This window comes from Brevibacterium senegalense (assembly GCF_000285835.1).
In the GTDB taxonomy this organism is placed as follows: Bacteria; Actinomycetota; Actinomycetes; order Actinomycetales; family Brevibacteriaceae; genus Brevibacterium; species Brevibacterium senegalense.
The window spans coordinates 1-57,299 of the sequence record NZ_HE978612.1; the positions used below are offsets into that span (position 1 = coordinate 1).

Consider the following 57,299-nt stretch of genomic DNA (forward strand, 5'->3'; position numbering starts at 1 on the left):
CCAAGGACCTCGACGACGCACAACTCTACGTGTGCCTGCTCCGACACTCTCAACCGCTGCTGCCGATGCGATCTCCTCCTCGACTTCCCCAGCCTCCATCTGACCGCGGTACTGAAGGGCCACGCAGGCCTGGTGCTCGAGGTTGAGTCTGCGATCCAGTCACCGGCTGCCCCGGCTGCGGGGTCATCGCCACAGGTCACGGCCGGATCGTGACCTCGATGATCGACACGCCCTGGGCAGGGCGGCCGGTACGGATCCGGTGGCGCAAACGCCGCTGGATCTGTCGCGAGCCCCTCTGCGACGTCGCCACCGTCGTTGAGCAGAACCCGGAAGTCTGCGCTGCGCGAGGGCTGCTGAGCACGCGCGCGATCCGCTGGGCATCCGGACAGCTCCGCCGTGAGGGAGCAACGATCCAGGGCCTGGCCCGCCAGCTCGGGACAACCTGGAACACGCTGTGGTCCCAGGTCCGACCAGTCCTGATCGAGGCCGCGAACGACCCGTCCCACTTCGAGGGCGTGCAGGTCCTGGGCGTGGACGACTCCCCCGCGCGCTGTGCGGGGCAGGGGATGGCGTTCGTCCGGGTCCCGGAGGAGAAGTCGGTGAAGAATCGCCTGCACATCGACCTCGCTCCGCACACCTCTCAGGACCGCGATGAGGAGATCGCACGGCTCCTGCAGCTGGGGGCCGCGCATACGGATGTCGGGCAGACGGAGGCGGACGGGTGGACCGTCCTGCGAGACCCGGAGGGGAACGAATTCTGCGTGCTCTCCAGCCGTGATTCTTGACCGCTGCGGGGACAGCAGCTCATGAACACGCCAGACGTCCTCGAACGCGACTGCGTCATCGCAGGCGGAGGGCCTGCGGGGATGGTGCTGGGCTGCCTCCTGGCCCGCCGCGGCCTGAACGTCACCGTGCTGGAGAAGCACGCGGACTTCCTGCGCGACTTCCGGGGCGACACGATCCACCCCTCGACCATCACCGTGCTGCGCGACCTGGGTCTGGCCGAGAGGCTCCTCGACCTACCGCTGTCACGCGTTCCGACGATGGACGCGGTCGTCGACGGTTCGCGGTTCACGGCGGTCGACTTCTCCACTCTCCCCGGCCCGGACGACTTCCTTGTGTTCGCGCCGCAGTGGGACTTCCTCGACTTCCTGGCATCCGAGGGCGCGCGGCTGCCGGGATTCGACCTGCGGATGCGCACGGGGGCGCACGACCTGCTCCTGAAGGACCACAGCATCGTGGGTGTCCGTGCCTCGGACGACCAGGGGGAGGTCGAGATCCGTGCGACGCTCACCGTCGCCTCGGATGGGCGCACCTCCCTGCTGCGGCAGAAGGCGGAACTGGTCCCGGTCGAGACCGGCGTCCCGACCGATGTCCTGTGGTTCCGCCTGCCCAAGCCGCAGGACCCGCCGCCCACGACGCTGGGCTACGTGTCCGCGAAGGGGCTGGTGCTCACCCTCGAGCGAGGGGACTACTACCAGGCCGGCACTGTCATCCCGAAGGGGCGGTTCGCTCAGCTGCGGGCGCAGGGCCTCGACGCATTCCGCGCGCGGCTCGCCTCCGCCGCGCCGCCGCTGACCGGTGTCGTCGGTGCGCTGGAGGACTGGGATCAGATCAAGCTGCTGTCCGTCCAGCTGAACCACCTACCGCAGTGGCATCGGCCCGGCTTCATCGCGATCGGCGACGCCGTCCATGCGATGTCGCCCGTCTTCGGTGTGGGCGTCAACTACGCGATCCAGGACGCCGTCGCACTGTCCAACGCGATCGCTGACGACCTGGCCGGGGGCACCGTTCCAGAAGCCGTGCTCGCCCGGGTCCAGGCCCGCCGCGAGCGGCCGGTCCGCGCGATGCAGCGCATCCAGCGGTTCGCGCACCGAGGGCTGGGACGGGTGACGAGAGCTCGCGGCGACCGCTTCATGCCCCGGCCGATCGCGGCCGGCGCGGGCGTCCTGCAGCCTCTGATCCAGCGCACCCTGGCGCACCTGATCGGATACGGCTTCCTCCCCGAGCGTCCTGACCTCTGCGACGCAGTGGGGGAGCGGCCTGCGTGACCGGGCCGCCTACGGTCCCACCAGCGCAGAGAGGTTCGCCAAGGAGGACGTGAGTCCCGCGGCGTGGTCGCGGGCGCGGATGCCGGATGGGACGTTGCGGGCCACGACCTCGACGATCGTGCCCTCCTCGACAGGGTGAAGGCTCCACTCCATCTGCATCGTTCCGTGGAATGCCGCGTCATCGGATTCGAAGTCGATCTCGTGCACGACGCGTTCGCCCGGCACGATCTCCACGATCCGCGTCGTGGAGACATCGGAGTCTGCCGATGTCTTGCCCGGTGCATCGGATGCATCCTCGTAGGTGAGCACGAGGCGGTACGACCCGCCCTCGCGCATGTCGAACTCCTCGAACCTGCCGTGCATCCCGGCCGGCGGCAGCCACCGCTGCAGCGCCTCGCGCTGCGTCAGCGCCTCGAACACGCGGGCACTGTCGACGTGGACGAGGAGGCTGGCGCGGTCCGTTCTGCCCATGCGATCGACCCTATGTGGTGGAGCTCACCCCGGTCGAGACCCGCAGTATCCTCCTGACACGCAGCTGGCGCTTGCGGCCACGATCAGGTTCATCCGGCCCGGCGCCTGTCCTGCCCGGACGGCAATGAAGGACTGACCTAGGGTTCAGAACAGAAGAACTCATACATCTGCCGAACCACATCGAATCGAGGTTTCCGCGTGGCACTGGAAATGGGGCTCTGGCGCGCCGAGGGAGACAGACTGAGTCGGATCGTCCCGACTGCGATCGGGCTGGAGTCCCAACTCGAGAACTTCATCGAGTCAGACCCAGCGATCCTGGGCGAGCCCCTGCTCATCATCGGTCGTCAGGTCGCGACGGCGCATGGTGGGTACATCGATCTGCTGGCTCTCGACGAGACGGCGGCCGTGCATGTTATCGAGTTGAAGCGCGACAAGACACCCCGCGACGTGACGGCACAGACGCTGGACTACGGATCGTGGGTCTCCGAACTGGGTCGCGCCGACATCCAGGCGATCTTCGAGGCGCGCAATCCGGGCGCAGTACTGGAGGAGGCGTTCGCTGAGCGTTTCAACGACACTCTGCCGGAGGAGGTCAACGGCACGCAGACGTTCACGATCGTCGCCGCCACGGTCGACGCGGCGACCGAGCGCATCGTCCGGTTCCTGCATGAGGACTTCGGAGTGCCTATCAACGTCGTCTTCTTCCGCCACTTCGAGGACAACGGCGCCACGTACCTTGCTCGGTCCTGGCTGGTCGAACACGAGACGGCTCCCGCGTCGACCAAGGTGGCGGGGCAGTCCCGCACCCGTGAGATCTGGAACGGGCATGACTGGTACGTCGCCTTCGGAGAGGAGGCAGGCGAGCGCTCCTGGAACGATGCCCGGCGATACGGCTTCGTCTCCGGCGGCGGAGGCATGTGGTTCTCGCGGACGCTCAAGAATCTGCCGATCGGTGCTCGGGTCTTCGTCCACATCCCGAAGACTGGCTACGTGGGAGTCGGGACGGTCAGCGGCGAGGCCCGCCGTTTCGATGAGACGGAGGTCGAGCACGACGGCCGCGCAATGCGGTTGACCGATCTGCCCCTCGAAGGGCGCTACCGTCACGAGGGCGACGACGAGGACGACCGCGCCGAGTGGGCCGTGCCGGTCGACTGGATCCACACGGTGCAGCGCGAGCAGGCCTTCTGGAGAACCGGGATGTTCGCGAACCAGAACACGGCGACGCGCCTGCGGCAGAAGTTCACCATCGAGCAGGTGACCGAGGCCTTCCGCCTCAACGACTGAACCCGGCCCCGTTCGCCGTCACCCGCAGCCAGGACACTCACCCCGCCCGCACTCTGAGATCCCGGTCCGCCCATGTGACGCGCCTCACCCGGTATCGGTAGTGTCGGGTGCATGACACGAGCAGCGCAGATCCGCACCGCGACGAAGCGGCTGGACACCTTCCACTCCGCTTCCTACTTCGCGCCCGCCATGACGCAGGCACTCACCGACTCGGGTCTCCCGCTGGAGTCCCACTACCTGGCGCAGCGGTCCGCGCCGTTGGGCGTCGCCTCCCCAGAGCTGGTCGTCGCGACCTTTTTCAATTACGCGCCGGACTACGTCGAGCAGCAGATCCCGGCCTGCTGGGAGTCCGTGCGACCGGAGGACGCGACTGCGGCCCGACTGACCGGCGTGGAGAACCTGGCCCAGCAGCTCCTGGACTCCGACGGCCCCGCCGCGGTGGGCCTGGACTCCCAGGAGATCAGTGCGCTCGCCACCCGCATCGCCGAGGCCGTCCAACCGGTCCTCGACACGCAGCCCCTGAGCGGTCGCCCCCTCTACGCCGCACACGTCGCCGCACTGCGGGCCCACACGACCCCCGCCGCGAACCCGGCACTCCAGCCTCTGGTCGACCTGTGGCGATCGGTCACCCTGCTGCGCGAATGCCGCGGCGACGCGCACATCGGCGCGCTCGTGACGGTGGGACTGACCGGACTCGAGGCCGTCGTCCTCGACAGCGCGACCGGCAAGTCGTTCTACCCGTGGTCCATGCGGAAGACCCGCGGCTGGACGGAGGAGCAGTGGCGCGAAGCCGCACAGGCTCTGGCCGACCGCGGTCTGCTGACCGGCCCCGGTGACGACGCGCATCTGACGGACGCGGGCACTGCGCTCAAGGCGGAGGCCGAGGACCGCACCGACGCCGCCGTCGCGGCCTCGTGGGCGACGCTCGACGACGACCAGCTGGCCGCCCTGGCCGATGACGCGAAGATCATCGCGAAACTGGTCCTGAGCTCCGGTGCAATGCCCACCCGCATCTTCGGACACGGCAGCGACGCGAAGAAGAGCTGACGCAGCTTGGCCTCGCACGACAGCGGCCGGACGCCCCGTCACGGGACCGTCCGGCCGCCGCCCTGTGCCGAGTGGAGAAGGGCTTCTCAGCCCTCTGCCGTCGCGTACGCCTCGACGACCTGGGCCGCCAAGGTCTTCGCCTCGTCCGAGGACGGCTCCTCCCCGCGGAACACGGACTTCCGGTAGTACGCGAGTTCCCGGATCGAGTCCTGGATGTCGCCCAGTGCGCGGTGACCGCCGGTCTTCTCCGGTGACTGGAAGTAGGCGCGCGGGAACCAGCGGCGCGCCAGTTCCTTGATGGTCGACACGTCGAGGATTCGGTAGTGCAGATGGTCGACGATCTGCGGCATCTGCTTGACGAGGAACGTCTTGTCCGTGCCCACGGAGTTGCCGGCCAGTGGCGCCTTCCCGGATTCCGGCACGTGCTGCCGGATGTAGGCGAGCACCTGCTCCTGTGCCTCCTCGACGCTCATCCCGGCGTCCAGTTGCGTGATGAGGCCCGAGGCCGTGTGCATCTTCGTCACGAACTCGCCCATATTGTCCCGCGCCCGCTGCGAGGGTCGGATGACGACGTCGATGCCCTCATCCAGCGGGTTGAGGTCGAAGTCGGTCACGATCGCCGCGACCTCGACCAGTTCGTCGACCTCCAGTTCGAGGCCGGTCATCTCGCAGTCGATCCATACGATTCTGTCGTGAGCCATGGTGCGATCCTATGCGCACCTGCGGACACGGCACCTGCGCGGGGCGCGCCCGCCGGGCCGTCCGCACCACGACCGCGCCTGTCCCGATGGCACGCCCGGGCGTAGGGTGGCGCTCATGTCCCCACTCCGCGCCGACCGCGTGCCCGGCTGGCTGCGCGTCCTCCTGCCGGTCGTCCTCGTCCTCATCTGGCTGGCCGGCGCCGGTGTGGGCGGGCCCTACTTCGGCAAGGTCGACGAGGTCTCCTCGAACGACAGCACCGCCTACCTCCCCGAATCCGCGGAGGCCACCGTCGTCCAGGACCGCCAGGGCGATTTCTCCGAGGACGACGCGCTGCCCGCCGTCGTCGTCTTCGTCGCCCCGGACACCTTCACGGACACGCAGCTGGATGCCGTCGCCCAGGCCGTCGAGACCGCCGCGGACGCCGTCCCCGCCGTGCTGGACGGCGCGTCGCCGGCGATCCCCTCCGACGATGGCGTCGCCGCGCAGGCCTTCATCCCGCTGGACGCGGACGCGGACACCGCCGAGGCCGTCGTCGCCCTGGACGAGGCCCTCACCGCCGAGGTCCCGGCCGGCATCGACGCGCTCGTCACCGGGCCGGCCGGATTCTCCGCGGACCTGGCAGCCGCGTTCGCCGGCATCGACGGACTGCTGCTGATCGTCGCCCTGTCTGCGGTCTTCGTGATCCTCGTCCTCGTCTACCGCTCCGCCCTGCTGCCGTTCGCGGTGCTGGGCACCTCGATGTTCGCCCTGTGCGTGGCCCTGCTGACGGTGTGGTGGCTGGCGAAGGCCGGCGTCCTCCTGCTGTCAGGGCAGACGCAGGGCATCCTCTTCATCCTCGTGATCGGCGCGGCGACGGACTACGCACTCCTCGTGACCGCACGGTGCCGCGAGGCGCTCACCCGCACCCGTTCCGCCTGGGACGCGGTGGGCGAGGCCGTGCGCGGGTCGATCGAGCCGATCCTGGCCTCCGGCGGCACCGTCATCGCGGGCCTCCTCTGCCTCCTGCTGTCGGATCTCAAGTCGAACAGCTCGCTGGGACCCGTCGCCGCGATCGGCATCGTCTTCGCGATGCTCTCCGCCCTCACCTTCCTGCCGGCCGTCCTCGTCCTGCTGGGTCGCGTCGCGTTCTGGCCGCGCGTGCCGCACGCACCGACGGCGGGCTCCGCGGCGACCAGCTCCGCAGCGACCGGACCCCTGGGAGACCGCGCCGCGTCGCCGGGCTCCGTGTCGGGCGACTCGACCTCGGGAGCCTCCACCCGGTCCGCCGTCCGCCTCCTGGCCCGCCGCACCGCCGGCGGAAACCAGCCTGCCCGCGTCGCCCACCGCCCGCCGGACCTGGGGCGGGGAGTGTGGGCGGCCTCGGCGCGGTTCGTGAGCCGGCACTCGCGAGCGGTGTGGGTCGTGACCACCCTCGTCCTGCTGGCGGGCGCGGCCTTCGTGCCGCAGCTGCGGGCGGACGGGGTGCCGCAGTCGGACCTGGTGCTGGCGGAGTCGGACGCGCGCGAGGGCCAGGAGCGCCTGGGCGAGCACTTCCCGGCCGGCGCCGGCTCCCCGCTGGTGGTCCTCGTCGACGAATCGCAGATCCCCGAAGCGGCGGGAGTGCTGCACGAGGCCGCGGACGTCGACTCGGTGTCCGTGCGGGCCGCGGATGCCCCGGCGGGCACCCTCCCGCTCGATGCGGACGGCGAGGTCGATCAGCGCAGCAGCGCTCCCGGCGGCGCCGGCGACGGTGCTCCCGCGGATGCGGACGGCGGCGCAGCGGGCCCGCCGGCGGGAGCGGGAGGCCCCACGGCCTCGGCGGCGGAGCCCACCGTCTCCGACGGTCAGGTCCTGCTCGAGGCGACGCTGACGGTCGCGCCGGATTCGGATGCGGCGCAGCAGGCCGTGCGGGACGTGCGCGCAGAGCTGCACGCGGAGGCGCCCTCCGCCCGGGTGGGCGGCGTGAGCGCGACCGCGGTCGATACGAACGACACCGCGGTCCACGACCGGAACCTCATCATCCCGGTCATCCTCGCGGTCATCCTCCTCATCCTCATGCTCCTGCTGCGCTCCGTGCTGGCCCCGGTGCTGCTCATCCTCACGACGGTCCTGTCCTTCGGCACCGCGATGGGCGTGTCCGCGCTGGTCTTCAACCACGTGCTGGGCTTCCCGGGCGCGGACCCCGCGGTGCCGCTCTACGGGTTCGTGTTCCTCGTGGCACTGGGCATCGACTACAACATCTTCCTCATGACGCGCGTGCGGGAGGAGACGCTGCGGCACTCGACCCGCGACGGCGTGTTGCGCGGCCTCGTCGTGACGGGGGGCGTCATCACCTCCGCCGGCGTCGTGCTGGCGGCGACGTTCGCGGCGCTGGGCGTCATCCCCATCCTGTTCCTGGCGCAGCTGGCGTTCATCGTGGCCTTCGGCGTCCTGCTCGACACGTTCATCGTCCGCACGCTGCTGGTGCCGGCGCTCGTGTACGACATCGGACCGCGCGTGTGGTGGCCCGCGAAGCCGGACGGGACGCGTCCTGACCGTGCGGCAGCGGCGGTGGGGGACTGAGGCGGCCACTCATCCCGACGTGGCGGGGGACACGACCTGAGGGCGCGACGTGAGGAGACTGACCGGCGACTCAGTGCCCGGTGCGGGGCCGTTCGGTAGAATCGCTGTGTTTCGAGGGGAGCCGCTCCGTTCCCCGGCCGTCTGAGAAAGGACCCGCGTGCGCTACGTGCTGCCAGCCGTCATCATCGTGATCGGACTGATCACGGGGATGTTCGGCGTCCTGCAGAAGACGGTGTGGGCGCCGGACGACCAGCGGACCGCCACCGTGCAGCTGGACGAGCCCGGCCCCGTCGTCGTCATCGAGCCCGGCGTCCTCAACCTCTATCCCACCCCTGCGCAGCTGACCGCGACCGCGGCGGACCCGGCCCAGGAGATCACGATCTCCCGCACCACCAAGGAGAACGCGGATTCGTGGGTGGGCGCCTCGGACGTCACCCGGATCACCGGCCTGCAGGACGAGACGACCCTGGCCGCCCAGACGACCACCGGGGGAGAGGGCGCTCCGGAGGCCCCCGAGGCGGACACGACGGAGGGCGCGACGGAGGAGCCGGCTGAGGACGGCGAGGCCCAGGAGGGCGAGGAGGCCCAGGAGGCCGATCCGGAGGAGCTCGCGACCGTGCCGGCCCCCGGCGGCTCCGACCTGTGGGAGTCGACGGAGTCCGGTGAGGGCACCGTCACGCTCGACTTCGACGAGGACGCGCAGCGCACCGCGTTCGTCATCGGCACCGACGGCGAGGCCCCGGCCGCGCAGGAGATCTCCCTCACGTGGCCCAACGACACGTCGACCCCGTGGGCGCTCCCGCTCCTGCTGGTGGGCGGCGGCATCGTGCTGGTGGGCCTCATCATGGGCTTCTTCAGCCTCCGCACGCAGAAGCGCGAGGCGGAGCGCCGCCGTGCCCGCCAGGAGCGCCGCCGCAAGCTGGCGGAGACCGGCGCGGCCTTCGCGATCGTCCCCGTCATCGCCCTGGCCGGCTGCGCGCCGGAGGAGCTGCCCCAGGCGGAGCCCGCCCCCGCACCCACGGAGGCCGGCCCCGCCGTCACGGACGATCAGGTCACCGCGATCCTGGGCCGGATCGGCGAGTCCGTGGCAACCGCGGACGGAGACCTGGATGCGGACCAGCTGGAGAAGCGCGCCTCGGGTCCCGCCCTGGAGCAGCGGAAGGCCGCGTACAAGGTCAAGGACGCCTCCGACGACTTCACCCTGCCGCCGGCGATCGCGACGGACGAGGTCCTCGTGAACCACACCTCGGCGACGGACATGTGGCCGCGCGTCACCTCCGTCATCGCGACGGACGCGGACTCGGACACGACCCAGCTGTTGGTGCTGGCGCAGCAGGACGCGCGCGCGGACTACACCGTGTGGTCGCAGACCCTCCTGCAGCCGGGCGCGGAGATCCCGGAGGTCGCCGACCCCCGCGAGGGCTCCGAGCTGCTGGCCCCGGACGCGGAGGGCTTCCGCCTGCCGCCGGCCGAGGTCGCCGCCGCCTACGCGGACGTGCTGGCCAAGGGCGAGGACTCGGACAGCGCGGGCGCCTTCGAGGAGGACGCGTTCGTCAACCAGTCCCGCTCCAACCAGTCCTCCCAGCGCGAGGCGCTGGAGTCCGGCGGCGCCGAGGTGTCGTTCGACTTCCAGGGCGACGATGCGCAGGTGTCCGCGATGGCCGCCGCGGACGGCAGCGCGATCGTGACCGGCGTCGTCGAGACCGAATCGACGATCACCCCGGACAGCACCGAATCGACGACGGGCACCCTCACGATCCCATCGCCCGCCGCGGACGTGCTGGGCGAGACCGAGACGTCGGAGGAGCTGCACCAGACGAGTACGGTCGTGGTGACCTGGGTGGTCCCGGCCGGCGAGGACGACCCCATCCGCATGGTGGGCGTCAACGAGATCTTCACCGGCGCATCGCTGGGCGAGTGACACCTGCGCCGTCCGTCGTCCATCCGCCCGTCTGCTGAACCCGATACGAAGAGAGGTTCCCATGACCCAGTCACCGTACGATCCCGCCGCACAGCAGGATTCCGGTGCCCCGCAGGGCATCGACCTGTCCGCCGCGCGTTCGCACCCCGGACACGCCGAGGCCGCGGCCGGCTCTGCCGCGCAGCAGGCAACCGGCGGCCCCGCCGGTCAGCTGCCCCCGGACGCCGTCGCCGTGCCCGCTCTGGTCTTCGACGTCGACGAGGCGAGCTTCGAGGGCCTCGTCGCCCTGTCGAACGAGGTCCCCGTCATCGTCGACCTCTGGGCCGAGTGGTGCGGACCCTGCAAGCAGCTGAGCCCCGTCCTGGAGCGGGTCGTCGAGTCGTACGGCGGCAAGGTGGTGCTGGCGAAGATCGACGTCGACGCGAACCCGCGCCTCCAGCAGGCGTTCGGCGTCCAGTCGATCCCCACGATCGTCGCGCTGCTGGGCGGCCAGCCGGCGCCCCTGTTCCAGGGCGCGCAGCCGGAGCCGGCCATCCGCCAGGTGCTGGACCAGGTCGTGCAGGTCGCGGCCCAGCAGGGCATGACGAAGACCGCCGTGCCCGCGAACGGCACCGCGGAGCCCGCCGAGGCGCCGCCGGCGCACCCGGAGGCGCTCGAGGCGCTGGAGAAGGGCGACCTGGACGGAGCGGAGCAGCTCTACCGCGCCGCACTGGCGGAGGCGCCCGCGGACGCGGACGCGAAGCTGGGACTGGTCCGCGTCGAGATGCTCAAGCGCACCAGCGGACTGGACGCGACGGCCGTGCTGGCGGCCGCGAACGGCGACCCGAAGGACGTCGACGCCGCGCTGCAGGCGGCGGACGTCGAACTGGCGACCGGCGAGGTCGACGCCGCATTCTCACGCCTCCTCACCCTCCTGCCCACGACGGCCCCGGACGACAAGGAGCGGATCCGTCTGCGCCTGCTGGACCTGTTCGAGGTGGTGGGCGCCGAGGACCCGCGGGTCGTGAAGGCGCGCGGCCGACTCATGCGGGCGCTCTTCTGAGGCCACTGCGATGATCCGAGTGGCGATCGGCTCTCTGTGCTTCGCGGGCGCCGCAGTGCTGGGCGGGCTGTCCACCTCCGCGCTCATGTCCGTGGGCTCCGGCGAGGTGGCCCGCACCGACCCGTTCCCGGTGTCCGACGGCGCGTACGCGCTCGTCCTCGATGAGGCGATCGTGCCGTTCAAGGGGACGGAGGCGACGCTGACCGTCGAATCGGACACGGAGCTGTTCATCGGCACCGCGAACGGGGTCGACGTCGACGACTACCTCACCGGGGTCGCGCACGAGGAGATCACGGACGTCGACTTCCCGGACACCGCGATCCACCGCACGGTCGCCGGCGAGCCGGCCCCGGCCGCGGCCCCGGCCTCCCGCGACTGGTGGACCGCCCAGGACACGGGCACGACCGTCTCGCACACCTTCGACCTGGACGCGGACCCCCAGGTCATCGTCGTGACCGCGGCGGGCGAGGACGCGACCCTCGCGGATGCGCAGGCGACCGTCTCGATGGACGTCCGCATGGTCTTCGGCCTGGCCCTGCTGGGGTACGGCGGCGCCGTCGCACTGCTGGGCGTGGGTCTCTTCTACCTGCTGCGCTGGTGGTTCAGCCGCTACCGCCCCGCTCGCCGCAGGCCCGGCAGCGCGAGGAGCGTCCGATGAGCCGCACCCGTCTCCTGTCCGCAGCCGCGATGACGGCCTCCGCGGGCCTGCTGCTGAGCGCCTGCGCGGACATGCCGCAGCCCTCCCGCCCGGAGCTGACCCCCTACGAGCGTCCGGCCGTCCGCCAGGGCGAGGCGGCGGAGTTCCTCACGACGTATGCCTCGGAGCTCGACGCGGCCCTGGGCGAGGACCCGGAGGCGCTCGAGCCGCTCCAGGCGAACCCGCTGCTGGAGCGGACGTCGGCGGAGATGCGCATCGCCCAAGCGACGGACCGCAGCCTGGGCGCCGTGGGCTACACGGACGTCGTGGCCGGCGGTCCCGTCGTGGACGGCTACCCGCTCTGGTACATGGCCTTCGCGACTCCGGACCAGGCGCCGCCGTCGGCCGACGAGGACGCCGCCCCCGCGGACGAGGTCCAGGCCATGCTGGTGCGCCGCGCCTCCGCCGCCGAGGACTGGAAGGTCGTCGAGTCGATCTTCGTCCCCGCGGACGCGCAGCCCACGATCCTCGCCGACGAGTCCGGTGCCGTCTCAACGGCACCGGAGGCGCACACCGAGGCCGCGGCCCGGGTGACGGAGCAGGCGGCGGAATACCTGCAGACGGGGGAGGTCCCGGACGGGGCGCCCGCGTTCCCGGATGCCGGCTTCCAGGACTTCCGCGACTACATCGACGAGCTGGGCGCCGAGGACACCGGCTTCTCCGACGTGGGTGCGGAGTGCGCGCCGGACACGGAGGCCGGTGTGGCCGACTACGCGCTGGCGACCGAGGGCGGCGGGGTGAGCTTCGCAGAAGTCCGCTGCACCATCACCGTGAATGTGCCGGAGTCCTACTACGTGGATCTGGGCGAGGACATCGACGCCGTCATGTCGACCGACGACGAGGGCAGCACGATCACGATCACGGTGGGCCAGCCGCTGCTGGCGACGACGCAGGGCGAGGAGATCTCCGTCTACTCGCCCGGCTGGTTCATGCTCGAATCGGCGACCTCCGGTCAGGCCGCGGAGGACTCCGGGGACTCCGGCGACGCCGAGGGCTGATCCGCGGATCCCGCAGGCCCCACGCGGCGCTGGATCCGCCGCAGCCACCACAGCCCGATGAACGGCAGCACGAGGGGCACGAACCCGTAGCCCACCCCGAACTTCGACCACACGCTGTCGTGGGCGAAGAGTTCCGGGTGCGTGTAGCTGAGCGCGCCCACGATGAGCACACCCGCGGCCTCGAACACGCAGGCGGCGACGGCGATGTGGTGGGAGACGCGGTTGCCGATCACCAGGCAGACGGTCGCGAGGATGTACACGAGCGCGGACAGGGCGGAGAGCGTGTAGGCGAACGGCGCCTCGTCGAACTTCAGCAGCAGCTGGTAGGACACACGCCCGATCGCGGCGAACGCGAGGATGCCGTACACGGCGGTGAGCATCCGGCCGGGACCGGTGTGGACCGCGGAATAGGGGGAGCGGGAGGCCCGCTCCGCGGACCGCTGCGCACGGGCGGCGGCCCGCTCCTCACGTGTGTACCGCTGTGTCGCCACTGCCTGCTCCTCCTCGTCCTGCTCCCGTGCCGCCGCGTCCCGCGGTCAGAGCCAGATCTGGTCCATCCGCACGATCATGACGGCCACCGTCGCGGCACCGGCGGCCAGGACCGCGGGCCCCCAGCGGGTGAGTTCCGCGTACGCCCACGCCCCGGTCAGCGGCACGACCAGCAGGGCGGTGAGGAGATAGCCGAAGAACAGGATCCCGTCCGTGTCCGGCGACTGCCCCCACACGACGATCGAGACGACCATCTGCACCAGCAGGAGCACCAGCAGGACGGCGGTCCCCACGAGGGTGACGCGCCCGGCGGCCCGATTGCGCAGGGCGAGGATCAGCGACACCGCTGCCAGCAGCAGCGAGTAGCCGATGAGCACGATCGTGAGTTCCTGGATCACCCCAGCAGTCTACGGCGGGCGGGGTCGCCGTCCGCCGCGGGGCGGGCCGCGTGCCGGGCCTCTTCGGTAGAATCCTGTGCTATGCGCGCCTACTTCGACCACGCGGCCACTTCGCCCCTGACGGACGAGGTGCTGGGGACCTACACGGACGAGCTGCGCCGGATCGGCAACGCCTCCTCCCAGCACGCGGAGGGTCAGGCCGCCCGGGTGCGGCTGGAGTCCGCCCGCCGGCGACTGGCGCAGGCGGTCGGGGCGGAGCCCGCCCAGGTCGTGTTCACCTCGGGTGGGACGGAGGCGGACAACCTGGCGGTCAAGGGCATCCACGCCGCCCGTCTGGCGCAGGACCCGCGGCGCACGCGCGTGCTCGTCTCCACGATCGAGCACCACGCGATCCTCGAATCGGCGGAGCACCTCGAGTCACGGGGTGCGACGATCGAGTGGCTGGAGGTCGACCGGGCCGGCCGTGTCGATCCGCAGGTCGTCGCGGACGTCATCGCCCGGGACCCGGAAACCGTGAGCCTCGTGTCCGTCATGCTCGCGAACAATGAGATCGGCACCGTGCAGCCGATCGCGCGCATCGCGCAGATCGCGCACGCCCACGACATCCCCGTCCACACGGATGCGGTGCAGGCGCTGGGGCAGGTGCCCGTCGACTTCGCGACCCTGGGCGTCGACGCGCTCAGCATCACCGCGCACAAGGTGGGCGGCCCCGTGGGGGTGGGAGCGCTGGTGCTCAGCCGGACGCTCGCGCCCGTCCCGGTCCTGCACGGCGGGGGACAGGAGCGCAGCGTGCGCTCGGGCACCCTCGACGTCGCCGGTGCCGCGGCGTTCGCGCACGCGGCGGAGCGCGCGACCGCGCGCCTGACGGACGGCACGACCGCCCGGATGGCCGCCCTGCGCGACCGGCTGGCCGCGGGACTGCTCGACACCGTCCCGGACGCGGTCCTCACCGGTGGCGATCTGGACGGGGACATCGATGGCCTGCCCGCGCGCCTGCCGGGCAACGTGCACGTGGTCCTGCCCGGCTGCGAGGGCGCTTCGCTCCTGTTCCTGCTGGACGCCGCGGGCTTCGCGACATCGACGGGATCGGCCTGCCAGGCGGGCGTCGCCCGCCCGTCGCACGTGCTGCTGGCCTGCGGGTTCGACGAGGAGCAGTCGCGGTCCGCGCAGCGCTTCACGCTGGGTCCGGAGACCACGCAGCAGCAGGTCGACGCCCTGCTGGCCGCGCTGCCGGAGGCGGTCGAGCGCTCCCGGCAGGCCGGTCTCGTGGGTGCAGGGGGTGCGCGATGAAGGTGCTGGCCGCCATGTCCGGCGGGGTCGACTCCGCCGTCGCCGCCGCACGCGCAGTGGACGCCGGCCACGAGGTCGTGGGCGTCCACCTGGCACTCTCGCGCATGCCCGGCACCCTGCGCACGGGCTCGCGCGGCTGCTGCACGATCGAGGACTCTCGCGACGCGCACATGGTCGCGGGCCTCCTGGGCATCCCGTTCTACGTGTGGGACTTCTCCGAGCGGTTCAAGGAGGACGTCGTCGACGACTTCATCGCGGAATACGCGAACGGCCGCACCCCCAACCCGTGCATGCGCTGCAACGAGAAGATCAAGTTCGCGGCCCTCCTGGACCGCGCGATCGCGCTGGGCTTCGACGCGGTGGCGACGGGCCACTACGCGGAGATCCGCCCGTCTGCGGAGGGCACGCCGGAGCTGCACCGCGGCGCGGACCTCAACAAGGACCAGAGCTATGTGCTGGGCGTGCTGACGCCGGACCAGCTGGACCACTGCCTCTTCCCCATCGGGGCGTCCGCGTCGAAGGCGGACGTGCGCGCGGAGGCGACCCGTCGCGGCTTCCCCGTGGCGGACAAGCCGGACTCGTACGACATCTGCTTCATCCCGGACGGCGACACGAAGGCGTGGCTGAGCGACAAGATCCCCATGCGGCCGGGCCTCATCCAGGATGAGGCGGGTGAGGCGCTGGGCGAGCACGACGGTGCGATGACCTTCACGGTGGGCCAGCGCAAGGGGCTGCGCATCGAGCGGCCCGCCGCAGACGGTCGCCCCCGCTACGTGCTGGGGGTCGACCCGCAGGAGAACACCGTGACGGTGGGTCCGCAGGAGGCGCTCGCCGTCGACGAGCTCGAGGGCATCCGCACGACGTGGGCCGGTCCCGCACCGGCGGACATGGGCCGGTCGGAGGAGGCCGGCATCGACTGCGAGGTCCAGATCCGCGCCCATTCCGACCCGGTCCCGGCCCGTGCCTGGCTGGGCGAGGTGCGCACGGAGGTCCCCGCCGCGGAAGCCGCTCCCCTGGGACCTGTCGTCCCCCGTCCGCGGCCGGCGGGCCAGGTCCTGCGGGTGGCCGTCGAGGAGCCCCTGCACGGGGTCGCTCCGGGCCAGACGATGGTCATCTACCGCGGCACCCGTGTGCTGGGGCAGGCGACGATCGACGTCTCGCGCAGTCGCGCCCGCGCCTCATGAGGCGTCTGCCTGTGCACGGCACGGAGGTCCCCGCATGAGCGTCGCCTCGACCACCGGGGCCTGGGCGGACGTCGACCCCCGGGAGGCCGTGTCCCACGGTGCCGACCTGGCCTCGACTCACCCGAACCTCCTGCCGTTCCCGCTCATGTCCTCTCCGGCCGCCGGCGGGACGCGGTGGGCCGCGGACGCGCTGGGCCTCGCCGTCCAGCTGCTGCCGGGCCTGCCCGCGGACATCGGTCCGGCCGGCTGGCGACTGCTGGGCGGGCGCGCCGCGACGGCCGCCCGCACGCTCGACGCCCGCCGCGAGGCGTCGCGCGTGTCTCGGGCGTTCGACGCGCTGGGCGAGTACGCGGAGTCCTCGGATCTCCCGGTCCTCGTCTCCGTCCCCGGACCCTGGACGCTCACCCGCCGTCTGGGACTGCCGGACGAGTCCCCGGTCCTGGGTGATCCCGGTGCGCGCCGCGACGTCCTCCAGTCGTACGCGCACGGACTCCTGGGGCTGCGCGAACGCATCCACCGCGTCGTCGCGGGGTCGCCGGACACTCCGCTCGATCGTGTCCGGATCCGGCTCGTCGAGGAGGACCTCGATGCGATCCTGACCGGCCGGGTGCCCACGGTCTCCGGCTACCGGACGCTGCCGGCGGTGCCGGATGCGCACGTGGTCGCGGGCCTGCGCTCGGTGGTCCAGCGCACCGGGGAGGGCACGATCCTCTCCCTGCCCGGACTCTCCACCGTGCGGATCGGCGGGAAGGACATCCCGCACACGTCTCTGGTGGATGACGCGGGCGTCCGTCACCTGTGCGTGCCGCTGCGACCGGTCAGCTGGGCATCGGAGACGGACCCTCTCGCACCGGCCCTGCTGCGACAGTGGGAGCGGCTCGCGGAATGGACGGAGACCGGTGGCGGAGTCTGGCAGCGGATCCCGGGGGAGGCGGCCGCAGCGGCGGGGTCCGTGACCGGCTGGGTGGAGGCGGCGGCACTCCCGTGGACCCGCGTGGGAATGGGCCGGGCCGGGCTCGCGGACTTCGGTATCCTCACGGGTGAGGAGCTGCCCACCGGCAGCGTCCCGCTGCTGCCGGAGCAGGCCTCCGCGCAGCGCAGCCGGACCCATGTGCAGATGGCCGGAGCTCTCGCCCGGGCGTTCGCGGATCAGGCGGGGTGACGACCGCGAGGAGACCCAGCGATGACGGACCAGTCCACGGAGGCGCGATCCACGGATTCCCCGACCGGGGAGACCCCGTCGACGGACTCTGCGTCCACGGAGACCCAGGACCAGGCGCAGCGCGTGGCCCGGCTCACCGCTCGGATCGAGGAGCTGCGGCACCAGTACTACCAGGACAACGCCTCGAGCGTGCCGGACGCGGACTACGACGCGCTCGTGCAGGAGCTCGAGGAGATCGAGCGGACGCACCCGGAATTGGCCAAGGCCGACTCGCCCACGCAGCACGTGGGCGGCACCGTCGACACGACGACGTTCGACGCGGTCGACCACGTGGTCCGCATGTACTCGCTGGACAACGTCTTCTCCGTCGAGGAGCTCACGGCCTGGTTCTCCCGTGAGCGCCACGCGGTGCCGGCCGGCACGCGCTGGCTCACGGAGCTCAAGATCGACGGACTGGCCGTCAACCTGCTCTACCGGCACGGCGAACTGGTCCGCGCGGCCACCCGCGGCGACGGCACGACCGGTGAGGACATCACCCCCAATGTGCGCACGCTGAAGGACATCCCGCACCGGCTGGACACGGAGTTCCCACCCGCGCAGGTGGAGATCCGCGGCGAGGTGTTCTTCCCCGTCGAGCGGTTCGCAGAGTTCAACGCCGCACTCGTGGAGGCCGGCCACAAGCCCTTCGCGAACCCCCGCAACGCGGCGGCAGGCTCCCTGCGGCAGAAGAACCCGCAGGTGACGGCCAGGCGACCGCTGCGGATGCTGGTCCACGGGATCGCGGCGTGGGAGCCGGCGGACGACTCGCACCCGGAGCCCGCCGCGCAGAGCGAGGTCTACGAGCAGCTGCGGTCGTGGGGCCTGCCCATCAGCGAGTACTACCGGGTCTGCGAGTCCGCGGACCAGGTGTACGAGTTCATCGACCACTACGGCCGCAACCGCCACTCCGTCACCCACGAGATCGACGGCGTCGTCATCAAGGTCGACGACCTGGCCGCGCAGGCCGCGCTGGGCTACACGTCCCGGGCGCCGCGCTGGGCGATCGCCTACAAGTACCCGCCGGAGGAGGTGACGACCCGGCTGCTGGACATCCGCGTGCAGGTGGGCCGCACCGGCCGCGTCACCCCGTACGCGGTCATGGAGCCGGTCCTGGTCGCAGGCTCCACCGTCGAGCGGGCCACGCTGCACAACGCGCACGAGGTCACCCGCAAGGGCGTGCTGATCGGCGACCTCGTCGTCATCCGCAAGGCCGGCGACGTCATCCCGGAGGTCCTGGGTCCGGTGGCAGACCGGCGCGACGGCAGCGAGCACGCGTTCGTCATGCCCTCGACCTGCCCCGCGTGCGGGGCGGAGCTCTACGAGCAGAAGGCCGGGGACAAGGACCTGCGCTGCCCCAACACGCGCTCGTGCCCCGCGCAGCTGGTCAACCGGGTCATCTACCTGGCCTCGCGGGCGGCACTGGACATCGAGGCGCTGGGCGAGAAGGCCGCCTACGCGCTCGTCGCCCCCGATGCGTTCGAGGAGACTCAGAACACGGACTGGGACGCCGAGGCCGGGGAGACCGTGCCGCTGGCGGGCGAGACCGCCGCTCCACTCACCTCCGAGGCGTTCCTCTTCGACCTGGTGGCAGACGACCTCCGCACCGTCCGCACGTGGCAGACCGTGCGGAAGGACGGGCAGGAGTCGATGGAGCTGGTGCCGTACTTCTGGACCCGACCGGTGCTCTTCACCTCGCAGGAGAAGGAGGGCGAGGTGAAGACGCCGGCTCGCCCGCGGAAGAACACCCAGACACTGTTCGCGGAACTGGAGAAGGCGAAGGCCGCACCCCTGTGGCGCGTCCTCGTCGCCCTGTCGATCCGGCACGTGGGCCCGTCCGCGGCGCGCGAACTGGCCGCCGCCTTCCGGTCGATGGACGCGATCCGTGCGGCGTCCCTCGAGGAGCTGGCCGCCGTCGAGGGTGTGGGCGAGATCATCGCGCAGAGCCTCCTCGAGTGGTTCGAGGTCGACTGGCACCGCGAGATCGTCGACCGCTGGCAGGCCGCCGGCGTCGTCATGGACGACGGGCCGGCCGCGGGAGCGGCGGGTGCCGCGGCCGCAGCCGGGGGCGGCGACGGTGACGGTGCAGCGGCGGGTGAGGGGGCCTCGGGCCCGGGAACCGACGCCGAGGCCGCCGTCACCATCCCCGGCGTCGACGAGTCCGTGGCCGCGCAGGTCGCGACCGGGGTGGCGACGCAGGCGCTGGCCGGTCTCACCCTCGTGGCGACCGGGTCGCTGGAGGGCTTCACGCGCGACGGGATCGCCGAGGCGATCCGGGCCGCCGGCGGCAAGCCGTCCGGGTCCGTGTCGAAGAAGACGGACTACCTGGTCGCCGGGGCGAAGGCCGGGTCGAAGCTCACGAAGGCGGAGTCGCTGGGTGTGACGGTGCTGGACCAGGTGGGCTTCCTCGCGGTGCTCGAGGCGGGACCGGCGCAGGCGGACGAGGAGGACTGAGGACGAGGCCGGTGCGGCTGTGCCGGAACCTTGTGCTGCTGGTCGTCGCGCTCGTCGTGCTGGCGGGGGCGCTGCTGCGGCGGGTCCGTTGACGGAGGCTCCGGCGCAGGCCGCGCCGGAGCTGGGCTGGGCCGATGAGCCCGACCCCATCGGGATCACCGCGTACCAGAGCGCGGCGTTCGGACTCGAAGCGTTCCGCGCCCACCTGACAGGAGCCGCGGCGGCCGGAGTGCGGCGGCCGGAGTGCGACGGCAGGCCACCACCACGGCGGGCCGGCCGGGGCTGGGAGCATTCCCACAGCCGGGGCACAGGTGAGGACGGATCGCACTTCAGGTTGGAGTGGCAGAGTGAGGGTCATGAACATCGGGACGCGCCTGATCCTCTCGGCCGCACTGGCCGTCGGATCCACGATCGGCGCAGCAGCACTGGGCCAGCAGGCGGTCCGGGACGCGCAGGCGGAGATCGCCCAGGCGCCCGCACCCACGTCCACCGGGACGATCACGACGACGACCACCGCGGCTGCGACTGCGACCAGCACGGACATCGCAGCCCGTGAGGCCGGCGTCCGCAGCGAGCTCCTGGCCGCGGCCGAGGCCGGCGAGATCTCCTGGGCGGCAGCGGAGCGAGTGGGCGAGGACCTCGCAGGCTACATCCGCGGCGACCGCAGCGCCGGCACGATCTGATCGGACGCTGGCCGACCGGCGACGGGACGGCTGCAGCGTGACGAATCCAGCCGGAGTGGCCGCCTCGCGACAGCAGACAGACTGCACCCCCGGATCCAGCAGGATCCGGGGGTGCAGTCTGTCTGAGCCGGGCGCACTCGCACGTGGATCGCAGTGCCGTGCACTCAGCGCCTCAGGGCTCGACCGACTCAGTGCTCGACGGCCTTCTCCGCACCGTGGCCGGTGAGGGAGCGGACCTCCATCTCCGCCGCCAGCTTCTTGCTCTCCACGCCCTTGTCCGTGATCGACCCGATCCAGCCCAGCAGGAAGCCCAGCGGGATCGACACGATGCCGGGGTTGGACAGAGGGAAGATCGCGAAGTCCACGTTCGGCCCCAGCATCGCGGTCTCCGAACCGGAGACGACGGGCGAGAACGCGATGAGCAGGACGCACGTCGTGAGACCGCCGTACATGCTCCACACCGCCCCGCGGGTCGTGAACCGGCGCCAGTACAGCGAGTAGAGGATCGTGGGCAGGTTCGCGCTCGCCGCAACAGCGAAGGCCAGCGCGACGAGGAACGCGATGTTCTGCCCCTGCACGCCGATCCCGCCGATGATCGACACCGCGCCGATGACGAGCACGGTCCGGCGGGCGACCTTGACCTCCGCCTTCGAATCGACCTCGCCCTTGCGGATGACGTTCGAGTAGATGTCATGAGCGAACGAGGCGGCGGCCGTGATCGTGAGTCCTGCGACGACGGCCAGGATGGTCGCGAACGCGACGGCGGAGATGATGCCCAGCAGGACGGGTCCGCCCAGCACGGCCGCCAGCAGCGGGGCCGCGGAGTTGACTCCGCCGGGCGCGTTCACGATCGTCTCCGAGCCCACCATCGCGGCGGCGCCGAAGCCCAGCACCAGGGTGAAGAGGTAGAAGACACCGATGAGCCAGATCGCCCAGACGACGGACCTGCGGGCCTCCTTCGCGGTGGGCACCGTGTAGAAGCGCATGAGCACGTGCGGCAGTCCGGCGGTGCCCAGCACCAGGGCCAAGGCCAGTGACACGAAGTCGATGGGCAGCTCGCCGTACTGGAGTCCGGGTGCCAGCAGCGCGTCCGGCGGATCGGAGATCGAGTTGGACACGGCGTCGTCCAGGACGGCGGAGAAATTGAAATTGTTGAGCCACAGCACCCACACCGTCATGATGAAGACGCCGCCGATCAAGAGGAACGCCTTGATGATCTGGACCCACGTCGTGCCCTTCATGCCGCCCACCAGCACGTAGACGATCATGACGACGCCCACGATCGCGATGACCAGGGACTGGCCCACGCGCGAATCGACGCCCAGCAGCAGGGACACGAGGCCGCCCGCGCCGGCCATCTGCGCCAGCAGGTAGAAGAAGCAGACCGCCAGCGTCGTGAGTGCGGCGGCCATGCGGACCGGACGCTGCTTGAGCCGGAACGCCAGCACGTCGGCCATCGTGAACTTCGCGGTGTTGCGCATGAGCTCCGCGACCAGCAGAAGGGCGACCAGCCACGCGACGAGGAATCCCACGGAGTAGAGGAATCCGTCGTAGCCGTTGACGGCGATCGCACCCACGATGCCCAGGAACGAGGCCGCGGACAGGTAGTCGCCCGCGATCGCGAAGCCGTTCTGCGGGCCGGAGAAGGAGCGACCGGCCGCGTAGTAGTCCGCGGCGGACCGGTTGTTCCGACTGGCCCGGAACACGATGACGAGCGTGACGACCACGAACGCCAGGAAGATCGAGATGTTGAGGATCGGGTTGTTGACGGGGGTCTCCTGGGACTCTGCGGCCCAGAGGAGGGGACTGGTGTACGAGCTGCTCATGCGCTGGCCTCCTGCTCCTCGAGGTCGGTGCGGATCGCCTGCGCCTGCGGGTCCAGGCGGCGGTTCGCGAAGACCACGTAGATGCTCGTGATGGCGAATGTCGTGACGAACTGACCCAGGCCCAGCACGATGCCCATGTTGACGCTGCCGAACACGGGGCGAGCCATGAAGTCGTGCGCGTACGCGCCCAGCAGGACGTACACGGCGTACCAGATGATGAAGAAGGCGGCCATGGGGAAGACGAAGCTGCGCTGCGTCCGCTTGAGCGAGGTGAACTCCTGGGATTCATTCACCGTGATGTAGTCGATGCCCGGGGCGCCCGGTGGTGTCGTAGGGCCGCTGTCGTTGTCCGCGCTGCTGTGCGCGGGACCGTCGTCGGTCATGTTGCCTCCGTCGTTCGGCGGAATGCACCCGGATCCTCGCGCCCCGTCCGCCGCACTCCTCCTCGAGTGCAGTCACCGTCGGTGCTGATGGCGGGACTGACGAGTACCTCGGGCCCGGTGCTCTGTGCGCCGGCGCGGACAATCCTAGTGTGATGTGAGTCTCACTGCGAGTGGCTCGCAGGTGCGCGGGTCAGAAATCGTCACACGCGGCCGGGTCCGACGACTCCCGCGCCCCGTCCCCGCCGTGGCATCGTACGGCGGGGCGCGACGTAGACTGGCGGGCGGTACAGAACGACGGAGAAAGGGTGGGGATGGCTGACGCAGCCGCGATCACCGCTGGACAGGTCGAGCACCTGGCGGAACTCGCCAGGATCGCCATGACCAGCGACGAATTGGAGAAGACCGCAGAGGACCTGGGCAGGATCCTCTCCAGTGTGGCCCGCGTGACGGAGGTCGCCACGGACGACGTCCCCGCCACCAGCCACCCCATGCCCCTCACCAATGTGCTGCGCGAGGACGTTGTGGGCACGCCGCTCACCGCGGAGCAGGCGCTGTCCGGCGCGCCCGCGGCCGAGGACGGCAAGTTCCTGGTCCCGCAGATCCTGGGGGAGGACTGACATGACGGATGACCTCACACGCCTAACAGCCGCCCAGCTGTCTGCGGGCCTGCGCGCCGGCGAGTACTCGTCTGCGGACGTGACGCGCGCCCACCTGGACCGCATCGAGCAGACCGACACCGCTCTGGGCTCCTTCATCACCGTGACACCGGAGCAGGCGCTGTCCACCGCCACGGATGTCGACCGTCGGCGCGCGGCCGGCGAGGAGCTGCACCCGTACGCGGGTGTGCCCGTGAGCGTCAAGGACGTCGTCGTGACGGACGGGGTCCGCACGACCGCGGCCTCGAAGATCCTCGAGGACTGGGTCCCGCCCTACGACGCGACGATCAGCAGCAGGATCAAGGCCGCTGGCCTGCCTGTGCTGGGCAAGACGAACATGGACGAGTTCGCGATGGGATCGACGACGGAGCACTCCGCGTTCGGTCCCACCCGCAACCCGTGGGACACCACGACGGTGCCGGGCGGGTCATCGGGAGGTGCGGCGGCCTCGGCGGCGGCCTTCCAGGCACCGCTGGCGGTCGGGACGGACACGGGCGGCTCCGTCCGGCAGCCGGCCGCGTTCACGGGCACCGTGGGTGTGAAGCCCACGTACGGCTCGATCTCCCGGTACGGGATCATCGCGATGGCCTCGAGCCTCGACCAGGTGGGGCCCATGGGCCGGACCGTCGCGGACGCGGCGGCGCTGCACCAGCTGCTGGCCGGGCACGACCCCAAGGATTCGACGTCGCTCACGGATGCGGTGCCGGACTTCCTGGCCGCCGTGGAGGCCGGCGCGCGGGACGGCTCGCTCACGGGCAAGCGCCTGGGCGTCGTGAACCAGCTGTCCGGCGACGGCTACGACGCGGGCGTGCAGGCCGCGTTCACTGCCGCGCTGGACCTGGCGCGGGACGCGGGTGCGGAGATCGTCGAGGTCGACCTGCCGTCGCTGTCGTACGCGCTGGACGCGTACTACCTCATCATGCCGTCGGAGGTGTCCTCGAACCTGGCGCGCTACGACGGGATGCGGTTCGGCCTGCGGGTGGAGCCGGAATCCGGTCCGGTCACGGCGGAGACGGTGATGGCCGCGACGCGCGCCGCGGGCTTCGGCGCGGAGGTCAAGCGCCGCATCCTGCTGGGCACCTACGCGCTGTCCGCCGGCTACTACGACGCGTACTACGGGTCCGCGCAGAAGGTCCGCACGCTGGTCCAGCGCGACTTCGCCGCGGCCTTCGAGAAGGCGGACGTGCTGGTGACGCCCACTGCGCCCACGACGGCGCTGCCGTTCGGCACGGAAGACGACGCGGATCCCATGGCCCTGTACCTAGGCGATGCCGCGACGATCCCGGCGAACCTGGCCGGCATCCCCGGCATGAGCCTGCCGGCGGGACTGGCCGGCGGGATGCCCGTGGGACTCCAGCTGCTGGCACCCGCGCGGGAGGACGCGCGCCTCTACGAGGTGGGTGCCAGACTCGAGGCGCTGGTGACGAACGCGAACGGCGCCCCCGTGTGGGCGGGCGTGCCCACGGAGTACGCGGCACCCGCCGCTTCCACGACGACGAGCGCCTGAGGCCGGGGAGGAGACAGACATGAAGTTCACGGAAGCGGTCGCGACATACGACCCGGCTCTGGGCATCGAGGTGCACGTGGAGCTGGGCACCGCGACGAAGATGTTCGACGATGCGCCCAACACCTTCGGCGGTGGGGCGAACGAGAACACGACCCCCACCTCATTGGGACTGCCGGGCTCGCTGCCGGTGGTCAACGGCACCGCCGTCGAGTACGCGATCCGGATCGGACTGGCACTGGGCTGCGAGATCGCGGAGTCGTGCCGGTTCGCGCGGAAGAACTACTTCTACCCGGACCTGGCGAAGAACTTCCAGACCTCGCAGGCGGATGAGCCGATCGCGTTCGACGGGCAGATCGACATCGAGCTGGAGGACGGCACGATCGTCCCCGTCGAGATCGAGCGAGCCCACATGGAGGAGGACGCCGGCAAGAACACCCACGTGGGTGGTGCCGCCGGACGCATCCACGGTGCGGACCACTCGCTGGTCGACTACAACCGGGCCGGTGTGCCGCTGGTCGAGATCGTCACCCGGCCCATCACGGGCGTGGGGGAGAGGGCTCCCGAGGTCGCGGCCGCCTACGTGCGCACGCTGCGGGACATCTTCCGGGCGATCGGCGTGTCCGAGGCCCGCATGGAGCAGGGCAACGTGCGCGCGGACATCAATGTGTCGCTGCGCGAGGGCACGGACGCGCCGCTGGGGACGCGGACGGAGACGAAGAACGTGAACTCGTTCCGCTCGATCGACGCCGCGGTCCGCTATGAGATCTCCCGGCAGGCGGACATCCTGGCCGCAGGCGGCGAGGTGCTGCAGGAGACCCGCCACTTCCACGAGGCGGACGGGTCGACGTCTGCAGGTCGTGTGAAGTCCGACGCGGACGACTACCGCTACTTCCCGGAGCCGGACCTGGTGCCGGTCGCACCGTCGCGGGAGTGGGTCGAGGAGATCCGGGCGAACCTGCCGGAGCTGCCGGCCGCCCGCCGTCGTCGTCTGCTGGGCGAGTGGGGCATCAGCGAGCTGGAGATGCGCGACATCATCAACGCCGGCCTGCTGGACCCGGTCGAGGCGACGGTGGCCGCGGGTGCCGGGCCGGATGCGGCGCGCAAGTGGTGGATGGGTGAGATCGCCCGTGTCGCCAAGCAGAAGGAGGCGGAGCCCGCAGAGCTGGTGAGCCCGGAACACGTCGCACAGCTGCAGGGGCTCATCGACGAGGGCAAGCTCAACGACAAGCTGGCACGGAAGGTGCTGGCCGGGGTGCTGGACGGACGCGGTGCGCCCGCGGAGGTCATGGAGGCCGACGGCCTGCAGATCGTCGAGGACACCGGAGCGCTCGAGGCCGCGGTCGATGAGGCGATCGCACAGAACCCGGATGTGGTCGAGAAGATCAAGGGCGGGAAGATGCAGGCGATCGGCGCTCTCATGGGCCCGATCATGAAGGCCACGCGCGGTCAGGCGGATGCCGGCAAGGCGCGCGAGCTGATCCTGGCGCGCATCAACGGCTGAGGCGCGCACCCGAGCACCGGGAAGCCGGCGACTCAACTGCAGAGAGGACTCGGTCCTACGACTGATGTAAGTCGTAAGACCGGGTCCTCTCCGTGTGACCGGTAGCCAACCGGTCGTAACTGCGTTAGCTGCTGCGCACTTCGTTGAGCACGGGCAGCAGGTAAGTCTTGAACTTCTCTGGGTTCTCCGACATCGGGAAGTGGCCCACCTCGTCCATCAGGGTGTACGTCGATCCGTCCACCTCACGATGAAGGGCCTGGCACTTCTCAGGGGTCGCGGACCAGTCGTAGGTGCCGCTGAGAATGTGCAGCGCGACCTTGTCGGTGTCGATCATCCGAGCTGTGTCAGTGGTGTCATAGTCGATGCCGTAGTAGTACAGGTCCCCGTGGAAGACCGGGGGTGCGCCCTGGCTGTACATCCAGATCGTTTCGTTCTTCCGCGCCTCGGGGCTCTGTGGCGCCATCATCGTGTACATGAGGCTCGGCTTGGAGTCGTTGCTGAGGCGCGGGTGGTTCCACCAGGGCATGATGTCCTGGATGTCGTGACTCTCCAGAGCGCCTTCGAGAGCGATGCATGCGCGGAACTCATCGGGGTGGTTGAGCGCGAGATCCGCTGCGAGATGTCCTCCCATCGAGCACCCCATGAAGACGGGGTCTGTCAGGTCGAGCGCCTTGACGAACTTCAGAACGAACTCCTTGAAGAACGCAGCTCGCAGCTTGTACTCGACCTTCCACCACTCGACGCCGTCCGGAGGAAGCGACTTGCCGTGGTATGGCAGGTCGTACACGATGACCCGGAAGTCGGATGTGATGTCGGGGTCGCTGAGGATATGGCGATACTGGCGGCCGTCGCTTCCTGCGGTGTGCTGGCAGACGAGCGGGATGCCGGTGCCGTTCTCCTCGTAGTAGACGCGATAATCTGTGCCCTCAACGGTGAGGGTCACGTACCGGCCTGTGATGTCACTGATCGAACTCATGGTGGTCTCCTTACTCGATGCCGCGCATCATCTGCTGCAGCCTGCGAAGCGCCATGTGGAACCCGAAGAACTGTTCAAGGTCACCGTTAACGCTGAACCCGTGATGCAACCATGCGGAGTAGATGTCCTGGTAGAAGGGGGACGGGTCGCGAGTCAGCAGGCGGTCCCACTCGTCCTCAGGCGCCGCGATGATGAAGTCGGCAGCGGTGAAGAGCGTCGGATCCTCCTCGATGCGTTCCACCTGCCCTTCATGCATGTGAACTACGACCACGTCGTCGCCGCGGACGATCTTGAATCGTCCTTCCCATTTGCGTGCCTTGAGCTGGAACTCCGCATCAGCGTTGAGCCGGTCTCGCACGGCATCCACGCCACTGCCGAGTTCTCGAAGCGCATTCATCGCTGCCTCCTCTGTCCGTGTGACTGTCACCGCCTCGACGTCTGTGTCGATGACGGGTGTCCGCCACGCTAGTGAGGCTCCGCGAGTCGGGATATCCGCTTCCGGCAGATCAGTATCCGATTCGTGCAGGTCGTCCGGGAGGCGCGGTTGTTAGCATGAACGCAGAGCTCTACGGACGGCGTCCGTCCGATATCCGCCAATGGAGGCCGAGATGGAGAAGCTTCAGAACTTTCAGCTCGCGAAGAGCAACGATCTTGATGAAGCACGCTCAGCGGTGTCGACCACCTACCTGGAGAATCGCCTCACGAAGCTGGATGGGCGGAGCCTGTGCTTCTCTTTGAATGCGTCGGAGTCGTATGACGTCACTGTCGGATATTTGACCTATGCGAGTGAGGTCAGCCTGCAGATGCCGCCCAGCGGCGACTTCTACCACGTCAATCTCACGACGGGAGGCAGCACGGATGCATGGCGTGATGATCGACAGACGTGGCAGACGTCCACGGGCGAGTCCGGCGTCGTTCTGCTGCCGGAGCATCAGTCTCGAGTCACGTGGTCGCCCGACGCGGAGCAGGTGATCTTCCGGTTCTCCAGGAGGCGGCTCGAAGGGTTCCTGGGGAGTCTCACGGGACGGGAGATCACTCGTCCGATCGAGTTCGATCTGGGACTGGACCTCTCTGGACAAGTCGGTGCCAGTCTCTTCGCGACGGCGATGCTGATCGTCCAAGAGTATGACCGCCTGGCCTCATCGGATGGGTTCACACAGGTTGTCCGTCCCATGGAGGAGTTGGTGATGACTCAGCTCCTGTTCGCGTCACGTCACAACTTCACGGGCGAGCTTGTGAGGCCTGAGCGTGACGAATTGCGGGGTTGGACAACCGGTGCGATTGATCGACGAGTACGCGCTGCGGTGGACCACATCAATGCGAATCTGGGCGAGCAGATCAGCCTGGAGTCGCTGGCGCGATCAAGCGGGATGAGTATCCGCAGTCTTCACGCGCTGTTCCGGTCCGAACTCGCCACGACTCCACGGAAGTACATCCGTGACCGACGATTGGACCGAGTCCGACAGGAGTTGCGGGACGATTCCGGAGGCGACTCCGTCAGCTCGATCGCATCTCGATGGGGTTTCACCCACCATGGGCGCTTCGCAGCGTCATACCGGGAGCGATTCGGAGAGCTGCCCCGTTCGACGGTGGACAACCGCGCAATGAGCAAGTGAGGGCGGCAACGAGGCCGGGGTGAGGAGCAGCTTCCCGGAAGCTCCTCACCCCGACCTCTGTCAGTGGGGCCGCCTCGGAGGGGCGGTGCAGCCCGGCGGCGGCCGGCGCGGCCGGGCCGGCCGCAGCGGCCGGCGGGCGGGACGGTCAGTCGAGCGCGACCTCGGCGGGGGTGTCGAAGATGCCGCCCTGGAACTCGAGGACATTGGGAGACGCGTCCGCCGGGACATCGAAGACGAGGACGCCGGAGGCGGTGTTGCCCGGGTTGATCTCCTCGAGGAGGAAGACGTCGCCGCTCTCCGTCGTGTACAGGCTCGCCTCGGAATCCGTCGCGTACGTGTTGCCCGCGTCGTCCAGCAGCTTGACGTCGTCCTCGAAGAAGTACGTGGGCTCGGTGCCGGTGTTCTTCACCTCGACGTCGACGAGGATGTACTGGCCCTGCGCGGTGGAGTTCAGGTACTGGTCGCCCACCTGGCTGACGCCCGACTCCACGTTCGAGACCGTGATCTCCCAGTCACCGGTGGGGACGGCGTCGCCCAGGCCGTAGGCGGCGGGTGCCTCGTCTGCGGAGTCCTCGGCCGCTTGGTCTGCGGTGTCATCCGCGTCGTCCTCGGCAGCGGCGTCCTCGTCCGCAGGCGCCTCCTCGGCGGACTGGGAGCCGGCGGCCTGGTCGGATCCGGCGGTGTCCGTCGCGGACTCGTCGCCTCCACCGCCGGCGATGCCGATGACGGTGAAGAGGGCGAGGACCGCCAGGACCCAGAACCACCAGCGCTTGAGGAGCGGTTTCTTGGGCTTGCGTCCCGGCTGGGCTGGGCCGGGCCCCTGCTGCGGGGAGGAACCCTGGGGCGGGTAGGCGCCCGGTGCCGCCGGGCCGGAGCCGTACTGCGGGGCGGCACCGTGCGGCGGGGGAGCGCCGTGCTGGGGTGCTGAGCCCTGCTGCGCGACGTACTGCTGCGGGCCGCCGTACTGGGTGCCGGAGCCGTAGGCAGGGGTGCCGTACTGCGGCGCCTGCTGGGCGGTCTGGCCCGTCTGACCGGAGTACTGTCCGGCCTGGCCCGGGTGCTGGCCCAGGTGCTGGTGGTCGGGGGCGGGGTGGCCGTGGGGTCCGGTGGACCCGGGCTGCTGAGGCTGGGACATGATGCTCCTGTGATGACGGGCTGAGGACCGTCCCTCAGCGTTGACACCAGCCTCCGTCGCAGACCGTCACCGCCGCGTCGACCGTTCGGCTCGACCGGTTCATCGAAAGGATGAAAGGGGAGTGCGGTTCCTCGGCCGAATGGCGGATTCGCATGTCCGTGGTCGTGGATACGGTGAGCGTGTGAATGAACAGGCTCCTCCTTCGGCCGACGGCTCCGCGACCGTCGCCGTCCGTCAGCGCGTGCTGCGGCATGATCGTCGACGCATCCTGCGGATCGGCGGTGATATCGCGATCGGTCTGGTCCTCTTCGTCGTCGGATGCGTCGTCGTCATGTTCGCGTCGACCGGGATGATCGGAGCCTTCGGCGAGGACGGGGTGCTCACGAACGTGGGTGTCCTCCAGGTACTGGTCGGATGGGTGCTGTGGCTGACGGTGTTCGTGCGCACGCGCTGGCCCTGGGTGCCCGTGGTGGCCGGTGCCCTGCTGGCCCTCCTGGGTGGGGACATCGTCCTGCTGCTCATCGGGGTGTTCCAGGTCGTGGTCCGGCTGTCGCGGCGTCAGGCGTTCGTCGCGGCGTCCCTGGGCGGCGCGATCGTCGTCGCGAGTCTGGTCCGGACAGTCGCGCGCGCGCCGCAGCACAATCCGTTCTCGATCTTCTTCCTGCCGCAGGAGGCGCTCCTGCGGGGAGCGACCGCGCAGGACTTCAGCACGGACACGGCGCTGGCACTGCGCATCCTCGTCCTCGCATTGGGGGCCGCGGCACTCCTCGTCGCGGTCGGCGGCGGCTTCCTCCTGCGTCGCACTCGCCGGATGAAGGCGGTCGAAGCGGCCGCGGCTCATCAGACTCAGCGCAGCGAGGCGCTCACCGATCAGTTGGCGCGGGAGTCGGAACGGCAGATGCTGGCGCGGGAGTTGCACGACACACTGGCGCATCGGCTATCGGTCATCTCGCTGCACAGCGGTGCGCTGGAGACGTCCGCGAACGACCCGGAGACGACGGTCCGGATCGCGACGGCGCTGGGACAGGAGGCTCGCGCCTCGTTGGAGGACGTGCGGTCACTCGTGGGCGACGTCCGCGGTGATGCGCCGGAGCGCGGCCAGCCGGCGGACTCGGGGAGGCCGCCGGCGCTCGTCTCGCTGCGGACGGTGCCGGACCTCATCGCCTCCGTCAGGGCGACCGGTGTCCCCGTCACTGCGACGCTCCTGCTGGAGGATGTCGACCGTGCGCCGGCGGTGCTGGAGAAGGCGGTCTACCGAATCGTCCAGGAGTCGCTCACGAACGTCATGAAGCACGCGCCGGGCGCAGAGGCGACGGTCGAGGTCCGCGTGAGCGCGGCGACCGGAGCACATGTCCTCGTGACGAACCCGGTGCCCCCGAAGGCGGGCCGGGAGGAGAAGGGGCTGGCGGCCTCGGGAGCGGTGGCGGACCTCAGCGGGTCCGGTGGCGGTCGCGGGCTCATCGGGATCCGTGAGCGGGCGCAGTTGGTGGGTGGCGAGGTCTTCACCGGCGTTCACGGCGACCGCTTCGTCGTGGATGTGCGGCTGCCACCATTCTGAGCCGCGTCCGTGGTGGCACCTAGAGTGGGTGCATGCTTCCTGATCAGACGATCCGCGTGCTCGTGGTCGACGACGACGCCATGGTGCGCGTGGGCCTGGGCGCCGTGCTGTCGTCCGCGCCGGACATCGAGGTCGTGGGTGAGGCGGGCGATGGCGCTCAGGCGATCGATGCGGCGATGCGTCACTACCCGGATGTGGTCCTCATGGACATCCGGATGCCGGGCATGGACGGCATCGAGGCGACCAGCCGGTTGCGGAACATGCCACGCGCGCCCCAGGTCATCTCGCTCACCAGCCTCGATACGGACGATGCGGTGTTCGGGTCGCTCGATGCGGGCGCTGCCGGCTTCGTCCTCAAGGACGTCGCGCCGCGGGAACTGTGCGACGCGGTGCGGACCGTGCACGGCGGGGACTCGTTCACCTCGGCGCGGGCGACGACCCGGCTCATCCGCTCTCGGCGACAGGGCGCGGAGTCGGCACGACGGGCGCAGGCTGCGCAGGACATCGCCCAGTTGACGGCGCGGGAGCGGGAGATCGCGCTGCTCGTGGCGGAGGGCCGCGGCAACCGGGAGATCGCAGAGGCGATCTACCTCAGCGAGGCGACCGTGAAATCTCACATCCTGCGGATCACCGCGAAGCTCGACGCCCCCAACCGGGTGGGCATCGCCGTGACGGTGGCGCTGGCAGGCCTGCTGGTCTGAGCCTTCCTGCCCGGGCGATGGAACCGGTCCAGGACGACGAGGTCGGATGGGGACTGCGCACGACCTATCGCTGGGGCACTCAGGCGCGCACACTGGAGGCATGACTCAGCTCACACCGCACATCTGGTGCAACCGCACAGCAGAAGAAGCCGCTGACCTTTACTCCCGCTCGTTCCGGCAGGTGCGTGAGATCGCCCGGTCGCACTACCCCACGGAGGATCTGCCGGACTTCCAGAAGTCCTTCGCCGGTCAGGTGGTGTCTCTGGAATTGGAGGTCCACGGTTGTCCGGTGGGTTTCATCAACGCCGATGACACCTTCCGCCCCAACCCCGCTGCGGGTTTCATGGTCCACATCAGCACGGCGCACGTCGACGATCCCACCGCCTACATCGACGAGATCCACGACCAGCTCATCGACGGCGGGACCGCGCTCATGCCCCTGGGCGAGTACCCGTTCTCGCCGCGCTACGCGTGGATCGAGGATCGCCTCGGGGTGAGTTGGCAGCTGTTCGTCTCGCCTGACGACGCGCCGCCGCGTCCATTCCTTGTGCCCGCGCTGCTGTTCAGCGGGCAGGCGCAGAACCGCTGCGCTGAGGCCGTCGTCACCTACACGTCCCTCTTCCCCGGGGCAGAGGCCGGCGCCGTCGCCACCTACCCCGAGCCGACGGGACCCGCCCGTGCCGGTGACGTCATGTTCTCCGAGATGCGGCTGGGCCCGGAAGGGGACGACCCCACCCGGGAGCCCTGGGTCACGGCGATGGACTCCGGGGTCGAGCAGCCCTTCACCTTCACTGAATGGTTCTCGCTCATGGTGCGCGTCCGCGATCAGGAGGAGATCGACCGGCTGTGGGACGTGCTGTCCACGGTGCCGGAGAAGGAGGCGTGCGGCTGGTGCTGCGATGAGTACGGGGTCAGCTGGCAGATCGTGCCGGAGGACATCGACGCGATCATGGAGATCCCGGGCGCGCATCAGCGCATGCTGCAGATGAAGAAGCTCGACATCGCAGCGTTGCGCGGGGAGTGAATCAGCAGGCTCGCTCCGAGAGTCCTTCCAGTTTCAACTCGTAGGATCGAGGACACCCGATCGGAGGAATGCGTCGATGGCTCGTCATCCCTGGCACCGTCTGTGGCGGCAGATGTGCTCCACCAGACTGCCCTCCTACCGCGTCCTGGTGCCCGATTCGGTGAGCGACAGCGTCCTGCGCGCCTGGGAGGCGCGCGGCTACGAGTTCTCCGCTTCGCGCCAGGGCACGACGAAGGTCCGCCAGCTGAGTGCACCGGGTGAATCCCGGAACCTGTTCCGCTCCAGCATGTACTTCCGCGGGCTCACCGGCGCCGGAGTCGCGACCACCGGCACAGTGGGTGCCGGCACGCTGGGGATCTCCGCACTGGTGGGCGATCTGTTCGCCACAGGTGCTGTCACCACCGGCGTGCTCGCGGTGGCCACCGGCATCACGGGAGCGGTGACCGGTCGGAAGTATCTGAAGGACCCCAAGCGGCTGAAGAGGAGGGACCGGGAGAGCGCACGCGGCGCCCGCTGGATCACCCCGCAGTCACTGGGATTCGTGCCGGGTGTCAAGAACGGACAGGACACGGACGAGCAGCGCCTCTTCCACCTGGCCGTCATGCTGGCGACCCGGATCGCCGCGACCCGGGCGTGGACACACCCGGTTCTGGCCGACCATGTGGCGCGCGTGGACCTGGACGACATGGTCGCGGGCGTGGGTGTGCGGCTCGTCGAACTGGCGCAGGTGCGCCTGGAACTGGACGACATGCGAGGCGGGACAGAGTCCGCCCGCGTGAACGCGTACTTGACTCGACTGGCGGAGGCGTTCGAGTCCGTGGCCGACCGGGTCATGGCGATGCACGAGTACCTCGAGCATCTGCGGGCACTGGACCAGCAGCTCATCGCGCTCGATCACTCGGAGCGCACGCGCGCGATGGGGGAGCGGGTCCTCGACATCGTGTCCCGGACGGCCGGCGACGACACCGTGGGCGCGCAGTTCCGCGACCTCAACCTGGAGGCGGAATCGCACGCGGAGTCGATCGCGCGTCTGCTGGCGGACCTCGACCACACAGCCGAGGAGTTCGACGATCTGGACGCGCAGATCCAGAAGGCGGAGGAAGCCGGGGCGCAGGAGGGTTCCGCCGATCGCCCGCAGCCGGCCGCCCTCACCGCCGAGGCCGACCCCGCCGCCCGCATCGAGCAGTTCCTGGACCGCAAGCGGGAATCGCCGCGGAACGAACCGCACGACGGGTGACACCCAACGGATCCTGCCCTCGTCCGTGGGCAGGGTCGTCCTCTTGAGCGTGCGCCGGTCCTAGACTCAGGGGCATGTCTGCACCGACGCCTCCGATCCCTGTCCTGGACTGCCACAACGACCTGCCGTTCGCGCTGCGGGACCGGGCGGGTTACAGCGTCGACGGGTTGGATTGCCGGCGCGAGGAGTTCCACACCGACCTCGTGCGGCTGCGTGAGGGAGGCGTGGGTGCGCAGTTCTGGTCTGCGTGGGTCCCGTCCTCCATCCCGCAGGAGGACGCGGTCGTCGCGACCGTGCAGCAGATCGACGCGATCCACCGGCTCGAGGCCGCCTACCCCGATGCGCTGCACACGGCCCGCACGGCCGCTGACATCGAATCCGCGCTCGCAGCGGGTCGGATCGCGAGTCTCATCGGCCTGGAGGGCGGGCAGTCGATCGCGAACTCCCTGGCCGTCCTGCGCCAGATGTTCCAGCTGGGCGCTCGCTACATGACGCTCACGCACAACGACGACCTGGACTGGGCGACCGCGGCCACCGGCGCGCACGAGGCGCAGGCGGAGGTCGACGGGCTGCCGGGCGCGCCCGGCGGGCGCTCGCCGCGCGGACTCACGGACGAGGGACTGGCGGTCGTGGCGGAGATGAACCGGCTGGGGATGATCGTCGATCTCTCGCACACGAACGAGCAGACCCAGGTGGACGCGCTCGCCGCATCCCGGGTGCCCACCCTCTTCACGCACTCGTCCGTGCAGGCGGTGAACCCTCACCCGCGCAACGTGACCGACCGGGTGCTGGAGCGGATCGCTGCGACGGACTCCGTCCTGGGGCTCACATTCGTGCCCGCGTTCGTGTCGCCGGAGCTGCTGGAGTGGACGCAGGAGCGCGCGCGGGTCCGGATCGACCTGGGCATCGACGATCCCACGCAGCCTCTCCGCCTCACCCGGCCATACCACATGCCGCGGGCGCCCCGACCCGGTCAGTCGTGCGAGGAGGTGCGGATCGACAACGCGCAGAACCACGTCGACTACGCCTACGGCGATTCCGAGGCCGAGGCCTCCCCGTCCGCGGCCGCCGGACTGGCGGCGTGGGAGGAGGCCCATCCCCAGCCGCGTGCCACGCTGGACCAGGTCGTCGCGCACCTGGAGGCCGCGCGCGAGGCCGTGGGCATCACCCGGATCGGGCTGGGTGGGGACTACGACGGGACGTCGAGTCTGCCCGACGGGCTGGAGGATGTGTCCCGGTACCAGGACCTGCTGCACACCCTGTCCGACCGAGGGTGGTCACGCGACGACCTCGAAGCGGTGGCGCACCGGAACGTCCTGCGCGTCATGCGCGCGGTGGAGGACGGAGCAGACACACAGCCGGAGGTCGACTGACGGCGGCTGTCGACGAAGCCCCGGCTCGTCAATCACCCCGGCACTGTGACAGAGCAGAACGCGCAGGCCGGCGTGACCGGGTCGATCCCCATGCGCGGCCCCCTGGCGGCGCTGACGGTCCCGGGCGCAGTCGACGGGTGGCGGGAGGCGCACGAGCGGTACGGACGCCTGCCGTGGGCAGACCTGTTCGAGGACGCGATCCTGCTGGCGGAGAACGGCGTGGCCGTCTCCCGGTCGCTTGCGGACGACTTCGCGCAGTATTGCGCGCAGTGGGTCGAGCCGATCAGCACCGCGTACCGGGGGGGAAACAGGTCTACCAGTTGCCCCCGGCCACCCAGGGAATCGCCGCCCTGCAGATCCTCAACCTGCTGGAGGGCTTCGACTTCAGTCGGATCCCGGAGGGCGGCGCGGACTACCACCACGTCATCGTCGAAGCGGTGAAGCTCGCATTCGCCGATCGTGACGAGTGGCTGAGCGATCCCGCGTTCGTCGACATCCCGCTGGAGAAGCTGCTGGCCCAGGACTACGCGGACGAACGGCGACAGCTCATCGACCGCGCGGTCGCAATGGACGGCACGGCGGTGGAGTCTGGCGTGCGCCGCGGAGACGAGGCGGAGCGTACGGCGCCCACCGGCGACACGGTCTACTTCGCCGCGGCGGACGCAGACGGCCTCATGGTGTCGATCATCCAGTCGCCGCACCACGATTTCAGGTCCGGCATCATCGCCGGTGAGACGGGTGTGATCCCGCAGAACCGTGGATCGTTCTTCTCCTTGGACGGCACGCACCCCCATGCGCTGGAGCCGGGGGAGAAGACGTTCCACAGGGTGAGATGTGTCGGACGTGCGGCATCCCGCACCGCAACTGACCGCAGTGGGCGGCCACGCCGAATGGCGGTGAGACTCCGTTGGCCCGGCAGGCAGCCCGCCTGGGTCGATGTTTCAGCTGGGTTCAACCGGCGGATCAAATGTCATGACAAACCGATTGTTGCCATGATCACAATGTGTGACTATGCTCACGCGCATGGTGAAGGCGAAGCACGTCGAGATCCGCGAGTGGATCGAGCAGGAGATCCACAGCGGTCGCCTGGTCGTGGGCGATCGCCTGCCGACCGAGCGTGAACTCATGGAGCGGTTCGACGTGAGCCGCAATCCCGTCCAGACTGCGATGACGAAGCTCGTCGAGACTGGGCTGGTGCGCCGCAAGCGGGGTTCCGGCACTGTCGTCGCTTCCACCGGTCTGCGCAGCAGCCTGCTCCGATTCCTGCACGCCTCGACCGAGGGGCCGGAGATCGAGGGGCTCCATCGCGTCATTGGAACCCGGGTGCTCGCCGCTGAGGCTCATCCACTGGCGGCCGACCTGTTTCCGGACGGCACTCCCGTCGTGGAACTGGTGCGGATCAAACTGGGCGGTCACGGTGACGGCATCGTCGTCGAGCGCTGCGTCATCGACCTCATGCTCGCTCCGAACATCCTCAACGAGGACCTGGCCACCCTCACCACCGCCGCGTACTACACCTCGCTGGGCATCGACCAGCTCCACTCCACGAGCGTCCTCTCTGCCACACACCTGTCGGCCGACGACGCTCAGCACCTCGACATCGAGACGAAGACACCCGTCGTCCGGCAGGTGCGCACACTCCACACCGGAAACGGCCGACCGGTCGAGCGGCTGGAGATGTTCTTCCACCCCACCAAACTCACACTGGAGGTCACGCAGATTGAGCGCTGACACGAGCACGCAGACCACTGGATCACCGAAGCGCGTCGCTGTCGTGGGAGCCGGCATCGTCGGCACAATGGCCGCGTGGCAGTTGGCCGCACGGGGTCACGTCGTCACGGTCTTCGACCGCTGGAACACCCCCAATGACCGCGGGGCGTCCGCGGGCGAATCCCGCATCTTCCGCACTCTCTACAAGGAGGGCCCGGAATACGTCGCCTTCATCCAGCGCGCGGGTGAACTCTGGAAGGAGCTCGAAGCAGCCCAGGACACGCACGTGCTGGACTGGTGCGGCGGCCTCACCATCGGGCGTTCCGATCACCCGGACGTGCGCGCGGTCCTCGACTGCGCCGACGAACTGGAGCTCGAGCACCGCGTGCTCGATGCCGCCGCGATGCGCGAGGAGTTCCCCGCCTACGGCGTCGACGACGATGAGATCGGCGTCTTCGATCCGAACGCAGGGGTCTTCCGTCCGGAGCTCGCGGTGCTCGCCGCTCGCGACGAGAGCGTCCGGCTGGGGGCGACCTACCGCACCTACTCCGAGGTCCTCAACATCCGCCCGTTCGCCGATCGCGTCGTGGTGTACACGGGTGAGGGCGCCGAGTCCTTCGACTCGGTCGTCGTCGCCACGGGGCCGTGGGCAGGCGCTCTGTCCGGCCTCGGTGAAGGGATCATCCGGAACAAGCAGCTGGTCGGCAGCTGGTTCCCGGTCCGCGATGCTGAGATCCACGCACCCGCCCGGATGCCGATCTCCGTCCGCCGCCATCCGGAGGGGGCGTTCTCAGCATTCCCCTGCCTGGACGGGATGGGCGTCAAGATCCTGAACCACCACCTCGAATGGCCGCCCCTCGACAGCCCGGAGGAGCTGCAGCGGTACATCGATCCGGACTTCGTCCGCTCGACCGAGGCCGCCGTCGCCCGTCTCATGCCGCACCTCGACTCGACCGCCGTCCGCGTATCCACCTGGACGGAGGGCTTCAGCCCCGACGGTGCGCCCATCGTGGGCCCCAGCCAGGTCGATGACCGGATCATTCTGGCCGTCGGCATGTCCGGCCAGGGCTTCAAATTCTCTCCCATGGTCGGCTCAGTAGTCGCCGACTACGTCACCACGGGATCGTCCACCGATGCGCTCGCCATCATGGACCCGACCCGCTTCACGTCAGGAGCCGCCTCATGAATCCGGGCACCATCGCACTCATCGGCGTCACTGCCGCCATCGTCCTGGGCATCGGCGCGTGGATCTCCTTCTATGTCAGCAAGAAGAATGACACGGAGGAGGACTGGCTGGTGGGCGGACGCAGCCTGCCGATGTACGTCGTCGCCTTCACGCAGTACGCGACAGCCGTGGGCGGCGGCGTCCTGGTCGCACACGTGGGCATCGGCTATGCCTGGGGACTGTCCGTCTTCTGGTACGAGCTCTTCGTCGTGGCCGGCATGCTCATCATCGCGAGCTTCGCGAACTGGCTGCGCAAAGGGCGGTTCTCGACGATTCCCGAGGTCTTCACCCGCCTCTACGGCAGGCACAAGACACTCCTGACGATCGTCGCGCTCGCCGTCATCGTCGTGCCGTTCGGCTGGCTGGCCACGCAGTTCGTCGCCTTCGCGAACCTCTTCAGCGAGGTGACCGGCATCCCCTTCACGCCGCTCATCATCTCGATGGCGATCATCAGCCTGCTGTTCGTCCTGCCCGGCGGCCTCACCTCCGTGGCGTGGTCGGACTTCTTCTTCGGGGTGTTCATGGTGGGCACTTCCATCGTCATCGCCGTCTACGCCGTCATGAGTGCAGGCGGTTGGGGCGCGGTCGTCGAACGTGTGCCGGACGACTTCTTCACGATGCCGCAGGGCCTCACTTTGGCCGGTGCGGGAACGATCGTCCTCTGGTTCTTCGCGATCGTGCCCGGCACCCTCACGAACCAGCTCTACTACCAGCGCGTCTTCGCGTCGAAGAGCGGCAAGGACGCTCGCTCCTCCCTGTACCTGGGCGCCATCATGGTCATGATCGCCGGGGTGTACGCGTTCTTCATCGGAGTCTCCATCCGTGCGTTGAATCCCTCGATGGGCGAAGACGGCCGTGAGATGGCCGCCGGTTGGTTCCTCACACAGGTGCCCACCTGGCTGCTGGCGCTCTACGGTGCCTTCCTCATGGCGACGATCGTCTCCACCACCGGCTCCGCGCTGCAGTCCGTCGTCGCCAATCTCATCAATGATCTGCGCGGGGCCTTCCTGCGTGAGAAGACCACGCAGAAGCAGACGATCGCCCTCTCACGGTGGTGCACCGTGGGCGTGACCGCCATCGCCGCGGTCCTCGCGATCGTGTACCCGAGGGCTCTGGACTGGCTCGTGGCCACGTACGCCTACTCCGCCTCGATCCTCGCAGTGCCGATGCTGGTGGGCATCATCCTGGCCCGTCGCTACCGGCTGAGGGTCGAGGTGGCCTTCACATCCATGATCGTGGGGCTGGTGGGCTGCGCAATCGCACACGTGATGGGGACGACCGTCCCCTACGCGGTGTTCGGCATCGTTGCGAGCGCCGTCGCCTACGCGATCGCGGTTGCGGTCTGGAAGCCGATCCGCGTTGAGGCCGGCATCGCACCCGATGGAACTGAGAGCGGCAAGCCAGTCGCCGTCCAAGAAGGAGGACAGGCATGAAAGCCATCGTCATCGGCGCGGGGGTCCTGGGCCTGACCGCTGCGCACCAGCTGACCCGGCGCGGCCATGAGGTGGTCCTCCTGGAGAAGGAGGAGCCCTATGCGGGCGCGAGCCACCGGTCGTTCGCCTGGCTGAATGCGAACAACAAGTTCCCGGAGTCCTACTATCGGATCAATCGGGAGGGGATCGACGAGCACGCGCGGCTGCAGGAGAGCCTGCCGTCGGAACGGACGTGGCTGCATCAGTCCGGCAACCTGCTCGTCGATTTCAGCGAGACGCGCGCAGAGACGTACGCGAAGCGCACGGAGGATGCTCAGGGGATGGGATACCCGGTCGAGACCGTCGACACCGCCCGACTGCGGGAACTCGAGCCCGCGGTCGAGTGGCCGGACGAGCTGGACTCCGCTCTCCACTACCCGGTGGAGGGATGGCTGGACAACGACGTGCTGGGGGAGGAGCTGGTGCGGAACCTCGCCGAGGCCGGGGTCGCCGTCCAGAAGGCCGAAGTCGTACGTCTGGCATCCGATGACTCCGGTGCTCAGGTGGAGCTGTCCGACGGCTCGGTGCTCGTGGCGGACGCCGTCGTCCTGGCGACCGGTGCGTGGTCGCGGGAACTGGCCGCGGCCTCGGGACTGTTCGTTCCGGTCGCAGACCTTGCCGAGCAGTCTCCTCGCACGCACAGCCTCCTGGGGCTGACGCAACCGGTCGACATTCCTCTGCAGAGAGTCATCATCTCCGACCGCGTGAACGTCCGCCCTCGACATGACGGCCGCATGTGGGTCCAGGTCGGTCGTCTCGAAGACCGGGTCTCGGAGGGCGAGAATCCGCAGATGCTGGCTGAGGTCGCCGAGGTCATGGAGGGTGAGCTGAAGAGACTCTTCGGACAGGACGTCCCGATGGAGCGGGTCATCTATTCCGGCCGGAGCTTTCCGGAGGATGGACACTCGATCATCGGGTTCCTCGACGATGCACGGAAGATCTACGCCGTCGTCACGCACTCCGGCATGACGCTGGGGCCGCTGTTCGGGCGGCTCACGGCCGAGGAGCTGGAGGGGCAGGAGTCACCGCTGCTGTCGGACTTCCGCCCCTCCCGGTTCACCGAGGGCGAGGTCGAGTCCGCCGATCTCGACTACTTCATCGGGAGGCAGTGAGCTTCATTCTCCCGACAGACCGCCGGTCAGGACGCTGACTGCCGGCTCACCATCTCTGCGATCCAGGTGGGTGCGAACGGCGAGGTGCAGTTGGGCGGGGTCGGGTAGTCCTTGAGGACCTCCAGCCGCTCGCCGATCCCTACCGCGCGGTCGCGATGCTCCGGATGCGTGATCCCGATCTGCGCCAGACACGTGTTCATCTCCCACTGGAGCCTGTCCGGTGCGTCCTTCATCTGCGACTCGATCGTGTCGAGCAGGCCCGCCAGGTCCAGCAACTCCGGTGTCTTGACGAGGGCCTTGGAGGTGAGCGCCCACCCCGCGCTCGCCACGATCGGATCCGCGTCCGCCAGCCAGGCGGTGCGCAGCTCTTCCGTGTGCCTGCTCTTCGCGACGACGTAGTTCACCAGCCAGTCGTGCACCTTGCGGGTGCGCGTCTGACGGATCATCCGATCGAGCTCGTCGTGCTCGAAGGCCTTGGGCCGGCAGATGAGTGTGGTGAGCAGCCGTGCGGCCGCGTCATCCGTCTCCCACAGCTCCAGTGCCAGTTCGTGCTGGGTCTTCAGCCGCTTCGCCAGTGCACGCAGGTCGGCCAGCTTCACCGCGTGCCGATCGCCGTGGCGCTCGTTCACCGCGAGCGTCCTCGGATCCGCCATCGCTTCGAGTTCGGCACGGACCTGGGCGAGAGTCATGCTGGCCGGTACTGCTGTCGCCACGATGCTTCCTCCTGGAGATGGGAACCGGCGGGAGAAGACAAGCCTATCCGCCGCGCACAGTCGCGGTGCGTGCGGCGGACAGGCGGATTCTCCTCGCTGATCACACCTGCGGACGCCGCAGGTGGTGGTCCGTCGCCCGCTGGTAGGCGACGCCGGCGGCCAGGAGGGCGGCCTCGGCGAAAGCGGGACCCACGAACTGGACGCCCAGCGGCGTGCCGCGACCCGTGAACCCCGACGGCAGGGTGAGGGCCGGTAGGCCCGCCAGGTCGATCGGGGCGGTGGGGCCGGTGACCTGCTCGAAGAGCTCCGTGCCTGCTTCCAGCCCGTTCATCTCCTCGATCGTGGGCGAGGCCTTGCCCACTGATGGCAGCAGGAGGATGTCGATGTCGTCCATGAGCCGGTTCATCGCGCCGGTGAAGTGGCGGCGGCGCTGCTGCATCCGCTCGAGATCCAGGACGTCGAGGGACCGGCCCAGTTCGATGAGTCCGGCCAGCGCGGGACCGTACTCGGCCTTGCGGGAGGGATACGTATCCCCGTGAGCCAGCGCGGTCTCGACACCGCACAGCGCGGACCAGTCCGCGGCGACGGTCATGAAGTCCGGCGCCTGGACCTCGACGACGCGCCAGCCCAGGTCCGACAGCTCGCTCTGGACGGAGGCCAGCATCGACTGGGTCTCCGGGTCGAAGCGGGCGTTGAGATCCGGGTCGATGCCGACGACCGGGGAGCGGTCCAGCTCCAGGTGGGCCGCGTAGTCGGGGACGGGGCGGGAGGAAGAGGTGGGGTCGGCCGGGTCCCAGCCGGCGATGACGGTCATCATGAGCGCCGAATCGCGGGCGCTGCGTGTCATCGGTCCGATGTGATCGAGGCTGGGAGCGAGCGGGAAGACACCTGCACGACTGACGCGTCCCCAGGTGGGCTTGAGGCCGGTGACACCGTTCGCGCCGGACGGCAGACGGATCGATCCGCCGGTGTCCGACCCCAGGGTGCCGAACGCCAGACCCGCCGCGACGGAGACACCCGACCCGCTGGAGGACACTCCCGACCAGGTGTCCGCATTCCACGGATTCACCGGAGTGGGCAGATCCGGGTGATGGGCGGAGAAGGCGCCCTCCGTCATCCGCACCTTCCCCAGGAGGACACTTCCGGCCGCGCGCAGCCGTGCAGCCACCGTCCCGTCTGCGTCCGGGACATGATCTCCGTGGACGGTGGTGCCCGCAGCGGTCGTGATCCCCTCCGTCTCCACCAGGTCCTTGAGCGCCAGCGGCACTCCGTGGAGCGGTCCCCGCCACCCGCCGCGGGAGATCTGCTCATCTGCGGCTGCGGCGTCCGCCAGCGCGCGCTCGCGGGTGACGACTGCAAAGGACTGGAGTGCGGGGTCGAGCGCGTCGATGCGCTCGAGCATCGCGGTGGTCACCTCTGTGGACGTGAGGCGTCCGGTGCGCAGCTGCTCCGACAGTTCGGCGATGTCCAGGAATTCGACGGTCATGACTTCGATGTCCTTCCGTTGTGCCAGGTGAGAGCCGATCTCCCTGGGAAAGCACAGACGATCCTGACCCTAGCAGTGACAGATCAGGCCGGACCCCGCTCGTGCGGGATCCGGCCTGATCGTCAGAGGACGGTGCGGTCAGCTGGACCGTGCGGTCAGCTGGGACGGTGCGGGAGCATGATCTCCTCGAAGTACGCCTCGCCGTACGCGTCGAGGTACTCGACGTCGTCGACCGGGTACCACTCGTCGTAGTCGGAGAAGGTGCCCTCGTCCTCGTAGCCCAGGTCCGCGGCCACGTCGCGCCACTTGTCGACGGCCTCGGGGATCGCGTCCGCGCTGCCCTCGGGCAGGCGGCCCTCCTCGACCTCCGCCTCGACGAGACCCTGCGAGGCCTCCTTGAGGCTGGACTGCATGTCCGCGTCCATCTCCGTGAAGGTGCCGTCCTGCTCGCGGACCGTCTGCGCGGCGACGTAGTTGCCCTCGACGTCACCGCGGCGGGACTGGACGAACTCGTCCTTCATCGAGTCGAAGACGAGCTGCTGGACCGCCAGCGGCCAGGACTGCCACGCGCTGCCGGCGTACACGCCGCCGGGGCCGCGGGCGAAGGTCACCTCCGTCGTGTAGCTGATGTGCGGGGCGACCTCCAGGAAGCCGCCGGCGTCCGCAGCGAGTGTCGTCGACAGGGTGCAGTCGACGGTGCCGCGCTGCAGCGCCTCGAAGGTCTCCGTGTACTGGAGGGAGACGGGGGAGGAATCGAGGGCGTTGAGCTGGGAGGTCTGAGCCTGCGAGGAGGCCCGCACCTGGGTGCCGTCCCAGTCATCGGCATCCTCATGCGGGGTGCCGCACATCGCTGCGACCGCACCCGCGGAGTTGAAGAGGTTGAGGGGCTCGATGCCCTGGTCGCGGAACTCGCTGACGAGCTGCTCGTCGTTCCACGTGAGCTCACCGATCGCTGCGTTCGCGGCGAGCTCGTCGACCAGCGGTGAGGCGCCCGTGAGCGTCGTGCCGGTCACCCACGCGTGGAAGACGGGGAACTGGTCCGGCTGGTAGATGGGGAGCATGTAGGCGATGTCGACGCGGCCGTCGACCAGCGCGTCCGGCAGCTCCGTGTACCCGGCGATGCCCTGCCCGTACGTGGTGTCGACCGTGATCTTGCCGTCCGACAGGGTCTCGAGGTTCTCGATGAATGCCTGCGAGCGGTAGGCGTCGATGCCCTCCGGGGACTGGGCGGAGGGCTGGTAGGTGATCGTGATGGGGTCGACGTCTGCGAACGCTGCCTTGATCTCCTCATCGGACGCGCCGTACTCGTAGCCCTCGCCTGAGCCGCCCTGGCCGGCGCTGCCGGAGCCGCCACCGGCCCCGCCGGCGCAGCCGGACAGGACCACCGCGAGTGCTGCGGCGCCCGCGAGTGCGCGTGGGGTGCGCCGGGAGTTTGTGGAGTTCGTCATCGCCGTTGATTTCCTTGTCTGCTGGACCGCGGGTGCGGTGAACTGCGCGTCCGGCCGCGTCGTCGCGGGGCCGTTCCGTGCGTGTGCCGCTCTGGGTGAGCGGCTCCCGCCCTATGGTGAACGTTCGATAAGTAGTGGTCAAGAATGTCCGGCTTTTGAGATCAGGGCCGGCTCAGCGTCGGCCGCGCACCGGGGCCGTCATGACGAGCGCGATGAGTGCGGCGGCCGCCGCGGCGACGGGCAGCCCCAGGTGTCCGACGGATGTCAGGACCATCGCCCCCACAACAGGGGCCGAGGAGATCCCCACGTACATCCCCGTCGAGTACCACGAGAGGATGATCGCCGTTCGGTCCGGGTGCAGCGAGGCGAGGCGGTCCTGCAGGGCGACGACGGAGGCGAAGCCGGAGGCTCCCCAGAGGGCGAACACGAATGCGGTCGCGACGAGCGACTCGAGCGAGACGAGCATGAGGAGGAAGGCCGCGATCTCGATGACAAGGGCGATCCGCATCGTCTGCAGGTTGCCCTGCGTGTCGACGATCCATCCGCCCAGCTGGTTCCCCACGGCACCCGACAGGCCGAAGACGAGGAGCAGGAGTGCGAGGATCGCCCCGTCCCCCTGTGTGACGGCCGCGGTCACCTCGCTGCTGAAGACGTAGATGAGGTTGAACGACAGGATCATCATCATGATCGCGATGATGCCCATGATGACGCGGGCATCCGCGAGGACGCCGATCCGGGCGGACAGCGGCACCCGGGCATTCGTGGGCATGCCGTGCAGCAGGCGCGCGATGCCCAGCCCCAGGACGGCGCCGAGGCCGGCCAGGCCTCCGATGGCCACGCGCCACGACGTGATCTCCGCCAGACCTGTGCCCAGGGGAGACCCCAGTGCGACGGCGAGGGTGAAGCCCAGGGCGACGATCGCCATCGCCCGGCCCTGCCGCCCGGGCACGGCCAGGCGCGGGGCCAGTGCGGTTGCGAGGGGGACCAGTGCGGCCGCTCCGATGCCGGCGACCGCTCGCGCGATGAAGAAGACGGGGTAGTTCGTCGCGATCGCGGAGACCCCGGTACCCACCGCGAAAACCAGCATGCCCGCCGCCATGACCCGTTCCGGCGGGACATGCGCCAGCAGCGTGGAGAAGACGGGCGCCAGCACCGCGACGAGGATCGCGTAGGCGCTGATCGCATACCCCACGACGGTGGGCGTCACGTCGAGGGAGTCGCCGATCGCGGGCAGGACGCCCGCGAGGACGAAGGCGTTCGTGCCCACGACGAACAGAGCGAAGGCGAGGGTGCCCAGGCGGAAGCGGGACAGACTGAGGGGGTCCACGGTCAGCTCTTCTGTGAGTCGGAGGAGGCCGGGGCCCGGGTCCCGGCTGGTGAGCTGGTCCCCGGGCCAGTCGCGGATTCACCTCTGAGCCCGCACCCGGCTCTTCCGTCCTATCACGACCACGACATAGGGGAGTGACCTGTCTCACGAGTGGGGCGATCATCCCTCTGCCACGACACGCCGCGAGCGGGTTCGACACGCGAAGGTGGTTCCTGGGCGTGTCAAACACGCTCGCGGCGTGTCGTGGACGGGAGGGGGCAGCAGGGAGCTGGAGGACGACTCACGGGCGGAGACGACAGCGCCGCCGCTCCTGGAGGAGCAGCGGCGCTGGAGGAAACTGTCCGTCAGTGGCGCGGGGGCGGGTCCTGGAGATCGCGGGGATCCCGCAGGTTGCGCGGATCCTGCGGGTCCATGGGATCCAGCGGCTCTCCCAGATCGTCCGGTGCGCCTCCGGGGGCGACAGCCCGGTCGTCCTGGACCGGCTGGCCCTGGACCGGCTGGCCCTGGATGGGCTGGCCGTGGACCGGCTCACCCTGGACGGGCCGGCCCTGGACCGGCTGTTCGTACTGGCCGACGCGCGGGTCCTGCTGCGGCGGGACAGCACCCTGGTCCTCGACCGGCACCTGAGCCTGCTGCGGCTGCTGTCCGTGCACCTGCTGCTGGTCGTACTGCTCGAACTGCGTCTGCTCGACCGGCGGCTGAGCGGGATCGCCATGCACCGGCTGCTGCGGAACGGCGTCACCGTGGACCGGCTGCTGAGGAGCAGTGTCACCGTGGACCGGCTGCTGCGGAGCCGGTGCCGGTGCGGCCTGCGGCGAGTGCGGATCGTTCACCGGCGCCTGGGCCTGCTGCGGCTGGGCCTGCTGCGGCTGGGGCGTCGGTGCGACCGGAGCCGCGGGGTCGTGACCCGTGATGCGGTCGTCCCGCACGTGGCCGTGATCATCGGCATCTGCGGCGACACGGTCACCAGCCACGTGCTCGTCCCGCACGTTCTCGTCCCGCACACGCTCGTCGTGCACGCGCTCGTCCTCGAGGCGCTCGCCGTGGCGGTTCGTCCTGACGTCCGGATCGAGCTTGTCGGCCTGGCGCTGCTGCTCGACCTGCTCGTGACGCAGATGGCCCGCTGTCTGCGCGTTGCCCTGGGCATCCACCTCGAGGCGTTCGGCGCGGGCGGCCTTCTCGTCCGCCTCCGCGCGTGCCTTCCGGGCGGCGGCCTCGGTCTCTGCGGCCTTCGCCTCTTCGCGGCGGACCTGTTCCTCCCGCTGCTGCGCCTCCGAGCGCATGCTCTGCGCGCGCCCCCGGTTCGCTTTCTTCTTGCTGCTCGACACGACGAGCGCGATGATCACCACGAGGGCGATGACGACGACGGCCGCGACGATGATCCAGATGAGTGTGTCGTTCATGACAGCCTTCCTCGGTTGTGCCGACTTCGCTTTGTGGGCGAACTGATCTCCAGCATGCTGGCTCTCAGGTGGTCCCTGACACATCGACGCGGTGTTATCAGGGGATTGCCAGGGTCGCAGGGTGCCCTCACCTGGGCCCGTCACGCGGTCCTGTCACCTGGCGTTCACACCTCCCGCGGCCCGCTCCACCAGCAGGTGGACCGCCACTCCCGCCGGCAGCGCGCCGTACTCGCGCCCGCGGTCCTCGCCCAGGCGGGCCAGCACGAACGATTCCGCGACCTCCGCCGGAGCATGGTCCAGCAGCACCGCGGCCTGCAGGAGCAGCGCCATCCGCTCGACCAGCACGCGCCCGCCGCCCTGCAGCTTCGCCATCGCGGAGTCGTCTCCGCCGGCCACCACCTGCGAGGCCTCCGTCAGATCGCCCGCCAGTCGCTCGAACGCGCGGTCGTAGGCGCCCCCACGCCCCAGTCCGGACTCCAGGTACGCGAGGAACGCCTTCGCGCTGGCCGGGTCCTTCGCCATCGCCCGGATGACGTCGAGCACGATGACGTTGCCGGATCCCTCCCACACGGCCATGACCGGCTGCTCGCGGTAGCGCATCGCCAGCGGGAAGTCCTCCGTGTACCCGTTGCCGCCCAGGCACTCGAGGGCCTCGTACGCGTGTTCCGGCCCCCGCTTGCAGATCCAGTACTTCGCGACTGCGGTCGCGATGCGTCGGAAGTCCGCGTCCTCCGCACTCGAGTCGTCATGCGCCCGGGCCAGGTGCAGAGCGGTCCAGGTCGCGGCCTCGGCCTCCAGTTGCAGGTCCGCCAGCACGGACCGCATGAGCGGCTGGTCGACCAGCCGGGCGCCGAAGGCGGACCGGTGCTGGGCGTGCCAGGCGGCCTCGGCGACGGCCTGCCGCATCCCGGCCGCCGAGCCCAGGATGCAGTCCAGCCGCGTCCGGTTCACCATCTCGATGATGGTGCGCACGCCGCGGCCGGGCTCGCCCACCAGCCAGCCGTGGGCGTCGGCCAGTTCGATCTCGCTGGAGGCGTTGGACTTGTTGCCCACCTTGTCCTTGAGCCGCTGGATGCGGATGCCGTTGCGCCGGCCGCCGGGCAGGATCCGCGGCACCAGGAAGCAGCTGACCCCCTCATCCAGCTGCGCCAGCATGAGGAACGCGTCCGACTGCGGTGCGGAGCAGAACCACTTGTGGCCGGTGAGCAGGTGGTGACCGTCCGTCACGTCCCCGAAACCCAGAGGCTCCGCCGAGGTCCCCGTCACCGGGACTGCCCGCGTCGTGTTGGCGCGGACATCCGACCCGCCCTGCTTCTCCGTCATCGCCATCCCGAAGGTGACCGCCTCCTTGTCATGCGCGTCGATGAGGCGGGGGTCGTAGGAGTGCGACAGCAGCCGCGGCAGCCAGAAGTCCGCGTGCGGCGTGCCCTGCAGGGCGGCGACTGCGGAATGCGTCATGGAGACGGGGCACGCGTGGCCGGGCTCGATCTGGCTGAAGAGCATGAAGCGGACGGCTCGGTCGACATTGGCACCGGGGCCCGGGTGGTTCCAGCCCTGGGCGTGCGCGCCGGCGGACAGCGCGTCGTCGATGATGCGGTGGTAGCCGGGGTGGAACTCGACGTCGTCGACGCGGTGACCCCATCGGTCGTGGCTCGAGTGCTGCGGGGTCTGGCGGTGCACGATCCGAGCGTCGTGCTGGAACGAGGCGCTGCCCACCAGCTGTCCGATGCGGGAGAACTCCGCGGTGTCCGCATCCGGTGCCAGCGCCGCGACGCCCTCGACCAGGGCGGTGTTGAGCGCGTACTCGTCGACGTCGACGCGCGGGGCGGACTGATTCACGACGGTGTGGGTGCTGGCGCTCATGGGCGGTCCTTCCGGTCGGTGGTCGGGTGTGCGGGCGCGCTGAGTCCGGCGGCGCCCAGGCAGAACGCGGTCATGTGGGTGATGAGGGAGCGGACCTCGGCGGGGGAGAAGTCCGTGCGGCCCTCGTCGTGGATGGGCGCCTGGAGGCAGCCGGACAGTGCGCCCACCAGGGCGCGGGCTGTGACGTGGACGGCGGACTCCGGTTCGTCCCCGGATGAGTGGGGCAGCGCTGCGGTCGGGGGTGCGGAGTCGGTGAGGGCCTCGGGCAGGTGTGCGGCGACCGCGGCGGCGTAGCCCGCGCGGAACCGCAGGCGCTCCTCTTCGACGGCCGGGGGCAACCCCTCGAAGAGGAGGGCGCGCGCCAGGCGGGGGCCGGCCAGCGCGCGGGACAGGAATGTGTCGACGACGGCGGCGACGGCCTCGGCGGGGGTCTCAGTGTCAGCCATCGCCCGGGTGACGGTGGCCAGTTCGTGGCCGGAGGCGTGCGCGAAAGTGCCCTGCAGCAGCGCGTCGCGGTGCGGGAAGTACGTGTAGAGGAGGCCGGCGGAGCAGCCGGCGCGGGCGGCGACGGACTTGACGGTCGCGGCCGCGAACCCGGATTCCGTGACGAGGGCGCGGGCGGCCTCGGCGATGGCGCGGCGGCGTGACTCCGCGTTCTGCCGGGTCGCTGCGGTGGGCCGGTACATGGGTGCTGCCTCCTGCGGGGAACGGTCCGCGCGGAACTGTGCCCCAAGGTCTGAATCATGGTTCAATTGCGTCAGTATGACACCGATCACACAGGAGGGGCAATGAAGCTCAGCACGATGCTGCGGTCCACGATGATGCGCGACCCGCAGAAGGAGGCGCTGGTCAGCGGCGAGTCGCGGTGGACGTACGCGCAGCTGGTCGAGGAGTCGGAGCGCGCGGCGGGACTGCTGGCGGACCGGGGCGTTCGGTCCGGCGACCGAGTGGCGGCGATGACGTTCAACGAGCCGGAGTTCGTCTTCACCGCATTCGGCGCGTGGATGCTGGGCGCGACCCTGGTGCCCGTCAACCACAAGTTCCAGGCGCCGGAGGTGCGCTACACCGTCGAGCACAGCGAGGTGCGCGTGGGCGTCGTGAGCGCGGAGCTCGAGGCCATCGCGCGGGAGGGCGCGCCGGACGTCGACTGGCTGACCAGCGGTGCCGGCGGGACGTTCGCGGACCTGCATCGGGACGCGCAGCCGTGGCACGAGCACCACGACGACGACCGGGCGATCGCGCAGGTCCTCTACACGTCCGGGACGACCAGCGCGCCCAAGGGCTGCATGCACACGCACGACTCGATCGTGCGGCTGGCGACGCAGCTGTCGCTCAACCTGGGCTACGAGCACGACGACCGGATCCTCATCGCGATGCCCATCTGGCACTCCGCACCGCTGAACGTGTGCCTGCTGCCCATCCTGCTCATGGGCGGGACGGTGGTGCTGCAGAAGGAGTACCACCCGATCGAGACGCTGCGCATGATCGGGACGGAGCGGATCACGACGTTCTTCGGACCCACCGTCGCGTACCTGGCGCCGCTGCGGGCGGCCGCGGCCTACGGCGTGGACTTCGCGGAGTTCGACTTCTCCTCGATGCGACGCTGGACCTTCGGCGGTGCGCCCATCGACGCGAAGGGCACGCGCACGATCATCGAGACGTACCAGCCCGGAGGGCACTACCAGCTGTTCGGCATGTCGGAGACGGGGCCCAGCGGCAGCGTGCTGCGGCCGCACGAGCAGCTGGCCAAGCCCGGCAGCATCGGGAAGTCCGCGATGGTGGGCGTCCAGATGCGCGTCGTGAAGGCGGACGGGACGGAGGCGGGCCCGGGCGAGTCCGGCGAGATCTGGTTCCTGTCCGACACCGTCATGCAGGGCTACCTGGGCAACCCGGAGGCGACCGCTGCTGCATTCGAGGGGCGCTGGTACAAGACCGGCGACATCGCCCGGGTCGACGAGGACGGCTACTACTACGTCGTCGACCGGACTAAGGACGTCATCATCGTGGGCGGGGAGAACGTGTTCTCGCTGGAGGTCGAGGAGGCGATCGCCCTGCACCCGGGGATCGCGGACGTCGCCGTCGTGGGCCGCCCGGATGAGGAATGGGGGCAGCAGGTCGTCGCCTTCGTGACGCCGGCGGACGGGGTGGACCCCGCCGAGGTCGGAGTCGAGTCCCTGCGCGAGTTCCTGGCTCCGAAGCTGGCCCGGTACAAGATCCCGCGCGAGGTCGTCGTGGAGGAGGCGCTGCCGCGCAACCCCTCCGGCAAGCTGCTCAAGCACAGGCTGCGGGAGGCCGCCGCCGGGGAGTGAGGGGGTGGGGGCGTGCTCCGGTCTCGACCCGCTCACGTGACATGCTGAGGGCATGTCGTTCTTCAGAGACTCGGACGCGCACGCCCGCATCGATGCCCTCACTCGTCGCGTCACCGCGATGGAGGCTCTGGTCGAGGCGCTGGCGACACACGCCGGACTCGGTCCGCAGGCCGTGCGGGACCTGCGCGATCAGGCGGATCCAGGGCTGACGGATGAGGTCCGGCGGCTGGCGGACGAGGGGAAGATGATCCACGCGATCAAGGAGTACCGGACGGCGACCGGCGCGGGCCTGCGCGAGGCGAAGGACGCGGTGGAGGAGTACGGGCAGCGCGGTCGGAGATGGTGAGTCTCGCGGTCAGTGCCGCCGCAGCAGGTCGATGAGGTCGTCCTTGCGGAGGTCGGAGTAGCCCTCGAGACCCAGTTCCTTCGCCCGGTCCGTGAGCTCGTCGACGGTCCAGTCCTCGTAGCTGCCGGCCTCGCCGCCGCGCTCGCCGACTGTCGAACGACCCTCACGGGCCGCTGCGTTCGCGATTCGCGCGGCCTTCTCCTTGCCGGCACCGTCCTCGCGCAGGGACTCGTACAGCTCTTCGTCCTTGATCTGCGGAGGTGTGCGGTCGTCCGTGCTTCCCGATCCATTCGTGTCAGCCATGGTTCGATTGTGCGCTTGAACGGGGTCTCTGGACAAGGGCTTCGAGACTTCTGTATTCAGTCGCGTCAGCCCTTCGTCCCCACGACGTAGGCCGCCTGTCCGATGTGCTGGAGTGCGTCCGCGTAGACACTGATGAGCCGCACGCCACGGGTCACAGGCGGGACCCACGAGTCGTCAATGACCACTGCGAGGTCTGCCTCCGTCAGGGTCCCGATGTAGTCGGCGGATTCGTCCGTGACTGCGGAGAGGTAGTCGCGCAGCACCTGCTTGTCGTCGACGACCACGGCACGGGCCTGCTCCTCCGTGTGGCCCAGCCCCAAATCGTCGGGGTCGAAGGGCAGTCCCATCCGATCCGCCCAGTCCTGAGTCCAGACCTGGTCCCGGCCTGACGCGTGTGCCACCTGCAGGTCGATCTCCCGCCCGGTGTGCCAGAGGAGCCAGGCGATCGAGTTCGGGTGCCCCGCCGGGTGGGTGTTGAGATCGGCCGCGTCGATCGAGTCCCAGATGAGGTCGATCTCCTGCAGCGGTCGTCGTGCGAGGTCGATCAGCAGTGCGCGTGAGTCCATGAGGCCAGTATGCCGTCAGGGTGTCGGTTGGCCTCCATTGACATTGAGAGTCTCACCGATGACGTAACTCGATTCCGACGACGTGAGGAAGACGTATGCCGGTGCCAGTTCTGTCGGCTGTCCCGCCCGTCCCAGCGGAGTGTTCTTGCCGAAGTGCGGCAGCGCCTCCTTCGGCTGGCCGTCCGAGACCTGCAGCGGTGTCCAGATCGGTCCCGGCGCCACGGCGTTGACGCGGATGCCCTTGGGCGCGAGCTGCGTGGCGAGTCCTTTCGTGAAGTTGTTGATCGCCGCCTTCGTCGATGCGTAGTCGATGAGGTGAGCGGAAGGTGAATAGGCCTGCACGGACGTCGAGTTCACGATCGTCGACCCTGGCTCCAGGTACTCGAGCGCGGCCCGGGAGACGCGGAACAGGGCGTCGATGTTCGTTCGGAACGTGTTCTCCCACTGCTCGTCCGTGAGATCGGAGATGTCTTCGACCGCGATCTGTCGCCCAGCATTGTTGACCACGGCATCGAGGCCTCCCAGCTCCGCTGCCGCCTGCCGGACGACCTCACGGCAGTAGTCGCGGTCGGCGAGATCGCCCGGCAGGGCCACGGCTCTGCGCCCTGCGTCGCGGATGAGCGAGCAGACCCGCTGGGCATCCTCCTCCTCGGCGGGCAGGTAGGACAGCGCCACATCGGCTCCCTCGCGGGCGAACGCGATCGCCACCGCAGCTCCGATGCCGGAGTCGGAGCCGGTGATGAGTGCCTTGCGGCCCGTGAGTCTGCCGGTGCCTGTATAGCTGTCCTCGCCGCGGTCCGTACCGGGGATGAGACGGGCGTCGAGACCAGGCTCCGGCTGGTCCTGCTGCGGCGGCGTGATGTCGGGGAATCGGGTGACGGGGTTCTGGAAGGTCAGTTGGTCGCTCATCGTCGTCCTCCTGTGTCGTCGGTGACATGGGGGCCTACCCCTTCATGGTGTGAGTCTGCAGTCACCGGGGCACTTCACGGTAGTCCCTTCCGCCTCTCGCCGAAAAGGTCTCTCCGTGCAGCGTGGGCTCCGCCGCCCCGAAGTGCAGCGGTGTGTCCTGCTTCCTCTCCATGTCGCCGTCGTCATGGAGGAGCAGGGGAGCGGATGGGCGATCTCACAGGTGAGACTTCCGGCGAGACCGAACGGAACGGCCGTTATACTCACCCGGTCTGATACCGGCTGGCGTCGTGCCAGCGATCGAGAGGAACGACCGTGGCGATGAAGCCCTCTGCTGACGGCCCGCAGGCGACGGGTAACGCGACCGCCCAGGACGCGGTGATGGAGAAGAAGGTGATCGGGAAGATCACCAAGCGACTCATCCCGTTCATCGTGGCGATGTACTTCATCAACTACCTGGACCGGACGAACATCGGCATCGCCGGGCCGGGCGGCATGAATGAGGAGCTGGGGCTCTCCGCCACCCAGTTCGGGTTCGCCGCGGGCATCTTCTTCTTCGGCTACCTGCTGCTGGAGGTCCCCTCCAACCTGGCGCTCAACAGGTTCGGTGCGCGCATCTGGCTGGCCCGCATCCTCATCAGCTGGGGCGCGCTCGCCTCGCTCATGGCGTTCGTGCCCAATGCGACGTGGCTCTACATCGTCCGCTTCCTGCTGGGCGTCGCCGAGGCCGGCTTCTTCCCCGGCATCATCCTCTACCTCACGTTCTGGTTCCCCAAGACGTTCCGCGCACGGGCGACCGCGCTGTTCCTCATCGCGATCCCGCTCTCCAGCGTGATCGGCGCGCCCGTGTCGACGTGGCTGGTCCAGGTGGGCAACGACCTCATCGCGAACTGGTCCGGCTGGCGCTTCATGCTCTTCGTCGAGGGCCTGCCCGCGATCGTCCTGGGCATCATGTGCATTTTCTACCTCACCGAGCGCCCCAAGGACGCGAAGTGGCTGGAGCCCGAGGAGCGCGACTGGCTGCAGGCCCGCATGGACGCCGAGGCCGCGGACACTGCCAGCACCACCCAGACTCATTCTGTGCGCCACTCCCTGACCCAGCCGCGCGTGTGGGCGCTGGGCTTCGTCTACTTCGGCGCGGTGTACGGCCTGTACTCGCTCAGCTTCTTCCTGCCCACGATCATCGCGGGCTTCTCCGAGCGCTTCGGCACGGAGTACTCGTTCGTCCAGGTGGGGTTCATCACTGCGATCCCTTACGCGTTCGGTGCCATCGCGATGTACCTGTGGTCGCGTCACGGCGACACGACGGGGGAACGGGTGTGGCACGTGGCCGCGCCGTTGTTCGTCGGTGCGGTCGCGATCGCCGCGGCGCTCTACCTGACCTCGCCGTTCACCACGATGATCGCGGTGACGATCGCCTGCATGTCGATCTGCTGCGCCCTGCCGTGCTTCTGGCCGCTGCCGCAGGCGTTCCTCACGGGTGCCGCGGCCGCCGCGGGCATCGCGCTCATCAACACGATCGGCAATGCGGCCGGCTTCCTGGCCCCCTACGTGACGGGCTGGCTGACGGATCTGACGGGGACCTCGAACGCGGGCATGTGGGCGGTGGGTGCCGCGATGACGATCGCGGGCGTCATCACCCTCGTCCTCGCCCGGACGGACAGGACGGTCAAGGCGAGGGAAGAGCGGCAGACCGCCTGACGATCCGGCCGGACGCCGCAGGCTTCCGCGTCGGTCGAGCACAGCCGCATCCGGCCGACCGCACACAGACAGCGGGAGTCGCGAACTGCAACGCCACGGCACTGTGTGAAGTCTCGGGACATAGTGCAGTACCTGGTCTCAAGACATAGTGCACTGATGAGTCTCAGGACATACTGCACTACTCAGGCTCCGGCAGTGGCGGCGGCTCGTGGTGCATGGTCTGCGCGGCCAGGCCGACCATTTGCTTGCCGCTCAGCGGCCAGTGACTGCAAGCGATCAGCGTGCCCTGCGAATCGAAGAATTCGAGCAATTCGGGATGCTCAAGGACGCGAATCGTTTGCCCTTCCCAGCGATCACCAAGACCAAACTTCATATACCGATACCCAACTATTCCATGCCCCCTCGCCTGTCTGGTCTTAATCACTTCAGCATCAGTTTGGGGTATAACCCCTCCAGGAGAAACCGCCGCAGGCGGATTCAGCCGGACCCTCGATGCCACGGGCATTTCTGGTGGAGCCATTCTCGGGCGCGTTGCATAGGCCTCAGCCGGCGTGGTGTTGTTTCCGAGGGCTTGATGCGCTCGATCGTGGTTGTACCACTGGCGGTACTCAGCCGCCGCAGCTTCCAGCTCGGCCCTGGCGTGAAGGTCCCGCGCGTCGAGGAACCGCTGAAGCGTCTGGTGGGCCCGTTCAACCTTGCCCTGGGACTTCGGGTGGTTCGGTCGTCCCGTGATCGTCCGGATCCCCAAACCGCGCAGGAAGGCCACGAACTGGGTCGTCAGCCCGACACGGTCGAGGTTGTAGGCGGAGCCGTTGTCGGTATGGACCACGACCGGCCGCCCATATTCTTCAAATGCAAGTTTGAATGCACCGAGGACTTCGATGCCATTCTCGGCGTCCGCGATAGTGACGCCGAGATTGAACCGAGTCGCATCGTCGATGATCTCGATAACGGTGTATTCCTCGCCGGTGGAAAGCTCGACCGTGAACGCGTCAGACTGCCACCGTTCATTGGCGAACGTCGACTGGAATCGGCGGTGGCTTGCCTTCGGTCGCTTGCGCTTGTTGCGATCGGTGACGTGATTGGCATCGAGCACCCGGGCGATCGTGGCCCGGGACGGCACCCCGGGCAAGCCTGAACGGATCAAGCTGGTCTGGATGCTGATCGGCCCGTAGTCCTTGCCTTCGTCCCGCAACCGCTCGCGCTGGGCAAGGATCGACTTTGAGTACACATCGGCGATGCGCTTGGGCGAGGTGTGCGGCCGGGTCGATCTCTTCACGGCTGCGGCTTCGCCCTCTTGGGCGACGCGTTTTCGAACTGAGTAGAACCACCGCTCCGAGACGCCATGCTCGCGGCAGAACTGAGCGACCGCACCGTGAGGCGCATCCGCGGGCCATTCGACCACCAAACGACGCACATAATCAGGAATTCGAGACATCCTGAAACAGTGCACTATGTCCTGAGAC

General features: G+C 69.4%; 50 protein-coding genes and 2 pseudogenes. 32 read left to right on the forward strand and 20 right to left on the reverse strand.

The annotated features are described in order from the left end of the window. Positions 1-482: 482 nt before the first annotated feature. A pseudogene (locus HGBR_RS20955) lies at positions 483-785 on the forward strand (VOC family protein); the annotation flags it as partial. Positions 786-806: 21 nt separating this feature from the next. Beyond that, positions 807-2,051, forward strand: a complete 1,245-nt coding sequence (locus HGBR_RS15365) for an FAD-dependent oxidoreductase (RefSeq protein WP_026077649.1) — start codon at positions 807-809, stop codon at positions 2,049-2,051. A 9-nt stretch (positions 2,052-2,060) separates the two neighbouring features. On the opposite strand, the gene HGBR_RS15370 is transcribed toward HGBR_RS15365, so the two are convergent. Then, on the reverse strand, positions 2,061-2,522 hold the full coding sequence (locus tag HGBR_RS15370; RefSeq protein ID WP_019160236.1) for an SRPBCC domain-containing protein: 462 nt from the start codon (positions 2,520-2,522) through the stop codon (positions 2,061-2,063). A gap of 198 nt (positions 2,523-2,720) precedes the next feature. On the opposite strand from HGBR_RS15370, the gene HGBR_RS15375 reads away from it, so the two are divergent. Both HGBR_RS15375 and HGBR_RS15380 read left to right on the forward strand, forming a co-directional pair. Beyond that, on the forward strand, positions 2,721-3,806 hold the full coding sequence (locus tag HGBR_RS15375; RefSeq protein WP_019160237.1) for a PDDEXK family nuclease: 1,086 nt from the start codon (positions 2,721-2,723) through the stop codon (positions 3,804-3,806). A gap of 111 nt (positions 3,807-3,917) precedes the next feature. Then, on the forward strand, positions 3,918-4,853 hold the full coding sequence (locus tag HGBR_RS15380) for an SCO6745 family protein (protein WP_019160238.1): 936 nt from the start codon (positions 3,918-3,920) through the stop codon (positions 4,851-4,853). Positions 4,854-4,939: 86 nt separating this feature from the next. On the opposite strand, the gene orn is transcribed toward HGBR_RS15380, so the two are convergent. After that, the gene (gene orn / locus HGBR_RS15385) at positions 4,940-5,554 is read right to left on the reverse strand and encodes an oligoribonuclease (RefSeq protein ID WP_040365260.1); all 615 of its coding nucleotides are present in this window, start codon (positions 5,552-5,554) and stop codon (positions 4,940-4,942) included. Positions 5,555-5,669: 115 nt separating this feature from the next. Here orn and HGBR_RS20960 point away from each other — a divergent pair, with 115 nt between their 5' ends. From HGBR_RS20960 to HGBR_RS15410, 5 genes are all read left to right on the forward strand, one after another. Beyond that, the gene (locus HGBR_RS20960) at positions 5,670-8,096 is read left to right on the forward strand and encodes an MMPL family transporter (RefSeq protein WP_019160240.1); all 2,427 of its coding nucleotides are present in this window, start codon (positions 5,670-5,672) and stop codon (positions 8,094-8,096) included. Positions 8,097-8,253: 157 nt separating this feature from the next. Continuing rightward, complete coding sequence (locus HGBR_RS15395) at positions 8,254-10,017, forward strand: DUF8094 domain-containing protein (protein ID WP_019160241.1); 1,764 nt, start codon at positions 8,254-8,256, stop codon at positions 10,015-10,017. Positions 10,018-10,078: 61 nt separating this feature from the next. After that, a complete protein-coding gene (locus HGBR_RS15400; RefSeq protein WP_019160242.1) occupies positions 10,079-11,059 on the forward strand; it encodes a tetratricopeptide repeat protein in 981 nt (326 codons plus the stop codon). A 19-nt stretch (positions 11,060-11,078) separates the two neighbouring features. Next, the gene (locus HGBR_RS15405) at positions 11,079-11,717 is read left to right on the forward strand and encodes a hypothetical protein (protein WP_019160243.1); all 639 of its coding nucleotides are present in this window, start codon (positions 11,079-11,081) and stop codon (positions 11,715-11,717) included. After that, the gene (locus tag HGBR_RS15410) at positions 11,714-12,754 is read left to right on the forward strand and encodes a DUF8094 domain-containing protein (protein ID WP_019160244.1); all 1,041 of its coding nucleotides are present in this window, start codon (positions 11,714-11,716) and stop codon (positions 12,752-12,754) included. The genes HGBR_RS15405 and HGBR_RS15410 overlap by 4 nt, the downstream gene beginning before the upstream one ends. Here the strand turns inward: HGBR_RS15410 and HGBR_RS15415 are convergent. Both HGBR_RS15415 and HGBR_RS15420 read right to left on the reverse strand, forming a co-directional pair. After that, a complete protein-coding gene (locus HGBR_RS15415; RefSeq protein ID WP_019160245.1) occupies positions 12,709-13,245 on the reverse strand; it encodes a hypothetical protein in 537 nt (178 codons plus the stop codon). The genes HGBR_RS15410 and HGBR_RS15415 overlap by 46 nt on opposite strands. A gap of 45 nt (positions 13,246-13,290) precedes the next feature. Beyond that, positions 13,291-13,641 (reverse strand): hypothetical protein, encoded by a 351-nt coding sequence (locus HGBR_RS15420; protein ID WP_019160246.1) that lies wholly within the window; start codon positions 13,639-13,641, stop codon positions 13,291-13,293. A gap of 81 nt (positions 13,642-13,722) precedes the next feature. Between HGBR_RS15420 and HGBR_RS15425 the strand changes: the two genes are divergently transcribed. The 5 genes from HGBR_RS15425 to HGBR_RS15450 all read left to right on the forward strand — a co-directional run bounded on the left by HGBR_RS15425 (position 13,723) and on the right by HGBR_RS15450 (position 20,450). Then, positions 13,723-14,931, forward strand: a complete 1,209-nt coding sequence (locus HGBR_RS15425; RefSeq protein WP_019160247.1) for a cysteine desulfurase family protein — start codon at positions 13,723-13,725, stop codon at positions 14,929-14,931. Continuing rightward, positions 14,928-16,115, forward strand: coding sequence for a tRNA 2-thiouridine(34) synthase MnmA (gene mnmA, locus HGBR_RS15430; RefSeq protein ID WP_019160248.1), 1,188 nt, complete (start codon positions 14,928-14,930; stop codon positions 16,113-16,115). Before HGBR_RS15425 ends, mnmA begins: the two co-directional genes overlap by 4 nt. Before the next feature lie 34 nt (positions 16,116-16,149). Next, a complete protein-coding gene (locus HGBR_RS18490; RefSeq protein WP_019160249.1) occupies positions 16,150-17,277 on the forward strand; it encodes a uroporphyrinogen decarboxylase/cobalamine-independent methonine synthase family protein in 1,128 nt (375 codons plus the stop codon). A 21-nt stretch (positions 17,278-17,298) separates the two neighbouring features. Further along, positions 17,299-19,767 carry an NAD-dependent DNA ligase LigA gene (gene ligA / locus HGBR_RS15440; protein ID WP_019160250.1) on the forward strand — a complete coding sequence of 823 codons (2,469 nt, stop codon included), beginning with the start codon at positions 17,299-17,301 and terminating at the stop codon, positions 19,765-19,767. Between the two features lie 356 nt (positions 19,768-20,123). Then, positions 20,124-20,450 (forward strand): hypothetical protein, encoded by a 327-nt coding sequence (locus HGBR_RS15450; RefSeq protein WP_019160251.1) that lies wholly within the window; start codon positions 20,124-20,126, stop codon positions 20,448-20,450. A 188-nt stretch (positions 20,451-20,638) separates the two neighbouring features. Here HGBR_RS15450 and HGBR_RS15455 read toward each other — a convergent pair whose 3' ends face one another. Together HGBR_RS15455 and HGBR_RS15460 are read right to left on the reverse strand one after the other, a co-directional pair. Further along, positions 20,639-22,276 carry a solute symporter family protein gene (locus HGBR_RS15455; protein WP_019160252.1) on the reverse strand — a complete coding sequence of 546 codons (1,638 nt, stop codon included), beginning with the start codon at positions 22,274-22,276 and terminating at the stop codon, positions 20,639-20,641. Continuing rightward, positions 22,273-22,659 (reverse strand): DUF485 domain-containing protein, encoded by a 387-nt coding sequence (locus tag HGBR_RS15460; RefSeq protein ID WP_019160253.1) that lies wholly within the window; start codon positions 22,657-22,659, stop codon positions 22,273-22,275. The genes HGBR_RS15455 and HGBR_RS15460 overlap by 4 nt, the downstream gene beginning before the upstream one ends. Positions 22,660-22,970: 311 nt before the next feature. Here HGBR_RS15460 and gatC point away from each other — a divergent pair, with 311 nt between their 5' ends. Genes gatC through gatB form a run of 3 tightly spaced genes read left to right on the forward strand, consistent with a single transcriptional unit; the run spans position 22,971 to position 26,323 of the window. Continuing rightward, entirely contained in the window at positions 22,971-23,276 is a 306-nt protein-coding gene (gene gatC, locus HGBR_RS15465) for an Asp-tRNA(Asn)/Glu-tRNA(Gln) amidotransferase subunit GatC (protein WP_019160254.1), read from the forward strand. 1 nt (position 23,277) lies between these two features. Continuing rightward, entirely contained in the window at positions 23,278-24,822 is a 1,545-nt protein-coding gene (gene gatA / locus HGBR_RS18495; RefSeq protein ID WP_019160255.1) for an Asp-tRNA(Asn)/Glu-tRNA(Gln) amidotransferase subunit GatA, read from the forward strand. Between the two features lie 19 nt (positions 24,823-24,841). Beyond that, complete coding sequence (gatB, locus tag HGBR_RS15475; protein ID WP_019160256.1) at positions 24,842-26,323, forward strand: Asp-tRNA(Asn)/Glu-tRNA(Gln) amidotransferase subunit GatB; 1,482 nt, start codon at positions 24,842-24,844, stop codon at positions 26,321-26,323. A gap of 124 nt (positions 26,324-26,447) precedes the next feature. On the opposite strand, the gene HGBR_RS15480 is transcribed toward gatB, so the two are convergent. Beyond that, entirely contained in the window at positions 26,448-27,266 is an 819-nt protein-coding gene (locus HGBR_RS15480) for an alpha/beta fold hydrolase (protein ID WP_218915987.1), read from the reverse strand. A 43-nt stretch (positions 27,267-27,309) separates the two neighbouring features. Beyond that, entirely contained in the window at positions 27,310-27,696 is a 387-nt protein-coding gene (locus tag HGBR_RS15485; protein WP_019160258.1) for a hypothetical protein, read from the reverse strand. 211 nt (positions 27,697-27,907) lie between these two features. On the opposite strand from HGBR_RS15485, the gene HGBR_RS15490 reads away from it, so the two are divergent. Then, a complete protein-coding gene (locus HGBR_RS15490) occupies positions 27,908-28,915 on the forward strand; it encodes an AraC family transcriptional regulator (protein WP_161601879.1) in 1,008 nt (335 codons plus the stop codon). A 145-nt stretch (positions 28,916-29,060) separates the two neighbouring features. Here the strand turns inward: HGBR_RS15490 and HGBR_RS20965 are convergent, their stop codons facing one another. Next, a complete protein-coding gene (locus tag HGBR_RS20965; RefSeq protein WP_019160260.1) occupies positions 29,061-30,050 on the reverse strand; it encodes a DUF4352 domain-containing protein in 990 nt (329 codons plus the stop codon). Positions 30,051-30,231: 181 nt separating this feature from the next. Here HGBR_RS20965 and HGBR_RS15500 point away from each other — a divergent pair, with 181 nt between their 5' ends. The 11 genes and pseudogenes from HGBR_RS15500 (at position 30,232) to HGBR_RS15550 (ending at position 41,462) form a co-directional block, all read left to right on the forward strand. Next, positions 30,232-31,608, forward strand: coding sequence for a sensor histidine kinase (locus HGBR_RS15500; RefSeq protein WP_019160261.1), 1,377 nt, complete (start codon positions 30,232-30,234; stop codon positions 31,606-31,608). 32 nt (positions 31,609-31,640) lie between these two features. Next, entirely contained in the window at positions 31,641-32,309 is a 669-nt protein-coding gene (locus tag HGBR_RS15505) for a response regulator (RefSeq protein WP_019160262.1), read from the forward strand. Positions 32,310-32,409: 100 nt separating this feature from the next. Continuing rightward, on the forward strand, positions 32,410-33,333 hold the full coding sequence (locus HGBR_RS15515) for a VOC family protein (RefSeq protein ID WP_019160263.1): 924 nt from the start codon (positions 32,410-32,412) through the stop codon (positions 33,331-33,333). 76 nt (positions 33,334-33,409) lie between these two features. After that, entirely contained in the window at positions 33,410-34,570 is a 1,161-nt protein-coding gene (locus HGBR_RS15520; RefSeq protein ID WP_019160264.1) for a hypothetical protein, read from the forward strand. A 74-nt stretch (positions 34,571-34,644) separates the two neighbouring features. Beyond that, complete coding sequence (locus HGBR_RS15525) at positions 34,645-35,943, forward strand: dipeptidase (RefSeq protein WP_019160265.1); 1,299 nt, start codon at positions 34,645-34,647, stop codon at positions 35,941-35,943. Between the two features lie 45 nt (positions 35,944-35,988). Further along, a pseudogene (locus HGBR_RS21190) lies at positions 35,989-36,177 on the forward strand (gamma-glutamyltransferase); the annotation flags it as partial. A gap of 35 nt (positions 36,178-36,212) precedes the next feature. Continuing rightward, positions 36,213-37,064, forward strand: coding sequence for a gamma-glutamyltransferase (locus tag HGBR_RS19705; RefSeq protein WP_245533366.1), 852 nt, complete (start codon positions 36,213-36,215; stop codon positions 37,062-37,064). After that, positions 36,967-37,674 (forward strand): GntR family transcriptional regulator, encoded by a 708-nt coding sequence (locus HGBR_RS15535; RefSeq protein WP_161601880.1) that lies wholly within the window; start codon positions 36,967-36,969, stop codon positions 37,672-37,674. The genes HGBR_RS19705 and HGBR_RS15535 overlap by 98 nt, the downstream gene beginning before the upstream one ends. Next, entirely contained in the window at positions 37,664-38,839 is a 1,176-nt protein-coding gene (locus tag HGBR_RS15540; RefSeq protein ID WP_218915990.1) for an FAD-dependent oxidoreductase, read from the forward strand. Before HGBR_RS15535 ends, HGBR_RS15540 begins: the two co-directional genes overlap by 11 nt. Continuing rightward, positions 38,836-40,311 (forward strand): sodium:solute symporter family protein, encoded by a 1,476-nt coding sequence (locus tag HGBR_RS18505; RefSeq protein WP_019160269.1) that lies wholly within the window; start codon positions 38,836-38,838, stop codon positions 40,309-40,311. Before HGBR_RS15540 ends, HGBR_RS18505 begins: the two co-directional genes overlap by 4 nt. Continuing rightward, on the forward strand, positions 40,308-41,462 hold the full coding sequence (locus HGBR_RS15550) for an NAD(P)/FAD-dependent oxidoreductase (RefSeq protein ID WP_019160270.1): 1,155 nt from the start codon (positions 40,308-40,310) through the stop codon (positions 41,460-41,462). Before HGBR_RS18505 ends, HGBR_RS15550 begins: the two co-directional genes overlap by 4 nt. A 26-nt stretch (positions 41,463-41,488) precedes the next feature. Here HGBR_RS15550 and HGBR_RS15555 read toward each other — a convergent pair whose 3' ends face one another. The 7 genes from HGBR_RS15555 to HGBR_RS19165 form a co-directional block, all read right to left on the reverse strand. Beyond that, positions 41,489-42,151, reverse strand: coding sequence for a DNA alkylation repair protein (locus HGBR_RS15555; RefSeq protein WP_040365261.1), 663 nt, complete (start codon positions 42,149-42,151; stop codon positions 41,489-41,491). Between the two features lie 124 nt (positions 42,152-42,275). Then, positions 42,276-43,661 carry an amidase gene (locus tag HGBR_RS15560; RefSeq protein ID WP_019160272.1) on the reverse strand — a complete coding sequence of 462 codons (1,386 nt, stop codon included), beginning with the start codon at positions 43,659-43,661 and terminating at the stop codon, positions 42,276-42,278. 155 nt (positions 43,662-43,816) lie between these two features. Beyond that, entirely contained in the window at positions 43,817-45,109 is a 1,293-nt protein-coding gene (gene dctP / locus HGBR_RS15565; RefSeq protein WP_019160273.1) for a TRAP transporter substrate-binding protein DctP, read from the reverse strand. A gap of 172 nt (positions 45,110-45,281) precedes the next feature. Continuing rightward, a complete protein-coding gene (locus HGBR_RS15570) occupies positions 45,282-46,436 on the reverse strand; it encodes an MFS transporter (protein ID WP_019160274.1) in 1,155 nt (384 codons plus the stop codon). Positions 46,437-46,780: 344 nt separating this feature from the next. After that, positions 46,781-47,839, reverse strand: a complete 1,059-nt coding sequence (locus HGBR_RS19160; protein ID WP_019160275.1) for a hypothetical protein — start codon at positions 47,837-47,839, stop codon at positions 46,781-46,783. Between the two features lie 153 nt (positions 47,840-47,992). Then, positions 47,993-49,702: an acyl-CoA dehydrogenase family protein gene (locus HGBR_RS15580; RefSeq protein WP_019160276.1), complete on the reverse strand. Its 1,710-nt coding sequence runs from the start codon at positions 49,700-49,702 to the stop codon at positions 47,993-47,995. Beyond that, positions 49,699-50,388, reverse strand: coding sequence for a TetR/AcrR family transcriptional regulator (locus HGBR_RS19165; RefSeq protein ID WP_019160277.1), 690 nt, complete (start codon positions 50,386-50,388; stop codon positions 49,699-49,701). Before HGBR_RS19165 ends, HGBR_RS15580 begins: the two co-directional genes overlap by 4 nt. Positions 50,389-50,490: 102 nt before the next feature. Here HGBR_RS19165 and HGBR_RS15590 point away from each other — a divergent pair, with 102 nt between their 5' ends. Then, the gene (locus HGBR_RS15590; RefSeq protein ID WP_019160278.1) at positions 50,491-52,011 is read left to right on the forward strand and encodes a class I adenylate-forming enzyme family protein; all 1,521 of its coding nucleotides are present in this window, start codon (positions 50,491-50,493) and stop codon (positions 52,009-52,011) included. A gap of 52 nt (positions 52,012-52,063) precedes the next feature. After that, positions 52,064-52,357, forward strand: a complete 294-nt coding sequence (locus HGBR_RS15595; RefSeq protein ID WP_019160279.1) for a ribosomal L7/L12 family protein — start codon at positions 52,064-52,066, stop codon at positions 52,355-52,357. A 9-nt stretch (positions 52,358-52,366) separates the two neighbouring features. Here HGBR_RS15595 and HGBR_RS15600 read toward each other — a convergent pair whose 3' ends face one another. From HGBR_RS15600 to HGBR_RS15610, 3 genes are all read right to left on the reverse strand, one after another. Then, a complete protein-coding gene (locus tag HGBR_RS15600; RefSeq protein WP_019160280.1) occupies positions 52,367-52,660 on the reverse strand; it encodes a DUF7218 family protein in 294 nt (97 codons plus the stop codon). 65 nt (positions 52,661-52,725) lie between these two features. Then, a complete protein-coding gene (locus HGBR_RS15605) occupies positions 52,726-53,226 on the reverse strand; it encodes a mycothiol transferase (RefSeq protein WP_019160281.1) in 501 nt (166 codons plus the stop codon). Between the two features lie 15 nt (positions 53,227-53,241). Then, on the reverse strand, positions 53,242-54,135 hold the full coding sequence (locus HGBR_RS15610; RefSeq protein WP_019160282.1) for an SDR family oxidoreductase: 894 nt from the start codon (positions 54,133-54,135) through the stop codon (positions 53,242-53,244). Between the two features lie 318 nt (positions 54,136-54,453). Here HGBR_RS15610 and HGBR_RS15615 point away from each other — a divergent pair, with 318 nt between their 5' ends. Next, positions 54,454-55,833 (forward strand): MFS transporter, encoded by a 1,380-nt coding sequence (locus HGBR_RS15615; protein ID WP_019160283.1) that lies wholly within the window; start codon positions 54,454-54,456, stop codon positions 55,831-55,833. A gap of 178 nt (positions 55,834-56,011) precedes the next feature. On the opposite strand, the gene HGBR_RS15620 is transcribed toward HGBR_RS15615, so the two are convergent. Continuing rightward, the coding region (locus HGBR_RS15620; protein ID WP_218915991.1) for a DDE-type integrase/transposase/recombinase at positions 56,012-57,299 on the reverse strand (1,288 nt) is incomplete at its 5' end.

What these genes read in the sequence shown, in the direction of transcription:
- HGBR_RS15365 (WP_026077649.1), top strand. Translation starts at nt 807, where the DNA reads ATGAACACGCCAGACGTCCTCGAACGCGACTGCGTCATCGCAGGCGGA.
- HGBR_RS15370 (WP_019160236.1), bottom strand. Translation starts at nt 2,522, where the DNA reads ATGGGCAGAACGGACCGCGCCAGCCTCCTCGTCCACGTCGACAGTGCC.
- HGBR_RS15380 (WP_019160238.1), top strand. Translation starts at nt 3,918, where the DNA reads ATGACACGAGCAGCGCAGATCCGCACCGCGACGAAGCGGCTGGACACC.
- orn (WP_040365260.1), bottom strand. Translation starts at nt 5,554, where the DNA reads ATGGCTCACGACAGAATCGTATGGATCGACTGCGAGATGACCGGCCTC.
- HGBR_RS20960 (WP_019160240.1), top strand. Translation starts at nt 5,670, where the DNA reads ATGTCCCCACTCCGCGCCGACCGCGTGCCCGGCTGGCTGCGCGTCCTC.
- HGBR_RS15400 (WP_019160242.1), top strand. Translation starts at nt 10,079, where the DNA reads ATGACCCAGTCACCGTACGATCCCGCCGCACAGCAGGATTCCGGTGCC.
- HGBR_RS15410 (WP_019160244.1), top strand. Translation starts at nt 11,714, where the DNA reads ATGAGCCGCACCCGTCTCCTGTCCGCAGCCGCGATGACGGCCTCCGCG.
- HGBR_RS15425 (WP_019160247.1), top strand. Translation starts at nt 13,723, where the DNA reads ATGCGCGCCTACTTCGACCACGCGGCCACTTCGCCCCTGACGGACGAG.
- mnmA (WP_019160248.1), top strand. Translation starts at nt 14,928, where the DNA reads ATGAAGGTGCTGGCCGCCATGTCCGGCGGGGTCGACTCCGCCGTCGCC.
- HGBR_RS18490 (WP_019160249.1), top strand. Translation starts at nt 16,150, where the DNA reads ATGAGCGTCGCCTCGACCACCGGGGCCTGGGCGGACGTCGACCCCCGG.
- ligA (WP_019160250.1), top strand. Translation starts at nt 17,299, where the DNA reads ATGACGGACCAGTCCACGGAGGCGCGATCCACGGATTCCCCGACCGGG.
- HGBR_RS15450 (WP_019160251.1), top strand. Translation starts at nt 20,124, where the DNA reads ATGAACATCGGGACGCGCCTGATCCTCTCGGCCGCACTGGCCGTCGGA.
- HGBR_RS15455 (WP_019160252.1), bottom strand. Translation starts at nt 22,276, where the DNA reads ATGAGCAGCTCGTACACCAGTCCCCTCCTCTGGGCCGCAGAGTCCCAG.
- HGBR_RS15460 (WP_019160253.1), bottom strand. Translation starts at nt 22,659, where the DNA reads ATGACCGACGACGGTCCCGCGCACAGCAGCGCGGACAACGACAGCGGC.
- gatC (WP_019160254.1), top strand. Translation starts at nt 22,971, where the DNA reads ATGGCTGACGCAGCCGCGATCACCGCTGGACAGGTCGAGCACCTGGCG.
- gatA (WP_019160255.1), top strand. Translation starts at nt 23,278, where the DNA reads ATGACGGATGACCTCACACGCCTAACAGCCGCCCAGCTGTCTGCGGGC.
- gatB (WP_019160256.1), top strand. Translation starts at nt 24,842, where the DNA reads ATGAAGTTCACGGAAGCGGTCGCGACATACGACCCGGCTCTGGGCATC.
- HGBR_RS15485 (WP_019160258.1), bottom strand. Translation starts at nt 27,696, where the DNA reads ATGAATGCGCTTCGAGAACTCGGCAGTGGCGTGGATGCCGTGCGAGAC.
- HGBR_RS15490 (WP_161601879.1), top strand. Translation starts at nt 27,908, where the DNA reads ATGGAGAAGCTTCAGAACTTTCAGCTCGCGAAGAGCAACGATCTTGAT.
- HGBR_RS20965 (WP_019160260.1), bottom strand. Translation starts at nt 30,050, where the DNA reads ATGTCCCAGCCTCAGCAGCCCGGGTCCACCGGACCCCACGGCCACCCC.
- HGBR_RS15505 (WP_019160262.1), top strand. Translation starts at nt 31,641, where the DNA reads ATGCTTCCTGATCAGACGATCCGCGTGCTCGTGGTCGACGACGACGCC.
- HGBR_RS15515 (WP_019160263.1), top strand. Translation starts at nt 32,410, where the DNA reads ATGACTCAGCTCACACCGCACATCTGGTGCAACCGCACAGCAGAAGAA.
- HGBR_RS15520 (WP_019160264.1), top strand. Translation starts at nt 33,410, where the DNA reads ATGGCTCGTCATCCCTGGCACCGTCTGTGGCGGCAGATGTGCTCCACC.
- HGBR_RS15525 (WP_019160265.1), top strand. Translation starts at nt 34,645, where the DNA reads ATGTCTGCACCGACGCCTCCGATCCCTGTCCTGGACTGCCACAACGAC.
- HGBR_RS15535 (WP_161601880.1), top strand. Translation starts at nt 36,967, where the DNA reads ATGGTGAAGGCGAAGCACGTCGAGATCCGCGAGTGGATCGAGCAGGAG.
- HGBR_RS18505 (WP_019160269.1), top strand. Translation starts at nt 38,836, where the DNA reads ATGAATCCGGGCACCATCGCACTCATCGGCGTCACTGCCGCCATCGTC.
- HGBR_RS15550 (WP_019160270.1), top strand. Translation starts at nt 40,308, where the DNA reads ATGAAAGCCATCGTCATCGGCGCGGGGGTCCTGGGCCTGACCGCTGCG.
- HGBR_RS15555 (WP_040365261.1), bottom strand. Translation starts at nt 42,151, where the DNA reads ATGACTCTCGCCCAGGTCCGTGCCGAACTCGAAGCGATGGCGGATCCG.
- HGBR_RS15560 (WP_019160272.1), bottom strand. Translation starts at nt 43,661, where the DNA reads ATGACCGTCGAATTCCTGGACATCGCCGAACTGTCGGAGCAGCTGCGC.
- dctP (WP_019160273.1), bottom strand. Translation starts at nt 45,109, where the DNA reads ATGACGAACTCCACAAACTCCCGGCGCACCCCACGCGCACTCGCGGGC.
- HGBR_RS19160 (WP_019160275.1), bottom strand. Translation starts at nt 47,839, where the DNA reads ATGAACGACACACTCATCTGGATCATCGTCGCGGCCGTCGTCGTCATC.
- HGBR_RS15580 (WP_019160276.1), bottom strand. Translation starts at nt 49,702, where the DNA reads ATGAGCGCCAGCACCCACACCGTCGTGAATCAGTCCGCCCCGCGCGTC.
- HGBR_RS19165 (WP_019160277.1), bottom strand. Translation starts at nt 50,388, where the DNA reads ATGTACCGGCCCACCGCAGCGACCCGGCAGAACGCGGAGTCACGCCGC.
- HGBR_RS15590 (WP_019160278.1), top strand. Translation starts at nt 50,491, where the DNA reads ATGAAGCTCAGCACGATGCTGCGGTCCACGATGATGCGCGACCCGCAG.
- HGBR_RS15595 (WP_019160279.1), top strand. Translation starts at nt 52,064, where the DNA reads ATGTCGTTCTTCAGAGACTCGGACGCGCACGCCCGCATCGATGCCCTC.
- HGBR_RS15600 (WP_019160280.1), bottom strand. Translation starts at nt 52,660, where the DNA reads ATGGCTGACACGAATGGATCGGGAAGCACGGACGACCGCACACCTCCG.
- HGBR_RS15605 (WP_019160281.1), bottom strand. Translation starts at nt 53,226, where the DNA reads ATGGACTCACGCGCACTGCTGATCGACCTCGCACGACGACCGCTGCAG.
- HGBR_RS15610 (WP_019160282.1), bottom strand. Translation starts at nt 54,135, where the DNA reads ATGAGCGACCAACTGACCTTCCAGAACCCCGTCACCCGATTCCCCGAC.
- HGBR_RS15615 (WP_019160283.1), top strand. Translation starts at nt 54,454, where the DNA reads ATGAAGCCCTCTGCTGACGGCCCGCAGGCGACGGGTAACGCGACCGCC.